General features: G+C 54.5%; 54 protein-coding genes and 1 pseudogene (2 of these 55 running past the window's edge). 22 read left to right on the top strand and 33 right to left on the bottom strand.

What is annotated here, in order from left to right; genetic code table 11:
* Nucleotides 1-78: the 5' portion of a tRNA modification radical SAM protein MnmL/YtqA gene (gene mnmL, locus AC1MKH_RS21815; RefSeq protein WP_276220996.1), read on the bottom strand. The gene continues 849 nt to the left of window position 1, outside the view; only the first 78 of its 927 coding nucleotides appear in the window; its start codon is at nt 76-78; the stop codon falls past the left edge of the window.
* Nucleotides 79-761: 683 nt separating this feature from the next.
* On the opposite strand from mnmL, the gene gltB reads away from it, so the two are divergent.
* The 3 genes and pseudogenes from gltB to AC1MKH_RS21830 all read left to right on the top strand — a co-directional run.
* Nucleotides 762-5,222: a glutamate synthase large subunit gene (gene gltB / locus AC1MKH_RS21820; protein WP_276220999.1), complete on the top strand. Its 4,461-nt coding sequence runs from the start codon at nt 762-764 to the stop codon at nt 5,220-5,222.
* 9 nt (nt 5,223-5,231) lie between these two features.
* Nucleotides 5,232-6,650 carry a glutamate synthase subunit GltD gene (gltD, locus tag AC1MKH_RS21825; RefSeq protein WP_015962813.1) on the top strand — a complete coding sequence of 473 codons (1,419 nt, stop codon included), beginning with the start codon at nt 5,232-5,234 and terminating at the stop codon, nt 6,648-6,650.
* 183 nt (nt 6,651-6,833) lie between these two features.
* Nucleotides 6,834-7,754 (top strand): annotated as a pseudogene (locus tag AC1MKH_RS21830) (PDDEXK nuclease domain-containing protein); the annotation flags it as partial.
* Nucleotides 7,755-7,822: 68 nt separating this feature from the next.
* Here the strand turns inward: AC1MKH_RS21830 and nanQ are convergent.
* The 18 genes from nanQ to zapE all read right to left on the bottom strand — a co-directional run bounded on the left by nanQ (nt 7,823) and on the right by zapE (nt 24,209).
* Complete coding sequence (gene nanQ, locus AC1MKH_RS21835; protein WP_276221001.1) at nt 7,823-8,290, bottom strand: N-acetylneuraminate anomerase; 468 nt, start codon at nt 8,288-8,290, stop codon at nt 7,823-7,825.
* Nucleotides 8,284-9,162 (bottom strand): N-acetylmannosamine kinase, encoded by an 879-nt coding sequence (gene nanK, locus AC1MKH_RS21840; RefSeq protein WP_276221003.1) that lies wholly within the window; start codon nt 9,160-9,162, stop codon nt 8,284-8,286. Before nanK ends, nanQ begins: the two co-directional genes overlap by 7 nt.
* Nucleotides 9,159-9,848 (bottom strand): N-acetylmannosamine-6-phosphate 2-epimerase, encoded by a 690-nt coding sequence (locus AC1MKH_RS21845; protein ID WP_276221117.1) that lies wholly within the window; start codon nt 9,846-9,848, stop codon nt 9,159-9,161. The genes nanK and AC1MKH_RS21845 overlap by 4 nt, the downstream gene beginning before the upstream one ends.
* A gap of 45 nt (nt 9,849-9,893) precedes the next feature.
* On the bottom strand, nt 9,894-11,384 hold the full coding sequence (locus tag AC1MKH_RS21850; protein WP_276221005.1) for an MFS transporter: 1,491 nt from the start codon (nt 11,382-11,384) through the stop codon (nt 9,894-9,896).
* Between the two features lie 176 nt (nt 11,385-11,560).
* The gene (nanA, locus tag AC1MKH_RS21855) at nt 11,561-12,454 is read right to left on the bottom strand and encodes an N-acetylneuraminate lyase (RefSeq protein WP_276221008.1); all 894 of its coding nucleotides are present in this window, start codon (nt 12,452-12,454) and stop codon (nt 11,561-11,563) included.
* Between the two features lie 134 nt (nt 12,455-12,588).
* The gene (gene nanR / locus AC1MKH_RS21860) at nt 12,589-13,371 is read right to left on the bottom strand and encodes a transcriptional regulator NanR (RefSeq protein WP_276221010.1); all 783 of its coding nucleotides are present in this window, start codon (nt 13,369-13,371) and stop codon (nt 12,589-12,591) included.
* A 117-nt stretch (nt 13,372-13,488) separates the two neighbouring features.
* The gene (locus AC1MKH_RS21865; RefSeq protein ID WP_327621858.1) at nt 13,489-14,319 is read right to left on the bottom strand and encodes a StfH/YfcO family fimbrial adhesin; all 831 of its coding nucleotides are present in this window, start codon (nt 14,317-14,319) and stop codon (nt 13,489-13,491) included.
* A 1-nt stretch (nt 14,320) separates the two neighbouring features.
* Nucleotides 14,321-14,848 carry a fimbrial protein gene (locus AC1MKH_RS21870; protein WP_276221014.1) on the bottom strand — a complete coding sequence of 176 codons (528 nt, stop codon included), beginning with the start codon at nt 14,846-14,848 and terminating at the stop codon, nt 14,321-14,323.
* On the bottom strand, nt 14,845-15,324 hold the full coding sequence (locus AC1MKH_RS21875) for a fimbrial protein (protein ID WP_276221016.1): 480 nt from the start codon (nt 15,322-15,324) through the stop codon (nt 14,845-14,847). Before AC1MKH_RS21875 ends, AC1MKH_RS21870 begins: the two co-directional genes overlap by 4 nt.
* Nucleotides 15,321-15,824: a fimbrial protein gene (locus AC1MKH_RS21880; RefSeq protein ID WP_442961909.1), complete on the bottom strand. Its 504-nt coding sequence runs from the start codon at nt 15,822-15,824 to the stop codon at nt 15,321-15,323. Before AC1MKH_RS21880 ends, AC1MKH_RS21875 begins: the two co-directional genes overlap by 4 nt.
* A 16-nt stretch (nt 15,825-15,840) precedes the next feature.
* Nucleotides 15,841-16,593: a fimbria/pilus periplasmic chaperone gene (locus tag AC1MKH_RS21885; RefSeq protein WP_276221018.1), complete on the bottom strand. Its 753-nt coding sequence runs from the start codon at nt 16,591-16,593 to the stop codon at nt 15,841-15,843.
* A 19-nt stretch (nt 16,594-16,612) separates the two neighbouring features.
* Entirely contained in the window at nt 16,613-19,258 is a 2,646-nt protein-coding gene (locus tag AC1MKH_RS21890; RefSeq protein ID WP_276221020.1) for a fimbrial biogenesis outer membrane usher protein, read from the bottom strand.
* 82 nt (nt 19,259-19,340) lie between these two features.
* On the bottom strand, nt 19,341-19,907 hold the full coding sequence (locus AC1MKH_RS21895) for a fimbrial protein (protein ID WP_276221022.1): 567 nt from the start codon (nt 19,905-19,907) through the stop codon (nt 19,341-19,343).
* Nucleotides 19,908-20,462: 555 nt separating this feature from the next.
* The gene (gene sspB / locus AC1MKH_RS21900) at nt 20,463-20,954 is read right to left on the bottom strand and encodes a ClpXP protease specificity-enhancing factor (RefSeq protein ID WP_015962806.1); all 492 of its coding nucleotides are present in this window, start codon (nt 20,952-20,954) and stop codon (nt 20,463-20,465) included.
* A 4-nt stretch (nt 20,955-20,958) separates the two neighbouring features.
* Nucleotides 20,959-21,597 (bottom strand): stringent starvation protein SspA, encoded by a 639-nt coding sequence (sspA, locus tag AC1MKH_RS21905; RefSeq protein WP_015962805.1) that lies wholly within the window; start codon nt 21,595-21,597, stop codon nt 20,959-20,961.
* 360 nt (nt 21,598-21,957) lie between these two features.
* Nucleotides 21,958-22,350 (bottom strand): 30S ribosomal protein S9, encoded by a 393-nt coding sequence (gene rpsI / locus AC1MKH_RS21910; RefSeq protein ID WP_000829815.1) that lies wholly within the window; start codon nt 22,348-22,350, stop codon nt 21,958-21,960.
* Nucleotides 22,351-22,365: 15 nt separating this feature from the next.
* Nucleotides 22,366-22,794, bottom strand: a complete 429-nt coding sequence (gene rplM, locus AC1MKH_RS21915; protein WP_015962804.1) for a 50S ribosomal protein L13 — start codon at nt 22,792-22,794, stop codon at nt 22,366-22,368.
* A 287-nt stretch (nt 22,795-23,081) separates the two neighbouring features.
* On the bottom strand, nt 23,082-24,209 hold the full coding sequence (gene zapE, locus AC1MKH_RS21920; protein ID WP_276221034.1) for a cell division protein ZapE: 1,128 nt from the start codon (nt 24,207-24,209) through the stop codon (nt 23,082-23,084).
* 196 nt (nt 24,210-24,405) lie between these two features.
* Here zapE and zapG point away from each other — a divergent pair, with 196 nt between their 5' ends.
* The 3 genes from zapG (at nt 24,406) to degS (ending at nt 27,494) form a co-directional block, all read left to right on the top strand.
* A complete protein-coding gene (zapG, locus tag AC1MKH_RS21925) occupies nt 24,406-24,804 on the top strand; it encodes a Z-ring associated protein ZapG (protein WP_015962802.1) in 399 nt (132 codons plus the stop codon).
* A 170-nt stretch (nt 24,805-24,974) separates the two neighbouring features.
* Entirely contained in the window at nt 24,975-26,342 is a 1,368-nt protein-coding gene (gene degQ / locus AC1MKH_RS21930) for a serine endoprotease DegQ (RefSeq protein ID WP_015962801.1), read from the top strand.
* Nucleotides 26,343-26,429: 87 nt separating this feature from the next.
* Complete coding sequence (gene degS / locus AC1MKH_RS21935) at nt 26,430-27,494, top strand: outer membrane-stress sensor serine endopeptidase DegS (RefSeq protein ID WP_231826096.1); 1,065 nt, start codon at nt 26,430-26,432, stop codon at nt 27,492-27,494.
* 46 nt (nt 27,495-27,540) lie between these two features.
* Here degS and mdh read toward each other — a convergent pair whose 3' ends face one another.
* Complete coding sequence (gene mdh, locus AC1MKH_RS21940; protein ID WP_276221039.1) at nt 27,541-28,479, bottom strand: malate dehydrogenase; 939 nt, start codon at nt 28,477-28,479, stop codon at nt 27,541-27,543.
* A gap of 457 nt (nt 28,480-28,936) precedes the next feature.
* Here mdh and argR point away from each other — a divergent pair, with 457 nt between their 5' ends.
* The 3 genes from argR (at nt 28,937) to yhcN (AC1MKH_RS21955) (ending at nt 30,417) form a co-directional block, all read left to right on the top strand.
* The gene (gene argR / locus AC1MKH_RS21945) at nt 28,937-29,407 is read left to right on the top strand and encodes a transcriptional regulator ArgR (protein ID WP_015962796.1); all 471 of its coding nucleotides are present in this window, start codon (nt 28,937-28,939) and stop codon (nt 29,405-29,407) included.
* Nucleotides 29,408-29,782: 375 nt separating this feature from the next.
* Nucleotides 29,783-30,046, top strand: a complete 264-nt coding sequence (yhcN, locus tag AC1MKH_RS21950) for a peroxide/acid stress response protein YhcN (RefSeq protein WP_015962795.1) — start codon at nt 29,783-29,785, stop codon at nt 30,044-30,046.
* A 107-nt stretch (nt 30,047-30,153) separates the two neighbouring features.
* Nucleotides 30,154-30,417 carry a peroxide/acid stress response protein YhcN gene (gene yhcN, locus AC1MKH_RS21955; protein ID WP_276221043.1) on the top strand — a complete coding sequence of 88 codons (264 nt, stop codon included), beginning with the start codon at nt 30,154-30,156 and terminating at the stop codon, nt 30,415-30,417.
* A gap of 52 nt (nt 30,418-30,469) precedes the next feature.
* Here the strand turns inward: yhcN (AC1MKH_RS21955) and AC1MKH_RS21960 are convergent, their stop codons facing one another.
* From AC1MKH_RS21960 to aaeX, 4 genes are all read right to left on the bottom strand, one after another.
* Nucleotides 30,470-30,745: a barstar family protein gene (locus AC1MKH_RS21960; protein WP_276221045.1), complete on the bottom strand. Its 276-nt coding sequence runs from the start codon at nt 30,743-30,745 to the stop codon at nt 30,470-30,472.
* 117 nt (nt 30,746-30,862) lie between these two features.
* On the bottom strand, nt 30,863-32,830 hold the full coding sequence (gene aaeB / locus AC1MKH_RS21965) for a p-hydroxybenzoic acid efflux pump subunit AaeB (RefSeq protein WP_276221047.1): 1,968 nt from the start codon (nt 32,828-32,830) through the stop codon (nt 30,863-30,865).
* 5 nt (nt 32,831-32,835) lie between these two features.
* Nucleotides 32,836-33,768, bottom strand: coding sequence for a p-hydroxybenzoic acid efflux pump subunit AaeA (gene aaeA, locus AC1MKH_RS21970; protein ID WP_276221049.1), 933 nt, complete (start codon nt 33,766-33,768; stop codon nt 32,836-32,838).
* A 7-nt stretch (nt 33,769-33,775) separates the two neighbouring features.
* Nucleotides 33,776-33,979, bottom strand: coding sequence for a p-hydroxybenzoic acid efflux pump operon protein AaeX (aaeX, locus tag AC1MKH_RS21975; protein ID WP_015962790.1), 204 nt, complete (start codon nt 33,977-33,979; stop codon nt 33,776-33,778).
* Nucleotides 33,980-34,109: 130 nt separating this feature from the next.
* Here aaeX and aaeR point away from each other — a divergent pair, with 130 nt between their 5' ends.
* Nucleotides 34,110-35,045, top strand: a complete 936-nt coding sequence (gene aaeR / locus AC1MKH_RS21980) for an HTH-type transcriptional activator AaeR (RefSeq protein ID WP_276221052.1) — start codon at nt 34,110-34,112, stop codon at nt 35,043-35,045.
* An 86-nt stretch (nt 35,046-35,131) separates the two neighbouring features.
* Here aaeR and tldD read toward each other — a convergent pair whose 3' ends face one another.
* The 8 genes from tldD to csrD all read right to left on the bottom strand — a co-directional run bounded on the left by tldD (nt 35,132) and on the right by csrD (nt 47,404).
* Nucleotides 35,132-36,577 (bottom strand): metalloprotease TldD, encoded by a 1,446-nt coding sequence (gene tldD / locus AC1MKH_RS21985; RefSeq protein ID WP_231826083.1) that lies wholly within the window; start codon nt 36,575-36,577, stop codon nt 35,132-35,134.
* A gap of 72 nt (nt 36,578-36,649) precedes the next feature.
* Nucleotides 36,650-40,453: an AsmA2 domain-containing protein YhdP gene (gene yhdP, locus AC1MKH_RS21990; RefSeq protein ID WP_327621857.1), complete on the bottom strand. Its 3,804-nt coding sequence runs from the start codon at nt 40,451-40,453 to the stop codon at nt 36,650-36,652.
* A 29-nt stretch (nt 40,454-40,482) separates the two neighbouring features.
* Entirely contained in the window at nt 40,483-41,952 is a 1,470-nt protein-coding gene (gene rng, locus AC1MKH_RS21995) for a ribonuclease G (RefSeq protein ID WP_015962786.1), read from the bottom strand.
* A complete protein-coding gene (locus AC1MKH_RS22000) occupies nt 41,942-42,532 on the bottom strand; it encodes a Maf family protein (protein WP_276221058.1) in 591 nt (196 codons plus the stop codon). Before AC1MKH_RS22000 ends, rng begins: the two co-directional genes overlap by 11 nt.
* A gap of 8 nt (nt 42,533-42,540) precedes the next feature.
* Complete coding sequence (gene mreD, locus AC1MKH_RS22005; RefSeq protein ID WP_015962784.1) at nt 42,541-43,029, bottom strand: rod shape-determining protein MreD; 489 nt, start codon at nt 43,027-43,029, stop codon at nt 42,541-42,543.
* On the bottom strand, nt 43,029-44,045 hold the full coding sequence (gene mreC / locus AC1MKH_RS22010) for a rod shape-determining protein MreC (RefSeq protein WP_276221060.1): 1,017 nt from the start codon (nt 44,043-44,045) through the stop codon (nt 43,029-43,031). Before mreC ends, mreD begins: the two co-directional genes overlap by 1 nt.
* A 67-nt stretch (nt 44,046-44,112) precedes the next feature.
* Entirely contained in the window at nt 44,113-45,156 is a 1,044-nt protein-coding gene (gene mreB / locus AC1MKH_RS22015; RefSeq protein ID WP_000913396.1) for a rod shape-determining protein MreB, read from the bottom strand.
* A 307-nt stretch (nt 45,157-45,463) separates the two neighbouring features.
* Nucleotides 45,464-47,404 (bottom strand): RNase E specificity factor CsrD, encoded by a 1,941-nt coding sequence (gene csrD, locus AC1MKH_RS22020; protein ID WP_276221070.1) that lies wholly within the window; start codon nt 47,402-47,404, stop codon nt 45,464-45,466.
* Between the two features lie 218 nt (nt 47,405-47,622).
* On the opposite strand from csrD, the gene acuI reads away from it, so the two are divergent.
* From acuI to AC1MKH_RS22080, 12 genes are all read left to right on the top strand, one after another.
* Nucleotides 47,623-48,597 (top strand): acrylyl-CoA reductase (NADPH), encoded by a 975-nt coding sequence (gene acuI, locus AC1MKH_RS22025; RefSeq protein WP_276221072.1) that lies wholly within the window; start codon nt 47,623-47,625, stop codon nt 48,595-48,597.
* Between the two features lie 125 nt (nt 48,598-48,722).
* Nucleotides 48,723-49,667: a protein-methionine-sulfoxide reductase catalytic subunit MsrP gene (gene msrP / locus AC1MKH_RS22030; RefSeq protein ID WP_276221122.1), complete on the top strand. Its 945-nt coding sequence runs from the start codon at nt 48,723-48,725 to the stop codon at nt 49,665-49,667.
* Nucleotides 49,667-50,266, top strand: coding sequence for a protein-methionine-sulfoxide reductase heme-binding subunit MsrQ (gene msrQ, locus AC1MKH_RS22035; protein ID WP_276221074.1), 600 nt, complete (start codon nt 49,667-49,669; stop codon nt 50,264-50,266). The genes msrP and msrQ overlap by 1 nt, the downstream gene beginning before the upstream one ends.
* A gap of 234 nt (nt 50,267-50,500) precedes the next feature.
* Complete coding sequence (aroQ, locus tag AC1MKH_RS22040) at nt 50,501-50,953, top strand: type II 3-dehydroquinate dehydratase (RefSeq protein WP_015962778.1); 453 nt, start codon at nt 50,501-50,503, stop codon at nt 50,951-50,953.
* Nucleotides 50,954-50,975: 22 nt separating this feature from the next.
* Entirely contained in the window at nt 50,976-51,440 is a 465-nt protein-coding gene (gene accB, locus AC1MKH_RS22045; protein ID WP_276221076.1) for an acetyl-CoA carboxylase biotin carboxyl carrier protein, read from the top strand.
* Nucleotides 51,441-51,450: 10 nt separating this feature from the next.
* Nucleotides 51,451-52,800, top strand: a complete 1,350-nt coding sequence (gene accC, locus AC1MKH_RS22050) for an acetyl-CoA carboxylase biotin carboxylase subunit (protein WP_276221078.1) — start codon at nt 51,451-51,453, stop codon at nt 52,798-52,800.
* A 105-nt stretch (nt 52,801-52,905) separates the two neighbouring features.
* A complete protein-coding gene (locus AC1MKH_RS22055; protein WP_149464043.1) occupies nt 52,906-53,148 on the top strand; it encodes a YhdT family protein in 243 nt (80 codons plus the stop codon).
* Nucleotides 53,138-54,589: a sodium/pantothenate symporter gene (gene panF / locus AC1MKH_RS22060; protein WP_276221080.1), complete on the top strand. Its 1,452-nt coding sequence runs from the start codon at nt 53,138-53,140 to the stop codon at nt 54,587-54,589. The genes AC1MKH_RS22055 and panF overlap by 11 nt, the downstream gene beginning before the upstream one ends.
* Nucleotides 54,590-54,600: 11 nt before the next feature.
* Nucleotides 54,601-55,482, top strand: coding sequence for a 50S ribosomal protein L11 methyltransferase (prmA, locus tag AC1MKH_RS22065; RefSeq protein WP_276221082.1), 882 nt, complete (start codon nt 54,601-54,603; stop codon nt 55,480-55,482).
* A 359-nt stretch (nt 55,483-55,841) separates the two neighbouring features.
* On the top strand, nt 55,842-56,807 hold the full coding sequence (dusB, locus tag AC1MKH_RS22070) for a tRNA dihydrouridine synthase DusB (protein WP_442961907.1): 966 nt from the start codon (nt 55,842-55,844) through the stop codon (nt 56,805-56,807).
* Nucleotides 56,808-56,831: 24 nt separating this feature from the next.
* Nucleotides 56,832-57,128: a DNA-binding transcriptional regulator Fis gene (gene fis / locus AC1MKH_RS22075; protein WP_000462905.1), complete on the top strand. Its 297-nt coding sequence runs from the start codon at nt 56,832-56,834 to the stop codon at nt 57,126-57,128.
* A gap of 146 nt (nt 57,129-57,274) precedes the next feature.
* Nucleotides 57,275-57,439, top strand: a complete 165-nt coding sequence (locus AC1MKH_RS22080) for a DUF2556 family protein (protein ID WP_149464046.1) — start codon at nt 57,275-57,277, stop codon at nt 57,437-57,439.
* Between the two features lie 43 nt (nt 57,440-57,482).
* Here AC1MKH_RS22080 and envR read toward each other — a convergent pair whose 3' ends face one another.
* On the bottom strand, nt 57,483-57,671 hold the 3' portion of the coding sequence (gene envR / locus AC1MKH_RS22085) for an acrEF/envCD operon transcriptional regulator (RefSeq protein WP_276221099.1). The gene runs 468 nt beyond the window's last position; only the last 189 of its 657 coding nucleotides appear in the window; its start codon lies beyond the right edge, outside the window — the gene reads right to left on this strand; its stop codon occupies nt 57,483-57,485.

A 57,671-nucleotide genomic window follows, 5' to 3' on the forward strand; every position in this document is an offset into this window, starting at 1 on the left:
CGTCAATTTATGGACCTTTTCGCCATAGCGACGCGCAAGATCCCCACCAAACATATTGACTAATTTTTGTAACTGCATAATCTGATAGACCGGCCTGTAGAAAGGGGCCAAGCCTGCCATTTTTAGTCTCGATCGGCGATGACCTGGATCAATCGCCCGGTAGACCTTTACCTCATTGCATAATCACTCAGAATAAATGCAATTTCATTCACCGCCAAACCGATTACTTTTGCTTATATACGCCGCTTATTTTGCAATAATCCGCCTCTCGTAGAAAAACAGAGTGATCCTATACCCGCACAACCATTGCCAGTGTTATGTGCTACTTTAGGCGGAAAATTCAGCACAGGCCGTTTATCACAGCGCTTCCAGACAGTGAGTCAGATCACACTCCATCCGCACCTGTTTCGTGGTTAATACAATGTAAAAAATGGACAAAAACCATAAATATCATTGAATTAAGCCTCCTATAGCACATTTTTAGATAAATAAGTTTGCCATTTGACCTGTCTACGGATTCCCGATAAGTTGGAAATCCGCTGGAAGCTTTCTGGATGAGCACTCAGCTCATCATATTTATGCAGTAATTGAGATTCCCTCTGAAGCAAGTCCTCAAACTTGTTTGACCTGCGCGAAAAGGCAAAAGAGGGCGAATGCGAGATTGGTCATTGAACGACCCAATCCCGTCGCCATGCTCTTTCTGCGCCCGTGCGCAATCGGTGTCGGAGTGAGTCACGTAGAGCCTGGGGAGGTTCACTGATATGTTGTACGATAAATCCCTTGAGAGGGATAACTGTGGTTTCGGCCTGATCGCCCACATAGAAGGCGAACCTAGCCACAAGGTAGTGCGTACCGCAATACACGCACTGGCCCGCATGCAGCACCGTGGGGCAATCCTCGCCGATGGTAAAACCGGTGACGGTTGCGGCCTGCTGCTGCAAAAACCGGATCGTTTCTTCCGCATTGTGGCGGAAGAGCGCGGCTGGCGTTTAGCCAAAAACTACGCCGTCGGCATGCTGTTCCTCAATCAGGATCCAGACAAAGCCGCCGCATCGCGCCGCATCGTTGAAGAAGAACTGCAACGTGAAACGCTCTCTATTGTTGGCTGGCGCGATGTGCCGACCAATGAAGGCGTTCTCGGTGAAATCGCCCTCTCCTCGCTGCCCCGTATCGAGCAAATCTTTGTTAACGCCCCGGCTGGCTGGCGCCCGCGCGATATGGAACGCCGTCTGTTCATCGCCCGTCGCCGCATTGAACAACGCCTGGTGGAAGACAAAGAGTTCTACGTCTGTAGCCTGTCTAACCTGGTGAACATCTATAAAGGTCTGTGTATGCCGGCGGATTTGCCGCGCTTCTACCTGGACCTCGCGGACCTGCGTCTGGAATCGGCCATCTGCCTGTTCCACCAGCGCTTCTCCACCAATACCGTGCCGCGCTGGCCGCTGGCGCAGCCGTTCCGCTATCTGGCGCACAACGGTGAAATCAACACCATTACCGGTAACCGTCAGTGGGCGCGCGCGCGTACCTATAAATTCCAGACGCCGCTGATCCCTGACCTGCACGACGCCGCACCGTTCGTTAACGAAACCGGCTCTGACTCCAGCTCAATGGATAACATGCTCGAACTGCTGCTGGCAGGCGGGATGGATATCGTGCGTGCAATGCGTCTTCTGGTTCCGCCAGCCTGGCAGAACAACCCGGATATGGACCCGGAGCTGCGCGCGTTCTTCGACTTTAACTCCATGCACATGGAGCCGTGGGATGGCCCGGCGGGCATCGTGATGTCCGATGGTCGCTACGCGGCCTGTAACCTTGACCGTAACGGCCTGCGCCCGGCGCGCTACGTCATAACCAAAGACAAGCTCATCACCTGTGCATCGGAAGTCGGGATCTGGGATTATCAGCCCGACGAAGTGATGGAAAAAGGCCGCGTTGGGCCGGGCGAGCTGATGGTGATCGACACCCGCAGCGGCCGCATTCTGCACTCTGCCGAAACCGATAACGATCTGAAAAGCCGCCACCCGTACAAAGAGTGGATGGAGAAAAACGTCCGCCGTCTGGTGCCGTTTGAAGATCTGCCGGACGAAGAAGTTGGTAGCCGCGTGATGGACGATGACACGCTCGCCAGCTACCAGAAACAGTTTAACTACAGCGCGGAAGAGCTGGATTCGGTTATCCGCGTGCTGGGCGAAAACGGCCAGGAAGCGGTCGGTTCAATGGGCGATGACACCCCGTTTGCCGTGCTCTCCAGCCAGCCGCGCATTATTTACGACTACTTCCGTCAGCAGTTTGCGCAGGTGACTAACCCGCCAATCGATCCGCTGCGTGAAGCGCACGTCATGTCGCTGGCGACCAGCATTGGCCGCGAGATGAACGTCTTCTGTGAAGCAGAAGGCCAGGCGCATCGCCTGAGCTTCAAATCGCCAATCCTGCTGTTCTCTGATTTTAAACAGCTCACCACAATTGCAGATGAGCACTATCGCGCAGACACGCTCGATATTACTTATGACGCAACTGAAACCTCGCTTGAGGCAACGGTGAAAGCGCTGTGCGATAAAGCCGAAGAGATGGTGCGTAACGGCACCGTTCTGCTGGTGCTCTCTGATCGCAACATCGCCAAAAATCGTCTGCCGGTTCCGGCACCGATGGCGGTTGGCGCTATTCAGGCGCGCCTGGTCGATAAGAGCCTGCGCTGCGATGCCAACATCATCGTCGAAACCGCCAGCGCCCGCGACCCGCACCACTTTGCCGTGCTGCTGGGCTTTGGCGCGACGGCTATCTACCCGTATCTCGCCTACGAAACGCTGGCGAAACTGGTCGATACCAAAGCGATTGATAAAGCGTATCGCACCGTGATGCTGAACTACCGTAACGGCATCAACAAAGGTCTGTACAAAATCATGTCCAAAATGGGCATCTCAACCATCGCCTCTTACCGCTGCTCCAAACTGTTTGAAGCGGTCGGCCTGCACGATGATGTGGTTGAGCAATGCTTCCAGGGCGTGGTCAGCCGTATTGGCGGCGCGGGCTTCGACGACTTCCAGCAGGATCTGCTGAACCTGTCGAAACGTGCCTGGCTGGCGCGTAAACCGATTAGCCAGGGCGGCCTGCTGAAGTACGTGCACGGCGGTGAATATCACGCCTATAACCCGGACGTGGTGCGCACCCTGCAACAGGCAGTGCAAAGCGGCGAGTACAGCGACTATCAGGAATACGCGAAGCTGGTCAACGAGCGTCCGGCGGCAACGCTGCGTGATTTATTAGCTATCACGCCAGGTAGCGACGCCGTCAGCATTGATGAGGTTGAACCGGCAAGCGATCTGTTTAAACGCTTCGATACCGCAGCGATGTCTATCGGCGCATTGAGCCCGGAAGCACATGAAGCGCTGGCGGAAGCGATGAACAGCATCGGCGGCAACTCTAACTCCGGTGAAGGCGGTGAAGACCCGGCGCGTTACGGCACCAACAAGGTATCGCGCATCAAGCAGGTGGCTTCCGGTCGCTTCGGCGTCACGCCAGCGTACCTGGTCAATGCCGATGTCATTCAGATTAAAGTCGCTCAGGGCGCGAAACCGGGCGAAGGCGGTCAGTTACCGGGTGATAAAGTCACCCCGTACATCGCCAAACTGCGCTATTCGGTGCCGGGCGTGACGTTAATCTCCCCGCCGCCGCACCACGATATTTACTCTATCGAGGACTTAGCGCAGCTGATTTTCGACCTGAAACAGGTCAACCCGAAAGCGATGATCTCCGTGAAGCTGGTTTCCGAACCGGGCGTCGGCACTATCGCCACGGGCGTGGCGAAAGCCTATGCCGATTTAATCACCATCGCCGGTTATGACGGCGGTACGGGGGCAAGCCCGCTGTCGTCAGTGAAATATGCAGGCTGCCCGTGGGAACTCGGTCTGGTGGAAACCCAGCAGGCGCTGGTTGCCAACGGCTTGCGTCATAAAATTCGTTTGCAGGTCGATGGCGGCCTGAAAACCGGCGTCGATATCATCAAAGCAGCGATTCTCGGCGCGGAAAGCTTCGGCTTCGGCACCGGCCCGATGGTGGCGCTGGGTTGTAAATATCTGCGTATTTGCCACCTGAACAACTGCGCGACGGGCGTGGCAACTCAGGATGACAAACTGCGTAAGAACCACTATCACGGCCTGCCGTTCAAAGTGACCAACTACTTTGAATTTATCGCCCGTGAAACCCGCGAGCTGATGGCGCAGCTTGGCGTGACGCGTCTGGTCGATCTGATTGGCCGTACCGACCTGCTCAAAGAGCTGGATGGTTTCACCGCCAAACAGCAGAAGCTGGAGCTGTCTCGCCTGCTGGAGACCGCCGAGCCACATCCTGGCAAAGCGTTGTACTGCACCGAGACCAACCCGCCGTTCGATAACGGCGTGCTGAATGCGCAACTGCTGCAACAGGCAAAACCGTTTGTCGATGAGCGCCAGAGCAAAACCTTCTGGTTCGATATTCGCAACACCGATCGCTCCGTGGGCGCGTCGCTCTCCGGCTATATCGCGCAAACGCACGGCGACCAGGGTCTGGCAGCCGATCCGATTAAAGCACACTTCAGCGGCACCGCAGGCCAGAGCTTCGGCGTCTGGAACGCGGGCGGCGTAGAGCTGTACCTGACCGGCGATGCCAACGACTACGTCGGTAAAGGCATGGCGGGCGGCCTGATTGCCATTCGTCCTCCGGTTGGCTCCGCCTTCCGCAGCCATGAAGCGAGCATTATCGGCAACACCTGCCTGTACGGCGCGACCGGTGGTCGTCTGTATGCCGCAGGCCGCGCGGGTGAACGTTTCGGCGTGCGTAACTCTGGCGCTATCACCGTGGTAGAAGGCATTGGCGACAACGGTTGTGAATATATGACCGGCGGTATCGTCTGTATTCTGGGTAAAACCGGCGTTAACTTCGGCGCAGGCATGACCGGCGGCTTCGCCTACGTTCTGGATGAAAGCGGCGATTTCCGTAAACGCGTCAACCCGGAACTGGTGGAAGTGCTGGACGTTGACTCTCTGGCAATCCATGAAGAGCATCTGCGCGGGCTGATTACCGAGCACGTACAGTTAACCGGTTCCCAGCGCGGCGAAGAGATTCTGGCTAACTGGCCGGCATTCTCTGCCAAATTTGCTCTGGTTAAGCCGAAGTCCAGCGATGTCAAAGCACTGTTGGGTCACCGTAGTCGTAGCGCAGCTGAGCTGCGCGTGCAGGCGCAGTAAGGGGTCATCATGAGTCAGAACGTTTATCAATTTATCGACCTGCAACGCGTTGATCCCGCTAAGAAAGCGTTAAAGATCCGCAAGATCGAGTTTGTTGAAATTTACGAGCCGTTTTCAGAAGGTCAGGCCAAGGCGCAGGCCGATCGCTGCCTCTCGTGCGGCAACCCGTACTGTGAATGGAAATGCCCGGTACACAACTACATCCCGAACTGGCTGAAGCTCGCCAATGAGGGGCGTATTTTTGAAGCGGCAGAACTGTCGCATCAAACTAACACCCTGCCGGAAGTCTGTGGGCGCGTCTGCCCACAGGACCGTCTGTGTGAAGGTTCCTGTACCCTGAACGACGAGTTCGGCGCGGTGACTATCGGCAACATCGAGCGCTATATCAACGATAAAGCGTTCGAGATGGGATGGCGCCCGGATATGTCGGGCGTGAAGCAAACCGGCAAAAAAGTGGCGATTATCGGCGCGGGCCCGGCGGGCCTGGCGTGCGCGGATGTGCTGACGCGCAACGGCGTAAAAGCGGTCGTGTTCGATCGTCACCCGGAAATCGGCGGCCTGCTGACCTTCGGTATTCCGGCCTTTAAGCTGGAAAAAGAGGTGATGACCCGTCGCCGCGAAATCTTCACCGGCATGGGCATTGAGTTCAAACTGAATACCGAAGTGGGCCGTGACGTGCAGCTTGAAACCCTGCTGAGTGATTACGACGCGGTGTTCCTCGGCGTCGGCACCTATCAGTCAATGCGCGGCGGGCTGGAGAACGAAGATGCCTCCGGCGTGTTTGATGCACTGCCGTTCCTGATTGCCAATACCCGTCAAATCATGGGCTTTGGTGAGAACAAAGACGAGCCGTACATCAACATGGAAGGCAAACGCGTGGTGGTGCTTGGCGGTGGCGACACGGCGATGGACTGCGTGCGTACTTCCGTGCGTCAGGGCGCAACGCACGTCACCTGTGCCTATCGTCGTGACGAAGAGAACATGCCAGGCTCACGCCGCGAAGTGAAAAATGCGCGTGAAGAAGGCGTTGAGTTCCAGTTTAACGTGCAGCCGCTGGGCATTGAAGTGAATGCTAACGGCAAGGTGAGCGGCGTGAAAATGGCGCGCACCGAGATGGGCCAACCGGATGCGAAAGGCCGCCGTCGTGCGGAAATCGTTCCTGGCTCCGAGCACGTTGTTCCGGCAGATGCGGTGGTGATGGCGTTTGGTTTCCGCCCGCACAGCATGGAATGGCTGGCGAAACACAGCGTCGAGCTGGATTCTCAGGGCCGCATCATCGCCCCGGAAGGTCACGAAAATGCCTTCCAGACCAGCAACCCGAAAATCTTCGCCGGTGGTGACATTGTGCGTGGTTCGGACCTGGTAGTGACCGCCATCGCCGAAGGCCGTAAAGCGGCTGACGGCATTATGAACTGGCTGGAAGTGTAAACCCTCCCTCAGCGCCACCTGCCTGGAAAGGAAGGTGGCGCTGAAATCCCCCCGCTTTTACTGGAAAGCCTCTCGCAATTCCTTAAGAAAATTAATGCAATACGCTGTTGCGGATTGTTCCACGCGAACGCCCGGCGTATAGCTGTTCCATTTTCAACGCAGGCTCGCATTGAGGGATAAAGGATGGAATCGCTCCCCGCACAATCTACCGCTGGTTATCAGCAGATTCACGACGGTATTATTGATCTGGTCGATAGCGCCCGGACGGAAACGGTACGTAGCGTTAACGCGCTGATGACAGCGACATACTGGGAAATTGGCCGACGAATTGTCGAGTTTGAACAAGGCGGCGAGGCCAGAGCGGCTTATGGTGCACAGCTGATTGATCGGTTATCGCAGGATTTAAGTCGAAGATATAAACGTGGGTTTTCCACCAGCAATTTATGGCAGTTTAAAAAATTTTACCTTTACTTTCAACGTATTGAAATTATGCAGACAGTGTCTGCAGAATTCAACCCTACGATTCTCCAGACAGTGTCTGGAGAATTCAGCTCCACAATTCGCCAGACACTGTCTGGAGAATCTTGCCATTTAGCGCAACTTGCCAAATCCTTCCCCCTACCCTGGTCCACCTATGTCCGATTGCTTTCCGTTAAAAGCCCTGATGCCCGTAACTTTTACGAAAAAGAGACACTTCGCTGCGGCTGGTCTGTTCGCCAACTTGAGCGGCAAATTGCTACCCAGTTTTATGAGCGCTCATTGCTCTCTCGTGATAAATCAGCCGCCTTGCAGCAGGCCATCTCTGCGGAGACCGCCATCATCCCGCAACAAGCGATACGCGATCCCTTCGTACTCGAATTTCTGGAGCTTAAAGATGAGTACTCAGAATCCGATTTTGAAGAGGCGCTGATTAACCATCTAATGGATTTCATGCTGGAGCTTGGGGATGATTTCGCCTTTGTGGGCCGACAGCGGCGGTTACGCATTGATGACAACTGGTTTCGGGTGGATCTGCTGTTTTTCCATCGCCCTTTACGCTGCTTGCTTGTTGTAGACCTTAAGGTCGGGAAATTTAGCTATACCGATGCCGGGCAAATGAATATGTGCCCTCCCCCCGGACGACGATTGCGATTTTTCCAGGCCGGATAAGCGCCAGCGCCATCCGGTTTTTTTTAACGCGCGAGCATGCTGGCGCGGACTTTAACCACCGTTTTTTTGATATCTCGCGATAGCGCCACGGTACACCCCGGTTTATGCGGCTCTCCCGGCATAAACACGGCGAACATTCCCGGTTTTAACGTCACCACTTGCTCATCCTCGATGGCAGAGCAAAGCTGATAATCTTCATCAGCATGCAACTCTTCGCACTGCCGTGCCGCCCCTGCCACACCGAACAAAATCCGCTCTTCACCCATCAGCAAGAGCTGGATATCCACATACTGCACATGCAGCTCAGCTTTCTTGCTCTCGGCAGGCTGAGTGGAAAATTCCATCACATTCATAAAGATATCGTCACCGCGCAGTTCATAGCGCCCCGGCGCTTTTTCCTGTGGTCGCGCGGTTAATGAAAGCGTAAGCGCCTCGACCAGCACGGGATGTAACCCCGTTGCGTTCAGCGCCTGAATATCCCCTGTTACCATGATTTTTCTCCCTGGGCCAGCAGCGCGGCCCCCAGTAATCCGGCGTCATGCCGATAATGCGCCGATTGTAATGTGACCTGATAAACGTCAGGTTCCTGCGCCAGGCAGGCCTCCACTCGCGCTAAATATCCTTCCGCCAGCCCAACGCTGCCGCCAATGACCACACACTGACAATCCGTCGTCGCTTTTACATCGGCGATGAGTCTCGCCAGCGTATGCGCCGAGCGGTGAATGAGTTGCGTTGCCTGTTCATTGCCCTGTCCCGCGCGAGTGAAAATTGTTCTGGCGTCACATCCGGCGAGTTCCCCCTGAGCCGCTGCGGCAATCCCGCGCCCTGAAGCAATGGCTTCTACGCAGCCCCGACGACCACAGCCGCACATCGGCCCGTTAGGATCGGCCAGCGTATGCCCCAGATGCCCGGCCAAACCGCCCGTTCCGGCAAGCAGTTTGCCCTGGCTTATAACACCGCCCCCCACGCCCGTGGAGACGGTGAGGAAAACCATGTCACGATAATCGCCATGCAGGGCATGATATTCCGCCCACGCCGCTGCCTGTGCGTCATTCACTGCCAGTGTCGGCAGCCCGGTTATCGCTTCCAGCGTGTTCGTGAGCGGAAAATTCAGCAAGCCGCCCAGATTAAGCGGGTTAATCGCCAGCAGCACGCCATCGCGAATAATCCCGGTTGAGGCGATGGCCACCCGCGTGGCGCGAGGGAAAAGCGGCTCAACCAGCGTTTGCAAAGCGTCGCGTAGCGCATCCGGCGTCTTGCTCGCCGGTGTGGGTAGCTCGCGACGTTCCAGCAGGTTCAGCGCATCATCCACCAGGGCGGCTGCCAGTTTGGTGCCACCGATATCAATCGCCAGCGTGGTCATAGCACCGCCTTTTTTAACGCCGTGTTGTACCACTGGCAGATGTGTTCAAGACGTGTGATAGCAGAACCGACCGTGACCGCCCACGCGCCGTGGCGCATCGCCTCAGCCGCCTGCGCAGGGGTGTTGTAGCGCCCTTCGGCAATCACCCGGCAGCCTGCGTCACTTAAGGATTTCACCAGTGTGAAGTCTGGCTCTTCCGGTGTCTGCGGCGTGGTGTAGCCCGAAAGCGTGGTGCCGATAATGTCTGCGCCCAGACGCTGACAGGCCATACCGTCTTCAAATGTTGAGCAATCGGTCATCGCCAGCAAACCGTGCTGGTGAATCTGTGCCAGAAGCGCTTCTACGCCCGCCGGGCGCACGCGGTCCGTGCCATCGACGGCGATGATATCGGCCCCGGCCTGTGCCAGTGCATCGACATCTTCCAGGAAAGGCGTGATACGTACCGGTGAGTCATCAAGGTCACGTTTGAGGATGCCAATAATCGGGATGGACACGAGCGCGCGAGTGGCGCGTAAATTCGCTACGCCTTCAATGCGCAGTGCAACTGCCCCTGCCTGTTCCGCCGCCAGCGCCATCGCGGCGACAATGTCAGGTTTATCCAGCGGGCTATCAGGGACGGGCTGGCAGGAGACAATCAGCCCGCCAGATTGCGCAATGTTGTTATTCAGCTGTTCAAGTAAAGACATCATCATATCCTCGGAGAAGCGCCCGGCCTGCGCCGGGCTCCCTGGTTAACTTTTACTTTTCACTAATCCGCTTTTATCGCCGCCAAACGGTACGGCTCCACTGAACGGTTTACCGTCGATCGCATCGTGTGTGCGCAGCGCTTCAGGGCGGATCCAGCGTTGAACGCGCGTGGGCATATCAAGGCCGATCAGCAGGATCACCACAAAGGTCAGGCTGAAGGAGAGCGAGCCCAGCGCGGTTCCCAGATCCAGCCGTTGGGCGATCAACGCACCGAGGATCGGAGCCAGCGCGCCGCCTAACGCACCGACGTTGTAGGTAAAGCCCAGCCCTGCCGCACGTTGATCCGTTTCGAAATACCCCCCGATCAGTTTCGGTAAGATCCCCGAGATCCCCTGCCCCAGCATTTGCTGGAAGAAGAGCAGGAAACCGAGCACCCACACGCTGGAGCCGCCGATCGCAAACACCGGGATGATCAATAACTGCGAGGCCAGCAGGCTACAGACATACGCTTTACGCGTACCCAACCAGTCGCCAAGGAAACCACCCACGCAGCAGCCTACTGCCGCACCAAATCCACTGAAGAACAGGACGTTCGCCACGGTGTGCGGGTCATAGGCCAGCTCGGTTTTCAGATAGGTCGGCAGCAGCGCCTGAATTGGCCACGAGTAGAGGAAAGCAAACAGCACGACCACCATCAGCATCACGCCGGTCGGCCAGCGTTTGCCACTGCTTTGCACCATAAAACTGATGAAGATAATCGCGCACACCAGGCCCAGCAGCGCCACCAGCCCGGCAATGCGCGCTTCACCGGCGAAGCAGTACCACAGCGATGCACCCGCGACGCAGGTCATGATGATGTTCATTACCCGATACTGGCCGCGATAGAGAATATCGACCATCGTGCGTACCGGGGCTTTGCCTTCGTGTTTCGCTTTCCAGTCTTCCGCTTCCGGGATGTTTTTACGTAACCAAAGCGCAAAGACGATTGGCACGATGCCGATGAAAAACAGCGCGCGCCAGCCCCAGACGGGCACCACCAGGCTGTAAACCTGTGCCGCGATGACAGCACCGACGGAGAAGCCGGAAATCAGGAAGCCGCTGGCTTTATTACGTAGCTGTTTTGGCCAGCTTTCAATGACATAGGTTGCGCTGGAGCCGTATTCTCCCGCCATCCCCATGCCGATCACCAGACGGGCGATAAACAGGGAGGTGTAGCCCGGCGCAAAGCCGCAGGCGAGCGTTCCCATTGAGAAGAGAATGATGCTGGTGACCATTGCCAGGCGGCGACCGTAGCGATCCCCCATTGCGCCCAGCATCAGGCCGCCGAACCAACGAGAGATAAAGGCGGCAGAAATCAGGCTTGCCGCCTGTACTGTGGTTAAACCGAATTCACCCTGCACTTCGGTCAACACCAGGGCGATTAAGACAAAATCAAAACCATCAAGCAAATACCCCAACCAGGCGGCGGAAAATGCCCGCCATTGTGCCCGGTTGAGATGGCGATACCACGGGATGTTCTGGGTTGTTGTACTCATGGTGAGTCTCCCGCGGTGGGCCAGGCCCACGCGCTTTGGTATGAATGTGTTTGGATGGGTGCGGGTTATCCCCCTCACCCTAACCCTCTCCCTCAAGAGAGAGGGGACCGACCGCGCCAGTGGTTAAGTACGTGCGCTTTTCTCCCTCTCCCTGTGGGAGAGGGCCGGGGTGAGGGTCAGCCCCGCTCCTGCATCAACTGCTGCGCCAGCGCTTTCAGCTCCGGCAGGTATTTCTCGTCCACCGGGGCAAACGGTTTGCGGCACAGTGGTACGGAGACCACATCCATGTAATGCAGCACCGTTTTCAGCCCACGGAAGACGCCGACTTTGATCAGCAGATCGATAACCTTGTTACACTCGCGCTGCAACCGCTGCGCCTTCGCGATATCGCCCGCTTTCAGCGCCTGCGCGATCCCCATGTAACGCCAGCCCATGATGTTGTAAGTACTGCCGATCCCGCCATCGGCCCCCGCCAGCAGGCCCGAGGCGAAGATTTCGTCATAACCGTTGTAAAGCACCAGATCCGGATGTTCGCGGCGGATCTGCTCCATCTGATACAGATCGCCCGAGGTTTGTTTCAGCGCGCCGACGCCCGGCAACGTGACCAGCGTATTGATTTGATCCAGCGTCAGTTTTACACCACTCAGCGCCGGAATGTTGTAGACCACCATCGGTAATCCATCAGCCGAGTCGATAATTGCGCGATAGTGATCGCAATGTTCTTCAAAGCTGAACGGATAGTAGAACGGCGTCACCGCAGATACCGCATCGAAGCCATAACGTTTTGCCGCTGCCGCCAGCTGCTGGCTTTCCGCCGTGCTCACACAGCCGACGTGGGCGATCAGGGTGATTTTCCCTTTTCCCTCTTCCGCCACAATTTCAAGCACTTCTTCACGCTCGGCGAGGCTTTGAATAAACGCTTCTCCGGTTGAGCCACCCACGTAGACGCCATCAATGCCCTGCGCGATGTTAAAACGTACCAGGCGACGCAGGCTCTCTTTATCAATCTTTTGTTGTGCGTCGAAAGGGGTGAGAAGCGCGGGCATTACGCCCCGTAAGTTGCTAGCCATACATACCTCGTAGTGATGTTTAATTGGATTAACTATGTACCTTTATACCTGTTATACCAGATCACTTTTGCAGCAGCGTAATACAGAAAGCTTATTGTGCGATCAACTTCACTAATTCGATCGCCGGGATGGGATCACTTACGGGATTTTTTGGCTTTGCCGAAGGCGTGCCAGGTGGCAGAGACGCTGTTGAGGTGGGTTTGCAAAGCGCGATCCGCTTCGTCCGGATCGTGCGCGCGGATAGCGTCAACAATGGCGATATGCTGTTGATAACTCACGCTGTTGTGCTCGTGGAGTTCCTGATCCGCAACTTTCGGGCGGGCGGCAATCAGCCAGTCGAGAAGCGCAACATGAATTGCCATGAAGATCGGGTTGCCGGGAATTTCCGCCAATACGCGATGGAAGTCAACGTCTGAGCGAATAAACTGCGCGTTGTTATCCAGCGCCTGGCTGTTGATCTCCAGCGCTTTACTCAGCAGCGCAATTTGTTCGTCCGTGGCGTATTCGGCGGCGTAGCGCACCAGGCTTGATTCAAAGAACAGGCGCAGTTGTTCGAAGTGTGCGATACCGCCAGGGTGCGAGAGAAAATCTTTCGCCATGCCGGAGAGTTCGCCAATGATGGTGTCCGCAGAGGGGCGCGATACGCGCGCGCGCTCGCCGTTATTAATCTGCACCAGCCCTTTACGTTTCAGCGCGGCCAGCGCTTCACGCACCGAGGGGCGGCCAACGTTGAAGAACGCCATCAGTTCACGTTCAGACGGTAGCTGTTCCCCTTCGCCAAACTCACGGCGGCGGATCATTTGTTCCAGCTCTTCCTCTACCATTTCAGACAGTTTTTTGCGCGTCAGCGGGCGGCGACGCAGGCTGTTGCCGATGGTGTCGGGTGTTTCTTCTGAGTGAGGATCAAATGCGCTCATAAGTACCGTTTTAGACAGTAAGAAGGGGGAAAATCAGCGTTTTTGCATCATATCATAAAAAAAGAAATGAGATATCAGGCGAGGTCGAATGACCTCGCCCATGGGCGAGGCTAGCGACTATAACTCATTCAATATGTACTGGAATCGGCAGGTAGAATCGATGGGCTGCCTGCTGCTGGTATCGACACGCACTACCATATCGTGTAGTTGCTTATCCGTTATCGGATGCCGGTTTGGCGTGACGGTAACTTCCGCCTTATCACAACCAGTCGCGGTAAAGGTGATCATCTGCGCGACCCAGCGGCAGTATCCACCAGTCTCATTCATCTGCGAGCTATCACACAATTTGCCATCTTTCATCAAATAGGTTGAGAGCGTTTTCTCAATCACTCCGCCCGTCGATTGCAAGGTGAGGAGTTTCGTTTTACTGACTTTATTTTCATCCCACGAAACATCATAAGGCTCAACAGAGACGGTCTGGCAGAGCGTTGCGTAACCATTCGGCCCCTGATAGCCCACTCCGCCCATACTCGCACGATTCTGGGCTTTATCATTAATGACCACGAGCCACGGACAATAAAAGTACTCTTCAATGTCCGAAGAGATAATGATTTCAAATGTCAACGAGCCACAGTCCCATCCAGAGGGTAATCCTGGACATAATGCTTTATTGAGGTGCTGAGCGAAACTTAGCAATTTAACTGTCGGTGCAGGAGGTGGTCCATTCCAACTGGTATTATGTAAATAGTCACCCGCTCGGAAAATACCACTAGATTGATATTCTCCATCGTAGACTCCCGAAGGCATCATGATTTTCAGGCTATATGTATAGGTAGCTAGCGCATCACCTCCAACGCCGTAGTAAGAGGTAACACTATGCCCCGCAGTCAGACCTTCTGTCGCACACGTCAACATCACCAGATAGAACAACCATCGTAGTATTTTCATTTTAAATGTACTCAAATGTTGCAGTCAGAGAGGCCGTAAATTCTCCCATTGTCACTTCACGACCGCTTTTCGCCTGTAGCCAGGCATTAAAATTAAGATTGTTATTACCGTTACTGAGCACAAAACTCACCCCGGTTGTGCTGTTAATCGGTACTGGCGTTCCATCTGTTTTTTCCATACCAATCCCCACCCCCTGTGCAGCAGAGGAAGTATCCAGCGCCAGAAAACCGGGCTGTTCTGCATCTTCTGTCCCCGTCAGCGTGACTTTTACTTCATATTGTGCCGGTCCTTTACAATCCTTAAGTTGAAATACAACGGGTACACGCGCCGATTGCCCGGCAACCATTAAATCTTTGCGGCTCACCGCAGGAAAATGCACTTCAGCCAATACCTCGCCCTGTACCACCAGAGTGCAAGATTTGCTGAGTAAATTACCGTAGAAATGTAGGTTTTCCACCGCTGACGCGCAGGGCGACAGCAACACTGCGCCCAGCACTGCTACAGCGTGAAATGTGTGTTTCAGGTTCATTGGTAATCCACCTGTAATGTTGCGTAGGCAGAGAATGTCCCTTCATTAAGGTCTGCATCACTGGCCTTTACCGGAACGGCTTGCAGTGTCGGCGGGCTTTCAGGATTGATCTTCAATGGCTCACCCAGCTTAAATGGCTGCTGATTTTGCTGAAGCTCAATCCCCAACCCCGTGACGTCCGTCTCGATAGCGGCATCATCATAGCTGGTTTGACTTCCCGTCCAGGTCAGCGTCATCTCCCAGGCATCGTCACGAATATCAGGGTCGCACGAGATCGTGTAGGGCACATCCTGACGGAAGTTATTTCCGTTAATATTGTCAATAATCACATTACGAAACTCGACTTCGATAGTTTTGCCGTCACTGATGATGCAAGCGGGCGGCGCAACCAACGTACCGTGAAAAGAGATATCGTTATCGGCCCCCTGAGCGCCGCCGACACAACCACACAATAAGCAAAACGCAAATCGTTTCATTGATAGTCAACCACCATCGTCATCGTTGCGCTAAACTCTGATGCAGTGAGTTGCGCACCGTTTTGTTTCACCGGAACGGCTTCCAGCGTCGGCAAATTACCGATGCTAAATGGCAACCAGTGGCCGCTATCTAGTACAAAAAGAGAATGATCGGCCGCATTCTGTACCCGAATACCAAAGCCATTAATGCCGGTACTAAGCACCGTTTCGCCGTTAATGGCGCTGGTTGTTCCCTGTAACTGCATTTGCAGATCGTCAGAAGCACGATTTTGACAGTTCAGGGTGTAAGCCACTGGCTGACGATAGTTGGCACCATCGATGTTTTTAATAACCACATTACCAAACTCAACCGCACTGCCCTTCACCGAACAGGGTGGCGGCGCATCCACTAACACGCGCAGCGTTAAATCTACGGTTTTACTGCCCGCTATCGCCGTTAAACTACCGACGCTGCACATCAGCAAACACAACGCTGTCGAGGCGAAACAAGATCCTTTCATAGGGGCGCTCCTGCCATCAGCCTTTGCGGCTCTGTTCTGCATCCACCTGGCAGCTATTGCCATTGCATTTGAAAAACAGCGGCATCCGCGCACCGTAGTCGTTGACATAGGTCAGTACCGGCACGCTGCTCATATTCACTTTCAGCGCTGCCGACGTTTTAGGCTCCATCACCAGCGGGGAGAAACCCGTGGCAGGTGTACCATTTTTCTGTGCGCTGGCGTTGCTGATGATCACGTAGTACGGCGTCGGGTTATTGACGGTGAAGTCCTGACCGTTGCGGGTGAGCGTCACCTTGTGCTGCCACGGATTTTTCATGCTGACGTTCTCCAGCGCCTTCGGTCGCCAGAACAGTTTGATACGCGTCTGCAGCGCAATTTGCAGCGTGTTAGGTTTATTGGATTTTGGCGGGATCTCACGCACGTTGAAGTAGAACAAACTCTCACGATCGGCAGGCAGCTTGTTGATATCCGGCAGTCCCTGTACCTTCACCTGGCCGTTCATCATCGCATCGATGCGCTGCACGGGCGGCAGCACCGCCAGTGGCGAGCTGATTTTGTTGCCCTTTGCGTCCTCTATCCAGCTCTGCGCCAGATAGGGCAGTTTCTGATCATTATTGCGCAGCGTGACGCTGATGGACTTGTCGCTTTCGTTAAACACCAGCCGTGTCCTGTCGGGCGTCACCGAGGCGTGGCTGGAGAAACTGACCGCGGTCGCCAGCAGCGCCAGCGCCGGGACAACGGTTTTTGCAGTGTTAGTCAGAAAAAACATGGATCATTCCTTAATCACGTTATTGATTTGCTGAAATTGAGGTTGGTGGCTCCGTTGGCGTCACCTGCTGTGTCTGTTCCTGAAGCACAGGTTTGACGTCCAGCGGAGAAACCGGTGCTACCGCGCCTTTTTGCTGGCAGGGCAGTAACAGACCGTTGAACAGATCGGCAGGTAACGGGTCTGGCAGCGAAATTTCGCAATGGGCCATGCCATCCCACGAAACGGTCATGCGCTCGCCGGCGTTCACCCCGGCCAGATAGACGTTACCGTCATCATCAACCAGGCCGACCTGCTGATCGTTGCCATTTTTTACTTCCGCGCCGAATGGCGGATGGCTGCCGTCGCTCAGGCGCAGTACAGCCATCGCTTTTTGTCCGCTAATAACAGCGAACTTACGGTAGCCAATCGCGCCCTCGGTCAGCGTGGCCTGCACCACCGACTGGGTAGCTTCGGCGTTTTCCGGCAGTTTAGTGATGTCGATGTAGGCCTGATTACGGTAATAGTTGTTGACGTCCGCCACGACCGCTTTACCAAACATGTTGGTATAAACCGGTGAGCCATTGCCTTCCACCGGCACGCCGGACACACCGTCAGCGTCAATCAGCAGACGCGTACCGCCCAGATTTTGCATGCGGTGCAATGCCCCGCCGTGCGCGGTCAGCGTCGCGCCGCCCTGCAGTGAAATACCAGCAGACTGGTATTCGCCTTCATGGTAGTTGGCGCTTAAATCCACTTTCGCCAGCGATCCGTCATGACTGTAATAGCCATCCACGCTGCCGTGGTTTTCACTGGTGCCGACGTTAATCTGGTAATGCGAGGCATCGTCGATACGGCTGAAATAGCCAACCTGGCTGGAGTCTGAGCCGCTACCGTAGTTGCCGTTATAGCTGACAGTACTGCTGTCGCCCCACGGCATACTTAGCGAGACATACACCCCCTGATCGGTGCTTTTGTCGTATTCGTAGCGGTAGCCGGTCAGGGACACGCTCATGTTGCGGATACTGCCCATATTGAAATAGTGGGAAAGCATCACGTTGTAGTTGGTTTGCTCTGGCCGGTCCCAGTAGGTGCGACGGGTATAGTTGAGATAGACAGAAACCGCGGCATCCCTGAAGTTCTGGTTATAGGTAACGGTGTACATCTCTTTATCGTTACCGGAGCGCACCATGTCAGCATCTTTAGCATCCAGATACTCGCTCATGGTCATGAAGTTTTTTTCAGAGAAGCGGTATCCGGCGAAGGTGACGCGGCTGTCGAGTTCGTCAAAGTCTTTGGCATAGCTCACGCGAAACGAGTTACCGTCCAGCGTGCGATTGTCGTAGGCGGTGTTGTCATCCAGACGTACATGCGAGTGCGTGACGTCAAACGCCATGGCGCCAAGGATGGACAGGTCACGCCCGACGCCGATGGCCGCCGACTGATAGTTCTCATCCGCCAGCGCGCCGCCGTAGAGCGACCAGCCGTTGGCAATCCCCCAGGAGGCTTCGCCGCCGGAGAAAAATCCACCGGCAATATCGTGCCCCCACTCCTGCGGCCGGCCCATCATCACTTTATAGCGCACCTGGCCCTGACGGGTCAGGAACGGCATAGATGCGGTGCTGATGTCATATTCCTGTACCTGACCGTTCTGCTCTTCAATACGTACATGCAGGGTACCGGAAACGGAATCGCCCAAATCCTGAATACGGAACGGCCCCGCCGGAACCTGGGTTTCATAAATGACGCGGCCCATCTGGCTGACGGTCACTTTCGCCGTGGTGTGCGCCACCCCGGAAATATCGGGGGCGTAGCCGCGCAGATTGGGTGGCAGCATCTGGTCGTCGGTGCTGACGCTGCCGCCGACATAGTTAAAACCGTCGAAAATATCGGAGTTGAGGTAATCTTCGCCGAGCGCAAGTTTGGCTTTCAGTGATGGCAGGGCGCGCCAGGCGTAGTAGCGGCTCCACTCCCAGTTTCTTTGTGTGCTGTCACTGTCGCTGTATTCGTCGTCATCGCCGCTGCGGGTATGCTGATAGTCCGCCTGCCAGTCGGCGCGCAGACGCCACGGGCCAAGGTTTGCCCCGACCGTGCCGTTACCGCTGATATCGTTACTGTCATCGCCGCCTTTTTCGTCGTGGCGGGTCTGCGCGTTAATGCTGTAGTCAGCAATCAGGCCTGGAATACCGTCGTCCCAGCGTGAAGGCGGGTCCCAGTCCATATCGCTGTATTCAAGATACGCTTGAGGTAAGGAGATTAATAAAGCGGACTGGCTTAAATCGGCCTTAATGTCCATCCCTTCCAGTTGGCCCGGGCTAAGACATTCACCATTGCGGACCCATTGCAGATTCTTTGCAACGTCTTCTTTCAGCCCAAACTGGGCGACAAGCGCCGGCGTTAAGCAGGCATAGGTTTTACTGGCATCTTTTTCAGAGGCATACCAGAAAATATCGTATTCATCCGGGAGCGGCTGTTTATTTACCTGAACCTGTAAATTATATTTACCCGGCTCGACATAGCCCTGACTGGAAAAACGTTTCAGATCGATTTTCGTGTCGCCTTTTAATTCCAGAAAACGGGAGTCAAACTGAATATCATCATCAGCCCAGGCACTGGCATAGCTTCCAGATATCGCTAATGCAATATACCAGGGAAGAATCCGTAAACGGAAAAGAGAAGGGTCAGGCATGCACGTATCCATCCGTGATTATAATAGCTTCATCAATATCTATAAAAAAAACCCATAGCGTATCCGCTATGGGGGAAATGCCTTAGAGATAGGTGATCTGGAAGGTCGTGTTGGCTTCAAATGCGCCCAGGGTCGGCATTGCGCTTTCGCCCACCAGCCATGCTTTAAAGTTCAGCGTCTGGTTAGGTTTACCTTTAGACGTCGCAGTATCCATAGTCAGCAGTTGTTCGATCGGCATACCGCTTTTGTATGCCGTACCATGTTCGTCACCAATCGCCAGGCTGACATTCTCAAATGGCATACCGGTTTCGGTGCTGAAAATGGTGTAGTTGCTGCTGTTAGCTGCCGCAGTATAGATGGTGCCAGTAAAGGTGGTCTGAGCCTTAGTCTGGGTATCAAAGACGCAGTCCTGCAGGCGGATTTGGAACTCTTTCGGCGTGGTTGAACCACCGTTTTTCAGTTTTTCAGAACCGATATCGCCCATATCGACTTCCAGTTTGTGATCGTCAGGCACGATAGAGCACGGGGAATCTTCGATGGTACCGTAGAAACGTGCGGTACCGTTGTTACCGGCAGCGATGGAAGAAGTTGACGCGAACGCACCCATTACCATTGCGGCTGCAACAGCAGTTTTTACAAACTTACTCATTATTTGTCCTTAAACCATAAATAATTAAATTATAAACGCCGAAAACCTCATATTAATAATGAGGTGAGCGTCTTATAGATGACCATCGAATATGCGTCATTGCTTCCCGCAAAAGTGTGCATAAGATGATATTCTTTGGTGTGTGCGGATAGTGATACTGAAGGGTCAGACACTCAATTTATTTTTAATTAATTTAGAATGTAGAATTTATAATGATATGAATGGCGTGCATGCAAATAGTGCTGATTTAGCCGAAAAATGCGATGCAAACGATAAAGGAGAACGTATGTTATAACAATATTGTATGTTTTCATGCGTGTTCACATCAGGCCGGACAATTAAAATATTGCATAATGATTACCATGGAATATAATATTAGAAAACTGATATTTAATATTAAATAAGGCCTGAAAAAGACGTTATTACAAAAACATGTTAATTAAATATCAATTCCTCCCTCTTTCGATATCAATCCCTGCTGACATAGCCACTTCAGCCGGCGACCAGGGACAATCTCACCCATAAAAAAAGGCCCTTTCGGGCCTTTCGCGATATTTACTTCACGACGCGAAGTGCCGGGCGGCCACCGCGCGGCGGCGGTGTATCGTCCGGATCGGTGTCGTCGTCGTGATCCGGCTTATCGCCGTCGATGACCGACATTACCGTTTCGTTTTCAACGACTTCGAGGTCGTCGTTGTAGCCTTCCGCATCTTCGTCGTAGGCCGTTTCCGGCTCGAACATGGTACCTGCGCCGTTTTCACGCGCATAGATAGCCAGCACGGCGGCCAGCGGGACGGAAACATTGCGTGGAACACCGCCGAAGCGGGCGTTGAAGCGAACTTCATCGTTCGCCAGCTCCAGGTTGCCCACCGCGCGCGGCGCGATGTTCAGGACTATCTGGCCGTCACGGGCGTACTCCATTGGTACCTGAACGCCTGGCTGCATGACATCAACGACCAAATGCGGCGTAAGCTGGTTGTCCAGCAGCCACTCGTAAAATGCGCGAAGCAGATACGGGCGGCGCGGAGAAAGCTGTGACACATCCATTCAGTTAACCCCGGCCAAGGCGCATTTCGCGCTCGGCTTCCGTTAAGGAGGCAAGGAAAGAATCACGTTCGAAGACACGGGTCATGTAGCCTTTCAGCTCTTTCGCACCCGCACCAGCCATTTCGATACCCATAACCGGCAGACGCCACAGCAGCGGCGCCAGGTAGCAGTCGACCAGGCTGAACTCATCGCTCAGGAAGTACGGCTTCTGGGTGAAGACCGGCGCAATCGCCAGCAGCTCTTCGCGCAGCTGTTTACGTGCAGCGTCAGCCTGAGCCGCAGAGCCCGTCATCACGACGTTCATCAGCGTGTACCAGTCTTTCTCGATACGTTGCATGTACAGGCGGCTTTCACCGCGTGCAACCGGGTAAACCGGCATCAGCGGCGGATGCGGGAAACGCTCATCCAGGTATTCCATAATGATGCGGGATTCCCACAGAGTCAGTTCGCGATCTACCAGTGTCGGAACGCTTTGATTCGGGTTGAGGTCAATCAGATCCTGCGGTGGATTGTCCTTTTCCACGTGCTCTATCTCAAAGCTGACACCTTTTTCAGCCAGCACGATGCGGACCTGATGGCTATAAATGTCAGTAGGACCAGAAAACAGCGTCATTACCGAACGTTTGTTGGCAGCGACAGCCATGAAAACCTCCAGGTATATTCAGAATTTTTACTGCTACCAGCCACACGGTGGCTAGCCAGAAGTGTGTCCCCATCCTGCGTTGAGTGGCATTCCTGCTTGCAAACCAAACAAAAATTGAACAATCACCCGCATTTGGGCAGAAAATTGGAGAATAGTTTACCAGATTTTGCACGGCTTGTGGTGAGTCGATTCTGGAAATCCGGAAAAAGAGCCGTGAGATTAGCATTGGCTAATGCGATTATGGCGGGGCGCTTCGCTTGCCTACCCTACAAATACGTTCATCGCGTAAGTGTTCAGGCATAAAAAAACCCGCCGAAGCGGGTTTTTGCGCAAATTGTTGTCTGCCGAAGCAGAAACCAATTAACGTTTGGAGAACTGAGGACGACGACGTGCTTTACGCAGGCCGACTTTCTTACGTTCAACCTGACGAGCATCACGGGTAACGAAGCCAGCTTTACGCAGTTCGCCACGCAGGGACTCATCATACTCCATCAGAGCGCGGGTGATACCGTGACGGATCGCACCAGCCTGACCAGAGATACCACCACCTTTAACGGTGATGTACAGATCCAGTTTCTCAACCATGTCGACCAGTTCCAGCGGCTGACGAACTACCATGCGGGCAGTTTCACGACCGAAGTACTGTTCCAGAGAACGTTGGTTGATAACGATTTTGCCGTTGCCCGGTTTGATGAAAACGCGAGCTGCGGAACTTTTGCGGCGACCAGTGCCGTAGTATTGATTTTCAGCCATTGCCTATAATCCCGATTAGATGTCAAGAACTTGCGGTTGCTGTGCCGCGTGGTTGTGCTCGGTACCCGCGTAAACTTTCAGTTTACGGAACATAGCACGACCCAGCGGGCCTTTTGGCAGCATGCCTTTAACCGCGATTTCAATCACGCGCTCAGGACGGCGGGCAATCATCTCTTCAAAGGTCGCTTCTTTGATACCACCGATGTGGCCGGTGTGGTGATAGTACATTTTGTCAGTACGCTTGTTGCCGGTTACAGCAACTTTGTCAGCGTTCAGAACGATGATGTAATCACCGGTATCTACGTGCGGAGTGTATTCCGCTTTATGCTTACCGCGCAGGCGACGAGCCAGTTCAGTAGCCAGACGGCCCAGAGTTTTACCGGTCGCGTCAACAACATACCAGTCACGTTGAACGGTTTCTGGTTTAGCTGTAAAAGTTTTCATTAAAAGCTTACCCAAATAAATAAGTTACACGTTGGTGAACACCCAAACGTTTTGTCAGTTGAGGTTCACACGACATTGTCCAGCAAACCTACCCCTTCGAATAGCCTATGCCGGCACATAGAAAGTTTTGGGAAAAAAACCTTCTTGTAACGTGGGGTCGCAAGATTATAGAGAAGTCGGGGTTAAAGATCGACCCTTATTTGTGATTTTGATGGGGGTTTATAATAGGAGGGGTGCGGTCTGATGCCCTCACCCCCAGCCCCTCTCCCACGGGGAGAGGGTGGCATTTACGGCATATGCGGCCGTTTCAAATACTCTTCGCTCTGCATCTCCTGCAAACGTGACAGGCAGCGCTGGAACTCAAATTTCAACCGCTCGCCCTGATAAATGTCGTACAGCGGGACTTCCGCGCTCACCACCAGCTTCACATGACGCTCATAGAATTCATCCACCAGCGCAATAAAGCGGCGCGCTTCGCTTTCCATCATTGGCGTCATGACGGGCACATCGAACAGCATCACCGTATGGAACAGGCGCGAGAGCGCGATGTAGTCGTGCTGGCTGCGCGCATCAACACACAGTGTCGTAAAGGAAACCGCCAGCGTTTGGTTCTCAACGCCTATCGTTGCTAGTTGGCGGTGGTTGATTTCCAGCTCTGGGGCATGTTCGCGCTTTGCACCCGCCAGCGCCAGCCACAGTTTATCCATCTCGATGCGCGTTTCATCGTTTAAAGGCGAGAGCCACAGATGCGCCTGAGTTAACGTGCGCAAACGGTAATCGACACCCGCATCGACGTTCATGATGTCGCAGTGGGCTTTAATCGCGTCGATGGCCGGCAAGAAGCGCGCGCGTTGTAAACCATTGCGATAAAGCTCATCCGGCGGGATATTCGAGGTCGCGACCAGCGTAATCCCACGCGAGAACAACGCTTTCATCAGGCCGCCGAGCAGCATGGCGTCAGTGATATCCGAGACAAAAAACTCGTCAAAACACAGCACGTCCGTTTCCGCTTTAAAGCGTTCAGCGACGATTTCCAGCGGGTCGCTATGGCCCTGAAGCTGCGTCAGCTCTTCATGCACCCGCAGCATAAAGCGGTGAAAGTGCAGGCGCTGTTTACGTTCGCCCGGCAGGCTGTGATAGAACATGTCCATCAGCCAGGTTTTCCCCCGGCCAACCCCGCCCCACATATATAAGCCGCGAACCGGCGTGTTCGTGTCCGCCTCGCGTTTACCAAGAAATTTTCCGAATTTTGCCATCAGGCCACCGCCGCTTTGGGCAGGCTGCGCACGATTGGCGAGCAGTTCCTGGTAGATGGTATCGAGGCGATTTACCGCCTCACGCTGGACATCATCAGGCTGATGGGTGCCCTCTTCGAGGGCCTGAAGATAACGCGATGTGGGGGACAGGCTTTGCATGATCTAATTGTTATTCCTTTGAAAACCGGTATGTCTTACTTCACGATTGGTGAAAAAAGTGCCGTTCTACACTACGCGATGATACGCCAGGATTCCACTTCTGCGGAATAAGCGGTTATAGTGGCAGTATCTGGTACAGGCAAGGAGCGCCTGGTAACCAATACCCTACGGAACCACAAAACAATGGGAGATGTTCATGACCTGGGAATATGCGCTAATTGGGCTCGTTGTCGGCATTATTATCGGTGCTGTGGCCATGCGTTTCGGTAATCGCAAATTGCGTCAACAACAGGCCCTGCAGTACGAGCTGGAAAAAAATAAAGCCGAACTGGAAGAGTACCGCGAAGAGTTAGTCAGCCATTTTGCGCGCAGTGCGGAATTGCTGAACAATATGGCGGACGACTATCGTCAGCTCTATCAGCACATGGCGAAAAGCTCAAGCAGCCTGCTGCCTGAAATGAGCGCAGAGTCTAATCCGTTCCGCAACCGTCTGGCTGAATCGGAAGCCGGTAACGACCAGGCGCCGGTACAGATGCCGCGTGACTACTCAGAAGGCGCATCCGGCCTGCTGCGTAGCGGTGCAAAACGCGACTAATCCTTTCTGCGAACAATTTATTTCACGGGCGCGCCTGTTGCGCCCGTCACTTCTCTCTGCCCCGACTATATTTAGTCAATATCCACATTGTTACCCCGAGAAAAATTCAATAACATCAGACTGTTTCGGGAAGCATGTCCTTACACCTCAGGTCAGGAGAGCCAGCATCAATGAATAAATCTACTTTGCTGTTGAGTGCGTTAGCGTTAAGTGTCGGCCTGTCCTTTGCCGTGCCTCAGGTGGCCAGCGCGTCGATTCCCACTCAGGTTCCAGGCCAGGGCGCACTGCCAAGCCTCGCGCCGATGCTGGAAAAAGTCTTGCCCGCCGTGGTGAGCGTGCAGGTGGAAGGCACCGCCACGCCGAGTCAGCGTGTGCCGGAAGAGCTAAAAAAATTCTTTGGTGAAGAAGGCGGCAACGAACCGGCGCAACCGTTCGAAGGTCTGGGTTCTGGCGTCATTATTGATGCGGCGAAAGGCTACGTCTTAACCAACAACCACGTCATCAGCCAGGCGCAAAAAATCAGCATTCAGTTGAATGATGGCCGCGAGTTCGATGCCAAACTGATTGGCAGCGATGACCAAAGCGATATCGCCCTGCTGCAAATTCAGGGCGGCAGCAAACTCACGCAAATCGCCATTGCCGACTCCGATAAACTGCGCGTCGGTGATTTCGCCGTTGCCGTGGGTAACCCCTTCGGACTGGGGCAAACTGCCACCTCCGGGATTGTATCGGCGTTAGGCCGCAGCGGGCTCAACCTCGAAGGGCTGGAAAACTTTATTCAGACCGATGCCTCAATTAACCGTGGGAACTCCGGTGGCGCATTGCTGAACCTCAATGGCGAGCTGATCGGCATTAACACCGCGATTCTCGCCCCTGGCGGCGGCAGCGTCGGGATTGGCTTCGCCATCCCCAGCAATATGGCGCAAATTCTCGCGAAACAGCTGATTCAGTTCGGCGAAATCAAACGCGGGCTGCTCGGTATTCGCGGTATGGAAATGAGCGCCGATATTGCCAAAGCGTTTAACCTCAACGTACAGCGCGGGGCGTTTGTCAGCGAAGTGCTGCCTAACTCCGGTTCGGCGAAAGCGGGCATAAAATCAGGCGACGTGATTGTTAGCCTGAACGGTAAAGCGCTGAGCAGCTTTGCCGAACTGCGCTCGCGCATCGCCACCACCGAACCCGGCTCAAAAGTGAAGCTGGGGCTGCTGCGCGATGGCAAACCGCTGGAAGTCGAAGTCACGCTGGATAAAAGCACCTCGGCGACCGCCAGCGCAGAAATGATCGCTCCGCAGCTTCAGGGGGCATCATTAAGCGACGGTCAGTTGAAAGACGGTACCAAAGGCATTGTCATCAGCGACGTAGAAAAAGGCAGCGCAGCGGCGCAGGTTGGCCTGCATAAAGATGATGTCATTATCGGTATTAACCGCCAGCGCACGCAGTCCATCGCGGATATGCGCAAAGTGCTGGAGACCAAACCGTCGGTGATTGCCCTGAACGTGATGCGCGGTGAAGAGAGCATTTATCTATTACTGCGTTAACCGTCTTACGCTGGACATCGCGCAGCGTGTGATGTCCAGCGAAGTCGTGGTATGCTGCGAACGTTTATTCATCAACGATACCTGATCATGCTTGCAAAGCTTTTACGTTCTGTCGCAATTGGTTTTATTGTCGGTGGCATTTTGCTGGCCGCGATGCCCTCTTTACGCAAGTGGACAACCGCGACCACCACGCTCACCAGCTCGGATGAATCCCCCGCCAGCTATAACCAGGCTGTGCGTCGTGCCGCGCCAGCGGTCGTCAACGTCTATAACCGTGGTCTTAACAGCACCGGACAGAATCAACTGGAGATCCGCACGCTCGGCTCCGGGGTGATCATGGACGAACGCGGGTATATCGTGACCAACAAGCATGTCATTAACGATGCCGATCAAATCATCGTCGCGTTGCAGGATGGCCGCGTATTTGAAGCGCTGCTGGTCGGCTCCGATACGCTTACCGACCTCGCAGTGCTGAAAATTAACGCCACCGGCGGCCTGCCGGTCATCCCCATCAACCCGAAGCGCGTGCCGCACATTGGCGATGTGGTGTTAGCGATTGGTAACCCTTACAACCTGGGGCAGACCATTACGCAGGGCATCATCAGCGCCACCGGGCGTATCGGCCTGAACCCGACCGGGCGACAGAACTTCCTGCAAACAGATGCCTCCATCAACCACGGCAACTCTGGCGGCGCACTGATTAACTCGCTGGGCGAGCTGATGGGTATCAACACCCTCTCCTTCGATAAGAGTAACGATGGCGAAACGCCGGAAGGCTTAAGCTTCGCCATCCCGTTCCAGCTGGCAACTAAGATCATGGATAAGCTGATCCGCGATGGTCGGGTGATCCGTGGTTACATCGGGATCGGCGGGCGCGAGATCGCCCCACTGCACGCGCAGGGCGGCGGCATGGATCAGATCCAGGGGATCGTGGTTAACGAAGTCACCGCCGGTGGCCCGGCCGCGCAGGCAGGCATTCAGGTCAATGACGTTATCACATCGGTGAACGGTAAACCGGCGCTCTCCGCGCTGGAAACCATGGACCAGGTAGCCGAGATTCGTCCGGGGTCGGACATCCCGGTTGAAGTCATGCGCGACGATAAGAAACTAACGCTGAAGGTGACGATTCAGGAGTATCCGGCGTCAAACTAGCGGACACAAAAAAGGGCCTCGCGGCCCTTTTTTTTCATGCTTTACATCACTTATTCACAAACTCTTCGCCGAGCGTAATATCTTTTCTCAGCGTATCCAGCATACCTTCCAGCGCCTGTTGTTCAAACGCGCTCAGCTTGCCGATAGACTGACGCTCTTCCACACCGTTTTTGCCCAGCAGCAGCGGCTGAGAGAAGAAACGCGCGTACTGACCGTCGCCTTCAACATAGGCGCATTCAACGATGCCTTTCTCGCCCTGCAGGGCGCGAACCAAAGAAAGACCTAAACGCGCAGCCGCCTGCCCCATCGACAGGGTTGCAGAGCCGCCACCGGCTTTGGCTTCGACCACTTCCGTACCTGCATTCTGGATACGTTTGGTGAGATCGGCCACTTCCTGATCGCTAAAGGAAACGCCAGGGATCTGCGACAACAGCGGCAGAATGGTCACGCCAGAGTGGCCGCCAATAACCGGCACTTCCACTTCTGTCGCTTTTTTACCTTTCAGCTCCGCCACAAATGTATTTGAGCGGATGATATCCAGCGTCGTGACGCCGAACAGTTTGTTCTTATCGTAAGCGCCCGCTTTTTTCAGCACTTCTGCCGCGATGGCAACGGTGGTGTTGACCGGGTTAGTAATAATGCCAATACAGGCTTTTGGGGCGGTTTTCGCCACCTGCTGCACCAGGTTCTTCACGATCCCGGCATTGACGTTAAACAGATCGGAGCGATCCATACCCGGTTTGCGCGCGACGCCCGCGGAGATCAGCACCACATCCGCACCTTCCAGCGCCGGAGAAGCATCTTCACCTGAGAAGCCTGTGATCTTCACATCGGTCGGGATATGACTGAGATCGACCGCCACGCCTGGCGTAACAGGGGCGATATCATAGAGAGTGAGTTCTGAGCCTGAAGGTAGTTGGGTCTTAAGTAGTAGGGCAAGCGCCTGACCGATACCGCCGGCGGCACCAAGGACTGCAACTTTCATCCGAAACTCCTTATTATGGTTAATGTCATTCAGGGTGACCTGTCATGTACCGCGAAACCGACGCAGGGCACTGCCTGTTATACTCCGTTGCGGCGACCTTAATTCACGGTGTAAATAATTACAATCTAATTACTTACAGAATGAGGGGTATTTAGCAGCCTTGCTACAAAATTGCTCACTCGTTTACCGGGAAAGGCCTTTTTCACGTAACCAAATCCACATCAACTATCACTTAAACTATAACCAGTGATCTGGTTAAAACAACATCATTTTCATAACATTTAATTTACTTTTAACCTTATTTGCAGGCCGTGATATAGGCATGTTTATTAATAGTAAATTTTGCTAAGATCCGCCCCTTCTCGCGATTATTATCCGCCTTTTCTGCAGATTATTTGCATAAAAATGCATTTATATGCATAATCATGTTAATTTCATCACCATATACGGGTGACTTATGCGAAGTTCGACCAAACAAGAAGAATTAGTGAAAGCGTTCAAAGCGCTATTAAAGGAAGAAAAGTTTAGCTCTCAGGGAGAGATCGTCCAGGCGCTGCAGGAGGAAGGGTTCGAGAATATTAATCAATCCAAAGTCTCCCGCATGCTGACCAAGTTTGGCGCGGTTCGTACCCGCAATGCCAAGATGGAGATGGTCTACTGCCTTCCGGCTGAACTTGGCGTACCGACGACCTCCAGCCCGCTGAAAAATCTGGTGCTGGATATCGACTACAACGATGCGGTTGTGGTTATCCACACAAGCCCTGGCGCCGCGCAGCTGATTGCCCGCCTGCTCGACTCGCTGGGTAAAGCGGAAGGTATCCTCGGCAGCATCGCCGGCGACGACACCATCTTTACCACTCCTGCCCGTGGCTTTACGGTGAAAGATCTCTACGAGGCCATTCTGGTTCTGTTCGAGCAAGAGCTGTAATCCTCCATCCTCTGGTCATCGGCCAGAGGATAATTCCTTTTTACCGCTTCGTTTCCCCGACGTTCCTCCGCCCCCCATTTTGCATTAAGTGCTAAAAACGGATTAAACACATAGTTTCAGTGAATACCTCCGCGCGAAATCGCACGAAAAATCAAATTCATGCATCCATATGATTTTCTTAGAATTCACTTCACGAAATAGCACTAATACACCATTTTTTATTTCATTTGGTCATAAAAAATAGATTCTTTAAAACAGATTTATGAGTGAAACCATTAGTCTGGTATTAATTTTAGATGTGATTAGTGTATACTTAATTTCGTGATGAGGGTCACAAAACAAAGGCCCTCCAAATAATTCGACGAGGTGTAGATCATGAAAATCAAAACAACTGTTGCGGCTCTGAGCATCCTTTCCGTTATCTCTTTTGGCGCTTTCGCCGCTGACTCTATTAACAGCGATCAAGCGCAAAATCGCCAGGCTATCGGCACCGTTTCCGTAGGTGCAGTCGGTTCTTCTCCGATGGATATGCATGAGATGCTGAACAAGAAAGCGGAAGAACAGGGTGCTTCTTCTTACCGCATCATCGAAGCGCGTACCGGTGACCACTGGCACGCAACGGCTGAACTGTACAAATAAGTTTGGCTTATAGAGTAGGTAAGATTCAGGTAAAAAAATTTTCTACAGCGGTCCAGGAAGCCATGTTTTCTCCTCTCACCGCTGTCGCACATGGTGGAGTAAAAATTATGAAAAACGCAATGATCATCGCTTCTTTGGGTCTGGCTTCTGTTCTCTCTTTTGGTGCCAGCGCCGCTGAGCAAATTAGTGCAGAACAAGCACAGAGCCTGCAATCTATGGGCACCGTTTCCGTATCCCAGGTCGGGAGTTCACCGATGGATATGAATAGCGCATTATCAGCAAAAGCAGCAAAAGAAGGCGCAAGCGGCTACCGCATTATTGAAGCGCGTACCGGTAATACCTGGCACGCGACCGCAGAATTGTACAAATAAACCCTCGTCGTCTTGTCCGACGACTTGCCCCCGCCATTACGCGGGGGCTTTTTTATGTCCGCGAAAGGTTAAAGCGCAGCATCCCTTCCAGCTCTTCCTCTGCTTCATCAAATAACAGTATCAGCGCACCGTAACGCCGCTTCTGCTTCTCATCCAGATGCAGGAACTCTATCTCCAGCGGCAGCGGAAGCTGGCTGCCGGTCACCACATCCCACAATGAATCGAGATCGTGAACCAGACCACTCTTGAGTGCGAAGAGGCGCGTGAACTCGCGGTAAAAATCACCCTGGTTTTCTATTTCATCAAAATCAAAAGAATAGACTTCCATCACTCGCCCTCAATTTTCCCGCCGCTGTCATCCGCCTCTAAGTATAGCGATAAAAAAACCGACGCTGAGGGCGTCGGCTTTGACAGGAGGATAAATGTGAGTGGCCCTGGGTGATTGCTAGCTGTTCGTTAGTGCGCTCTGATACTTATGCAGCATCGCCACCAGCCGACCAACCGGTTCGGTAACCTGCGGCGAGGCGTCCCAGATACGTAATTTTTCCTGATAGATATCTAACTCTTCCAATAGACGCAGGAAGTAGCGACGACGTTTATCATCGTTGCCCGCGGAGATCACGCTGTCCGCCGTGCGTCTGAGCTGGCGGTGAAACTCAGAGAGATCCTGATTCACCGGCACTGGCGCATCGCGCAGACGCTGGTGTGCAATAATCAGCGACAGGGCCAGACGGAATTTAGCGATATCGTCAGGGAATTTATTCAGCAACAGGAAAAGTTGCTGATAGAGCGCCGGTAGATGGTTCTCTTTACGTCGCGCGGAGTTGGTGGTCATCGCCGAAACTGCGGCTGACACAAACTGGTTCAGCAGTACGCGGCCCGTCCGCTCACGCGAGTTATCGCGAATCAGCATGATAACCATCAGCGCCAGGAAGCAGCCCACCAGCTGGCCCAACGCGCTATCGAGAAACTGGCTAAATTCAAACTTCATCGGGTTATCGAGCACGATAATGTTGATGGTACTCGCCAGCGCGCCCAGCGATCCCAGCCGCCGTTTCTGCACCTCGATACCAATAAAGAATGCCAGCACCGCAAGGCTGATGCAGAGTAACAGCATGCTTTGCTGGGTAGAAGGAATGATAACCAGGAAGAAAAGCGTTCCCAGCGGCAGCGCCAGCAGCGTGCCGTAAAGGAAGTCGACGGCGACCATTCGAGGGTTTGGCAAACGCATAGCCAGCGAGGTGACCACCGCAATCATCACCATCGCCCCACTGCCGGATGTCCAGCCGGTCCACAGCCAGAAGAGCGTGCCCAGCACGCAGGACACCGTCGTACGCCAAAAGTTAACCATCGCATGGTGGCGTTCGGCAGACTCGGCCTTCACCACCACTTCGTCCTGAAGAATTTCTTCTTCGCGGGCGCTGATTTTGGCGTTGCCAATCACGCCGCGTTTCAGCAGCAGGTAGCGCGTCGCCGTACCCACCCAGCCGTAAATCGTTACCGGCGTGCCGTGTTCCCCCGTCCAGGCCATCACCCGACGCATGCGTTTAAGCTGGCGATGCACGTCCTGTACGGTCTCAACCGGCTCGGCGAAGAGTTCGCGATAGTCATCGGTAACCGTTTCCGGGCGCGTGTTCTGAATGATGTAGGTTTCACAAGCCTGGGTGATCATGGTCAGGGAGACCGTGTTCAGCGCCTTTAAGCGCCGATTAGCGCGCGACCAGCGGGAAGACTCCATGCTCAGGTTGCTGCGCATCCCACCCAGGGCTGCGGTGCGGCGCACCAGCCCACTCCACGCGCGGTCAACTTCTTCACTGTCACCATGCTTGATGCACAGCTGCATCAAACGATATTGATCGATAAGCAGGTTATCCAGTTCAAGGTCGATCTCTTTTTTGATCGATCGCGGGGAGAAAAGAAGATCGGCCATGATCGCGCAGACGATACCAATGACGATCTCGCTACAGCGTTCGACCGCAAATTGCGGCGTGAGAAGCGGCTCGGTCTGAATAGTGATAACGATAATCAGCGCCGTGTAGCCAGCCAGCCCCCACGCGTAGGAGTTTTCTACGCGTACCAGCGAGGAGAGCCAGGTACAAAAACCGGCCCAGATACAGCACACCAGAATCATTAACAGCGGCGCGCGGATCATCACAATAATGATGGTTAACGCTGCGATACAGCCGATAAAGGTCCCGATGATACGCAGCATCCCGCGGTAGCGGATAGCACCGGAATAGGGCTCGCCACCGGCGGCAAATGCCGGGCCTGCCGCGACGATTGCTGCCGTCAGTACCGCCCAGCGCGGCGTTTCCAGCTCAAAGTGGAAACCGACAAACAGCGCCAGCACAATCGCGCACGCCAGTTTAATGGCAAAGCGGATGTGCTGATTGGCAATGCTAAAAATGCCCATAACGATTAACCGAACTCACGCAGACGCAGCGCCAGTTTCTGGAAGAAGGTCATGTTCTGCGCATCCCGGTCTTTTTCACCGGTGATCACCACCGTTGCGGTTGTCCCGGCAGGCCAGATATTGTCCTGCTGTTCATCAAGATGAATACGGACCGGCACACGCTGCGCCAGACGTACCCATTCAAGGTTGGAATCAATGGTTGCCATGCCTTTCGCATCATTGCTGCTGCTGGCGTTGGTCACGCCCGCCGCGATGCTATCTACGGTGCCTTTGATAACACGGTTGCTGCCAAGCGGGGTGACTTCCGCACGATAGCCTTTTCGCACACCTTCCAGCTTGGTTTCTTCCAGGTAGGCCAGCACGTAGAACGAATTCTTTTTCACCAGCGCAACCGCCGTGGAGCCACGGGTAATAAACTCACCGTTAAAGACGTTGAGGTTAGTGACCCAACCGGCGGCAGGCGCGCGAATAACGGTGCGGTCAAGGTCAAGGCGCGCAAGGTCGCGGGTTGCCTGTGCCTTGGCTAACTGATGCTCGACGGTTTGCAGGACGTTATTGGCCTGGTCTATTTCCTCACGCGACATCGCCTGAATGCCTAACTGGTTACGACGCCCGGCTTCGCGACGCTTTTCGCTGGCGAGCGCTTTGTAATACGACACATCAGCTTCAGCTTCTTCCAGCGCTTTCTGGTAACGTGGCTGGTCAATCGTGAACAATACCTGGTCTTTATTAACCAGTTGGTTATCCTTGATATTTACCTGAGTAATCAGCCCGGAGACATCAGGCGCGATGGCGACCACGTCTGCACTAAAACGCGCATCACGCGTCCATGGCGACTCGGTGTAGTACACCCAGGCGCGGAAAATGGCGACAAAGGCCAGAATAACCAGTATCAGTGTGATGGCTGTACGGGAGATTTTTCTTATTAGCGTTTTCACATCTACCTCAAACGAACAAACGTGATATCAGATAAAAAAGACAGCAATACAATGCAGTATTGAACAGCGCAGGGTGCCAGACAAAGTCATAGATACCGGTTGGAATAAGCAGTCGCCTCACCCCCCAGAAGATGGCGAGCGACAATAGCAACTCAAAGAAGATCGGCGGGAATGACAGGCCGAAAATCACAATGACAGGAAACAGACTCATGTTGACCTTGGTTTAGACTAGCGTGCAGGTGAGAGTGCGCTTTAATTATTCAGCTAACAGTATATTAACGTAACTGTTATGCCGTTATCTATATATTGTGATCTAAATCACTTTTAAGCCAGAGTGAATAATGGAACGACTAAAACGAATGTCGGTGTTTGCGAAAGTGGTCGAGCAAGGCTCGTTCACCGCCGCCGCGAAACAGCTTCAGATGAGCGTCTCTTCCATCAGTCAGACTGTATCAAAGCTGGAAGATGAGTTACAAGTTAAGCTGTTAAACCGCAGCACACGTAGTATAGGTCTCACAGAAGCCGGCAAAATATATTACCAGGGCTGCCGCCGTATGCTATTTGAGGCTCAGGACGTCCACGAACAGCTCTACGCGTTTAACAACACACCTATCGGTACGCTGCGGATCGGGTGTTCTTCAACTATGGCACAAAATGTCCTCGCGCGGATCACGGCTGAAATGCTGAAAGAATATACCGGGCTGACGGTCAATCTGGTCACAGGTATTCCGGCCCCGGACCTGATTGCCGATGGCCTTGATGTGGTGATCCGCGTCGGCGCGTTGCAGGATTCCAGCCTCTTCTCGCGCCGGTTAGGCTCAATGCCGATGGTTATCTGCGCGGCTAAAAGTTATCTACAACATGCAGGCATTCCTGAGAAACCCGCTGACCTCGCCAACCATTCATGGCTGGAATACAGCGTACGTCCGGACAACGAATTTGAGCTGATCGCCCCCGAAGGCCTGACAACACGCCTGATCCCTGAAGGGCGATTCGTGACTAACGATCCGATGACGCTTAGCCGCTGGCTCTCTGCGGGCGCGGGGATCGCATACGTGCCGCTAATGTGGGTGATTGAAGAGATTAACCGTGGCGAGGTAGAAATTTTACTGCCGCGCTACCAGTCCGATCCGCGTCCGGTTTACGCACTTTATACCGAGAAAGATAAGCTGCCGCTGAAAGTGCAGGTGTGTATTAATTACCTGACCGATTATTTTGTCGAGGTCGCCAGGCTGTATCAGGGGATGCGGGACAAAGATGAGACGGGAGAGCGGTGAAACATATTGCCTGATGGCGCTACGCTTATCAGGCCTACTCGATCGGTAGGCCGGATAAGGCAAAGCCGCCATCCGGCAAGGCAAAATTACGCGGTGCCACCCACGGTCAGGTTATCAACCTTCAGCGTCGGCTGACCCACGCCAACCGGCAGGCTCTGCCCCTCTTTACCGCAAACGCCCACGCCGTTATCCAGCTTCAGGTCGTTACCGACCATGGAAATCTGCTGCATGGTTTCAATACCGGAACCAATCAGCGTCGCGCCTTTCACCGGTTTCGTGACTTTACCGTTTTCAATCAGATACGCTTCTGACGTCGAGAAGACGAATTTCCCGGAGGTGATATCCACCTGGCCGCCGCCAAAGTTCGGCGCGTAGATGCCGTACTCAACGGATTCGATAATCTCCTGCGGCGTCGATTTCCCGGCCAGCATATAGGTATTGGTCATACGCGGCATCGGCAGATGCGCATAGGATTCACGACGGCCGTTCCCGGTCGGCGCAACGCCCATCAGACGCGCGTTGAGTTTGTCCTGCATGTAGCCTTTCAGAATGCCATTTTCGATCAGCACATTGTACTGGCCTGGCGTCCCTTCATCATCGATAGCCACGGAGCCACGGCGATCCTGCATGGTGCCGTCATCGACAACCGTACACAGTTCAGAGGCCACCAGCTCGCCCATATGCCCGCTGAAAACAGAGGTACCGCGACGGTTGAAGTCGCCTTCCAGGCCATGTCCTACCGCTTCATGCAGCAGTACGCCCGGCCAGCCTGCGCCCAGCACCACCGGCAGCGTTCCCGCAGGCGCCGCGACAGCGGAGAGATTCACCAGCGCCATACGCACGGCTTCTTTTGCCCATGCATCCGCGCGCACTTCACCGTCGAGATCCGCCAGGAAGTAGTCGTAGCCAAAGCGACCGCCGCCACCGCTGGCACCGCGCTCGCGTTTGCCGTTATCGTCAACCTGCACGCTTACCGACAGGCGTACCAGCGGGCGAACGTCCGCCGCCAGCGTACCGTCCGTTGCCGCGACCAGGATCAGCTCATACACGCCGGTCAGGCTGGCAGAGACTTCCTGCACGCGCTTATCTGCCGCGCGCGCGACTTTATCCACGCGACGCAGGATGTCGAGTTTCTCTTCACGGCTCATGCTTTGCAGCGGATCGAGCGATGTATAGAGCGGAGAGTGGTCTACCGCGCCCAGCGTGTGCACCTTGCCGTCACCCGCGTCACGTACGATGGTTCGTGCCGCCTGCGCGCTCTGCTCAAGTGCCAGCAGGCTAATCTGGTCTGCGTAGGCAAACCCGGTTTTTTCACCGCTCACCGCACGCACGCCAACACCCTGGTCGATATTGTAAGAACCATCTTTGATGATGCTGTCTTCTAAAACCCAGGATTCGTGATAGCTCGACTGAAAATAGAGATCGCCATAATCGAGACGGCGCTCGGCGAGTTGACCAAGAATGTCAAACAGGCGCTGATGATTCAGGCCGTTCGCTGCCAGCAATTGTTCACTTACCAGGTTTAGACTCATTATTCGCTACTCGTTAGTTACCGCTAAGATGCCCATGTTAAAAGAGTGAGGCAATTGTGCGACTGCGTCAAATCATTGCTTCGTATCGCTGCGCGCCTGGCGCAGAACTTCATTGATTTGCGGCGAATCGATTGGCCCGGTGATGCGATAACGCAGAATCGATACTTTGCTCCACAGCGGCCCCAGCACTTTACTTGCCGCGAAGACGGCTGCACCGACAATCGGGTTAATGGCAAATGCCGCTGCCACGCCGACGGTTGCAGAAATCTCAGGCGCAACAATCGCTTCCATCGCAAGTTGACGACGGACTAAATCGACCGATCCTTTCATGGCGATGTCCGCTTCCAGGCCATCAACCAGGGTGTCATCCGTGTTCAGCACGCCGTCTTTAATCCAGGCGGTGCTGCGGATGGAGTCGAAATAGAAGCCTTCCGTGAAGGTATCGCTAAAATCAAAGCGCAGTTTACGCAGCAGCGCATCGACGCTCAGCAGGCGTAACAATTGGCCCGCGTGACCGGTGCTCAAATCGGTAAACTGACCTTTGCCGATGCGCGTTTTCAAAATACCGTTCAGCGACGGTACGTCCGGCTGCCACGGGCTGGCGCGCCAGTGTAAGTCGTAATCCAGGTTAATTGAGGAGTCGCGAATCGGCGTGGCGATACCGAAGAACGCCACCGCATCGTCAATTTTCTTGCCGCGCAGCTTACCTTTCAACGACGTCCGCTGGCCGCTCAGGCCATTCACCCACTCGCCATCGCTGGTCAGCCGCGCGAAGCCGGTATCCACCAGACCGTTACTCAGAGTCAGGGTGTCGCCTTTAATAGCGAAATCGCCGTCGATACGACCATATTTCTGCCCCCACAGCCAGCATTCTGCACAACGAAGCTGAAGATCCGGCCAGCCACTGAAATCGATGCGATTACGGGTAAGCGGGCCTGTCGAAGCAGCCGACGCCTGCGTCAGCGGCGTCGAGGACGGGTTGTAATACAGATAGCGAATCGCCGCCTGCCACGGTGCATTGTCGTGCATGGTCAGCGTGGCATTCACTTCGCGGCCCTGCGCATCAACTTTGGTGCCCTGCGCCGACGGCTGCGAAACAATGCTCAGGTTATTCCACTGCTGCCCGCCTAAGGTCAGCGACGGCGTGCGCAGGGTGACCTGTTTCGGGAAGACGGCGGCAGAGCTCGCATCACTGGCCGCGCCCTGCTGGAACAGCGCCAGCCACTGCGCGCCATCCATCGGCGGGAGATTCAGCTCAACGCCCTGCTGCTGGGGCAACGGCGGATTAGTACGGCTGTCGCTTGCCCAAATTGCGCGATCCAGCGTCAGTTTCTGGTTGAGCAACCAACGGCTATTGAGATGATTATTACTTCCCACTTTGCCGGTTAAATCGAAACTTTTCAGGTTGCCATCAACGTCAATTTTCACCGGGAGCGGCTCACCGGCGGCTTTATCTACCGGCGCAGGTAAGTGACTACTCACATTTTTCAAGTCAGCGGTGACGCCCACTTTGTACGTGGGGCTACCGCGATACGGCAGCTCAATAGCGACTTTCCCCTGCCACGGCACGCTGCCGCTGATTTCGTCGTTGATAGCTTTCGGCAGCACGCCCGTGCGCGACGGTTGCCAGTTGGCGTCCATGTTGACGTCAACCTGATACGATTTCTCACCTTCACGGGTGTTGAAATCAACCTTCAGCGGCTGATTAAACCAGGTCGCGGTCATCGGCTGGCTCTGCAAATCGCCGTTGGAGAAGCTAAATTTGCCGCTCAGGTTCTGCAATGTGCTGTCGAGCGGTTTGATAAACAGGCTGTTGTTATTGAGCGCCACATCGCCAGTCGCATGCACCAGCTCGCCATTGAGGGGAATATCAAGTTGTAAGCGAGCGCTCACATTCCCATCAAGCTGGAGTTCATCCAGCGTCGCGCCTAACGATTCTTTCAGCGGTGTTTCATTGAAATACGGCCCAACCGCCTTACCCGGCCCGTTGATGTCGGCATCAATCAGCAGCTTCTCTTTGGCGTAGTCCGGGATCATGGCGTTAAGGTTAGTCGCCGTGACGCCGCCCAGTGCCACTTTGTCGGCCTTCATCCACAAGCCATCGTTGAGGAAGTCGAGATGAATGTCGAGGTCGGTCAGCGCGGGCCAGTCAGGCTGGAAGGCAAAGGTGGCATTGCGCAGCGGCACCGACACTTCAAACTGCCCTTCGTTATGCTTGTACGGGAAGAGATGCGGATTACCGCCATACACCAGCGTCGCGTTATCAGCCTGGCCGCCTTTAATCGCGCCGCTGAGATAATCGACCAGCTCTTTGCCCATCAAATTTTCCGGGAAATAGCGCCAGGCCTGGCCGCCATCGTCGGTGCTGATGCCCGCCAGAATGCCCAGCCAGGGCTGGTCGTCTTTCGGCTGCAGGTAACGGAAACCGCCTGCGGCGCGGACGGCTTTGGCTTCAACATCGATATGACGGCCATCCAGCATGAAGCCTTTGTCGTTATTCAGCCAGTTGAGCGTAGCGGTACCTTTGGCAATCTCCAGCGGCGCGCGGAAGACCGTTTCATACGGCATCGTCGCCTGCTGCATGTTCACTTTCAATGCGCCGTTTTCAACGCTACCGGACAGCTCGCCAGAAACATTCTCCGCGCCGGGTAGCAGCTTCCACTGCTTCCACGCTAAATCATTCCACGTAGCCTGAAAACGGGTTTGCTCCGTGGCCTGAAGCGGAATATCGAGCCCCAACGAGTCAATCGTGCCGTTCGGCTGCGTGGTGCGCCAGATTTCGCCAAGCGTCGGGGAGAGTTTGTCAGCAATCGGTAACAGGCCGTTGAGCCCGGCAAGGGAAAGATGACTGGCACGAATGCGCAGTTCATCGCTGCGCACGCTGTTTTTGCCGCCCACTTCCTGCTCGGGGATCCACGCCAGCGCCAGCGCACCGCGCGGCCATGGCGTGCCATCCATGGTGATGCGCGTATCGGGAATGCGGAATTCCCAACCGGCTTTTTCACGCGAGAGGTGCGCCGTCAGGTTATCCACGGCGAGCTGGTGATCGTCTTTATCGCCTTTCCAGCTCGCGCCGCCTTTTTTCAACCAGACGTCGCCGCTGGCAATTTCGCCTTTATCGACAGTCGCCCAGGCTTCAAGACTGAAGCGCGCGCTGGTGAGCGCGATATTGTCCTGCATCCATTTGCCAAGCCAGGGTTTGACGTCGATGTCATCCGCCTGTAGCCACAGCTTGCCTTTGTTCAGCAGGCCGTTTTCATCACGCAGATCCATACGCACTTTCATCACCCCGTGCTGCCCGGTGAGGCTGGTCAGGCTCAGCTCACCTTCCGCGCGGTGACGATTTTTACCGTTCAGCCAGGTGAGCTGCGGGATCGCCAGCTCGGCCCGCTGGCCGGAAAGGGTCAGGAAACTCAGGTGGCTGTCGCGCAGGGTGAACTGGTCAAACTGGCGCAGGAAGAGATCGCCGATGCGATCGCCTTCCATGCTGTCGCTGCTGTCATTGCTTTGCAGCGGCGAATTGGTGTGAATGTTGAGCTGCCAGAACGTGAGATCGCGGAACTGCCAGCGCATATGCAGCAGGCTCTGCCAGACGTCCAGCGCCAGCGAGACGCGTTTAATCGACATCTCGCCGCCGTCGTTATCCAGCACGGCTTTAATATCGCGTACTTCAAGCGTGGGGCCGAAGTTTTCCCAGCTGGCCTGAATTTTCGAGGCTTCCACCGGTTGCCCCACCGCCGAGGAGATTTTCGCGAAGATTTGCGGGCGCCATTCGTCCAGATGCGGCAGCACGAGGCGCAGGCCACTCACCAGCAGCGCAGCAATGACAATCAATGTTGCCACGGTGAGCAGTAATATCCCCGGCAATCGCCTCACGCTTCTCTCCTTGTGCCTGGCAGGCTGCTTTACATCATAACCACATCAAACTGCTCTGGATTGTAGAGCGGTTCAATTTGTACTTTTACCTGCTTGCCGACGAAGATTTCAACTTCCGCCAGCGCGTGCGACTCATCGCCTTTCAGGGTTTCCGCCACCGACGGTGACGCATACACCAGGAAACGATCGGAATCATACGCATGATGCACGCGCACAATTTCACGCATGATCTCATAACATACCGTCTCAACAGTTTTCACCGTTCCGCGTCCATGACACGTCGGGCACTGATTGCAAAGCACATGCTCCACGCTTTCACGGGTGCGCTTACGGGTCATCTCCACCAGTCCAAGCTGAGAGAAGCCATTAATGCTGGTTTTCACGCGATCTTTGCTCAGCGCCTGCTCCAGCGAGTGCAGCACGCGACGGCGGTGATCTTCATTATTCATATCGATAAAGTCGATGATGATAATGCCGCCCAGATTACGCAGGCGCAGCTGGCGCGCGATAGCCTGGGTCGCTTCAATGTTGGTATTGAAGATAGTGTCGTCGAGATTACGGTGGCCGACAAACGCGCCGGTGTTGATATCCACCGTGGTCATCGCTTCGGTCTGATCGATAATCAGATAGCCGCCCGATTTCAGTTCAACTTTACGTTCCAGCGCGCGCTGAATTTCATTTTCGACGTCAAAGAGATCGAAAATCGGCTGATGGCCGGTGTAGTGCTCCAGCTTACTGGTCATTTCCGGAATGTATTCGGCGGTAAATTCCAGCAGCGCTTCATAAGTCAGACGCGAATCAACGCGAATGCGGTCAAGCTGGGCATCGGCGAAATCACGCAGCACACGCTGCGCCAGCGCCAGTTCACCGTACATCTGATAACGCGTCTGATGGCGTTTTTTACGCTCCATCACTTTGGTCCACACGCGTTTGAGGTACGCGGCGTCAGAGGCTAAATCCTCTTCGCACACGCCTTCTGCCGCCGTACGAATGATAAACCCGCCCTGCTCGTCGCAGTATTCCGCCACCACCTTTTTCAGGCGTTCACGTTCGGCTTCGCTTTCAATACGTTGGGAGACACCGACGTGGGACGCGCCAGGCATAAAGACCAGATAACGGGAAGGGAGCGTGATATCGGTTGTCAGACGCGCGCCTTTGGTACCGAGCGGATCTTTCACCACCTGCACCATGAGGTCCTGCCCCTGACGCACCAGCTCAGAGATGTCGCGCACGGTGAACTGTTTTTGTTCCTCGCCCGCCACGCACTCGGTGTGCGGCATGATATCGGAGGCGTGAAGGAATGCGGCCTTATCCAGACCAATATCTACAAATGCCGCCTGCATCCCTGGCAATACCCGACTGACACGACCCTTGTAGATATTGCCTACTATTCCGCGTCGCGCTTCACGCTCAATATGAATTTCCTGCAAAATGCCGCCATCGATATACGCCACACGCGTTTCGGATGGCGTCACATTTACTAATAATTCAGCCGTCATGTTTATCCCTTTCCTCACGTAGTGAGTTAAAGTTACTGAGCAACTCATACGTTTCCACCAGCGGTAAGCCGACTACGGCGTGATAGCTGCCATTTATCTTCCTGACAAAACAGCCACCCAACCCTTGAATACCGTATGCACCTGCTTTATCTAAAGGTTCACCGCTGGCAACGTAGCCTGCGATATCGTGTTCGGAAAGTACTCTGAACGTCACATCGGTGACCACCAGCGCGTCGAGCGTGTTCTGGCGGTCTGCCAGCGCGACGGCGGTCATCACCTGATGCGTTTCCCCTGAAAGCTTGCCCAGCATCTCTGCCGCATGGGCGGCATCACGCGGTTTCTCCAGCACTTCGCCATTGAGGATAACTATAGTATCCGCGCCCAGAACCGGGAGGTCTTGATTGACCATCACCACCCCGGCCTGTGCTTTTTCTCGCGCCAGCCGCGTCACGTATTGCTGCGCGCTTTCCTGCGGACGGCGCTGCTCTTCAATGCCTGGAACGATTTTTTCAAACGCCACACCCAGTTGGGTGAGCAGTTCCTGGCGACGCGGGGAGCCTGAAGCGAGATAAATTTTCATAACGACCTTTATTGCACGGCGAATTGCTGACGAACTTTGCGCATCAGGAGGAAGATCCACGGCCAGAGTACGCCATTGACTACACTACTCCAGAATACTTCCGGTCGGAAAGAGACGTTGATCACTAAAAACTCTGACCAGAAAACAATAATATCCGTGGCAAGCGATAACAGAATGACGACCAGCGCCTGCTGCCAGAGCGCCAGATTACGAAACAGCTGATACTTGAGCACCACCAGATACGCCACGATACTCAACGACAGCGCGCGCACGCCGAGCGTTGAACCGCTGATGAGATCCAGAATCGCGCCCATCACAAAACCCGTACCGACATTCACCCGATGCGGCAGCGCCAGTGACCAGTAAAGCAGGATGAGCAGAACCCAGTTGGGCCGGAAAACAATAATGTTGTCCGGCCAGGGCATCACTTGTAGCAGCAGTGCGATAAGAAACGAGAGCCAGATTACCCAGCGTCCCTGGCTACGGTAACTTGCCACTATGGCCCTCCCTGAGGGGAGAGCTCAGTAGGCTGGGTTTCCGCAGGCGAGGTTGCAAGCCCCGTGGCAGGCGCAGGAACCGGCGTTGGCGGCCCCATGGAATCCGGGGATGGCAACACCTGTGGCATCATCTGCATCAGACGTTCGTTAGCCACGCGATGCACATCTTCCGGCGTCATCGGGTTCGCGCCGTTACGATCGGCGCCCCACAGCAGCAGCAGATAGCGCAGACGCTGTAAGCCGGCGGTTGGACGCGCCTGAATCACGGTGTACGCGCGCTGGGTATCGAGCTTCACGGAGGAGACTACCGCAACCGGATACCCTTCCGGGAAACGACCGCCGAGGCCTGACGTCACCAGCACGTCGCCGACGCGGATATCCGTGTTGGCAGGCAGGTGTTCAAGCTGGAGATCGTCGGTGCAGCCGTTACCGGCGGCAATCACGCGGATGTCGTTACGCAGCACCTGAATCGGCAGCGCATGTGTAGCATCGCAAATCAACAGGACGCGGCTGGTCAGTTTGGCGACGGCCACCACCTGGCCGACAACGCCTTTGTCGCTGATGACCGGCTGGCCTTCATAGACGCCATTGACGCTGCCTTTGTCGATAACCACCTGATCGCTGTACGGATCGTTAACGGTGGAGATCACCTGCGTCACCATTTTCTGCTCATCCTGACGCAGCGGCGAACCCAGCAATTCACGTAAGCGGGCGTTTTCTTGTTTGTACTGACCCAGCATCAGCAGGTCGCTGTTTTTCAGCAGCAGTTCCTGGCGAAGTGCCCGGTTTTCAAGTTCGAGTTGGTCACGTGAGGCCAGCGTTTGCGACACGCTGTCGAGTAATTCACGGGGACCATTGGAGACAAAATAGAAAGGACTGACGGCGGTATCCATGTACGTTCGGATTTGACTGAACGTACCGAGGCGGCTGTCGGCGATGATAACGCCAAGCGCGATCAGAACCGCCAGGATAAGGCGAATCTGTAGCGACGGGCCACGGCTAAAAATGGGCTTCATAGGCTATGCGTATTCTCGTGTCAGTAAAATCAAGGGTAGCCCGAAAGCTACCCCGGACTCAGGCTGACTACTCTTCGCTAAACAAGTCGCCGCCGTGCATATCGATCATTTCCAGCGCTTTGCCGCCACCGCGCGCCACACAGGTCAGCGGATCTTCAGCAACAACGACAGGAATGCCCGTTTCTTCCATTAACAGGCGGTCAAGGTTACGCAGCAGCGCACCACCACCGGTCAGAACCATACCGCGTTCGGAGATGTCGGACGCCAGTTCCGGCGGACACTGTTCCAGTGCAACCATGACGGCGCTTACGATACCGGTCAGCGGCTCTTGCAGCGCTTCGAGGATTTCGTTGGAGTTCAGGGTGAAACCGCGTGGTACGCCTTCAGCCAGGTTACGGCCACGTACTTCGATTTCACGCACTTCGTCGCCCGGGTAAGCGGAGCCAATTTCGTGCTTGATGCGCTCTGCGGTAGCTTCACCGATCAGAGAGCCGTAGTTACGACGCACGTAGTTAATGATAGCTTCATCGAAACGGTCGCCGCCGATACGTACGGAAGAGGAGTAAACCACGCCGTTCAGGGAGATAACCGCCACTTCAGTGGTACCACCACCGATATCAACCACCATAGAGCCGGTCGCTTCGGAAACCGGCAGGCCTGCGCCGATTGCCGCAGCCATCGGTTCTTCAATCAGGAACACTTCACGCGCGCCTGCGCCCTGTGCGGATTCACGAATCGCACGACGCTCAACCTGCGTGGCGCCAACCGGCACACAAACCAGTACGCGCGGGCTCGGACGCATGAAGCTGTTGCTGTGCACTTGTTTAATAAAGTGCTGCAACATTTTTTCGGTAACGAAGAAGTCAGCGATAACGCCGTCTTTCATCGGGCGGATGGCTGCGATGTTGCCAGGCGTACGACCCAGCATCTGTTTGGCGTCATGACCGACGGCAGCGACGCTTTTCGGAGAACCAGCACGATCCTGACGAATGGCCACCACGGAAGGCTCATTCAATACGATGCCTTGTCCTTTTACGTAAATCAGGGTATTCGCAGTACCCAGGTCAATGGACAGGTCATTGGAAAACATGCCACGAAATTTTTTCAACATACTAAGGGATAATCCTGAAAGCTGGGGCGGAAAACAAAATCCGCTTACTTTACCAACCACACGCAGCAGCGACAAGGCGCAAAAATCATCTGCAACGGTGAAAATTAGTGCAGTTCGTTTCCTCTGTTACAAATCCAACCTGGCTCCATCAGCGTCGGGAGTCATTAACCGTATCCCAATCTGGACTTGCAACCTGTTTCAAAGGTCGTCGACTTGCATGATGCGACATATACCCGGCGAGCAGACACGCACACCCCCGAATAAACCGCGCGCATTATTCTACGTGATAAACACGCTAAACAGCAGGTCAAACAGAGTATCTTTGCGAATATTTTTTCACATTCGTGTCAAGTGGTTGTGAAGCGGCAAAAAAATCACCTTGCCCGCCGGAAACGCCACACTCTGTCAGTACCTGCCATTCACTACGGCTCCGGATGCCCGGCGCAAAAACCTGCATGGTTGTGCCTTTCGTGGCTTCAACCAGGCTTTGCACCAGCAACTGGTTTTGACTCCGCTTCTCAATATTGCGCACCAGGCTTGGGTCAAGCTTGATGAGTTCAACCTCAAGTTGCTTGATCCAACTGGTGCTCACCAGGGTTAAACCTGCCTGTATAACGGCGATCCTGGCCCCTAATGCGTTAATCAAACGCACGACGGGCTGCAAACGGCTGATATATTGACAAACATCCGCCTCTGCAAGTTCAAAAATAATCCGTTTGCGTTGCGATTTTTCGCATTGCATTAAAGCATCACGCAGCCAGCGCTGAAAGCGCGGGCGAATGAGTGACTCAACCGACACCTGCAACGCCAGGTTTTCCTCCGGCCAGAAATTCAGGAACGGCAGCACGCGGTTTATCTGCAAGCGGTCGTACTCTTCCATCAGGCCGAACTCCAGCACCATCGGCAGATACTCTGCGGCAATCACCTCTTCAGTGCCGTCATAGATGCGGCAAATCAGCTCCCGGTGATGCACGCGGCCATTAAGCGTGACCGCCGGTTTCTGATACAGACGCGGGCCGCCGCGTCGTAACATCTGTTCGATGAGCGTACGCCAGCGCACATTCCCGCGCCCTTTCTCCGGCAGCGAGTCATCGTAAATCGCCCAGCTATTGCTGCCCTGCAACACCGCGTTGCGCACGGCGGCTTCCGCGTGCTCCATCACCTGCTGGCTGGTTTGCCCGCTACGCCAGGCGCAGATGCCAATGTGCATCATGTCATCGCGGTCGAGAATTTTGGTTATCGGCAGCGCATCCGCCGCCTTGAGCAGTTGCCCGGCGATACTGTCGGCTTCTTTCAGGGTGCGATGCGGCAACAATACAGTAAAGTCGCTGCGGTGGTATCGCGCCAGTAATGCGCCGGGATAACGCATCATAAAGGTGGAAAGCAGGTTAATAAGCATGAAGAGGTGCTCTTCAGCCGCTTCATTGCCCCAGCGGTCGCGCAATAAATCGAGGTCCGGCAGACGAATCATCATCACAATGCCGTGCGCGCCGACGTTTTCCTGATCGTCCAGCAGCGTCGCCAGTTGATTATCAAAGAAGAGGCGGTTGCTGAGGCCGGTTTTATTATCCTGCGCGGCATAGGCGCGAATCAGCGTATCCATTCGGCTGCGCTGTTCACCGGCAAACTGAATTTCTGACAGCAGTACGTCCATCGCGCTACTGGTGCGGGCGGGCCATTCGTGAACGCTGCCTTTCACTTTCGCGCCGCGCTCGCCGTTCAGGATGCGAATGGCCCGCGATTCCAGCAGTTCTTGTCCCGCCAGTTGACGACGCAGCCAGCGCACAGCGATAAACACCATCAATACCATAAAGGCGATGGTTAGCGTCAGCGGCAGTGTGGTCATCAGCGAACGGAAGTAGTTCGCCATCGGATCCTGATACTCCAGCTTAATTTGCATGCCAGGATGCTTAACAGAATCAATCACTACTTCGCGATAGCGATAATAGCTGCCCACCGGGCGGTAGCTGCTTTTGCGCGCATGATGGTAGATGTTTTTCCCATCCTGGAGGAAATCGACACGCACCACATCCACGGGCGCCAGCATTTCATCAAGCTGCGGACCCAGTTGCTCGAAAGGCGTGGTCAGCAGGCGATTATCCAGCACCGTGGCGACCGCCTCAACGCGGCTCTTCACTTTATATTGAATGCCGTTATAAAAACTCAGCGACGAGCCAATCAACGTCACCAGGATAGTCAACCCGGTCAGCAGCGTAAAAAAAGCGGAAAATTTCGTCGTTAATCGCATCCCTGATTTAACTCCGTTGGTTAATCGTCACCCGACAAATCGCCCGGCCCCGGCTGCCCGCTCCATCAAAAGTGAGCACTAACATATCAAATGAACCCGGCATACTACCAAATCAGGGGTTTCTGGCAATTTATTGCGCCAAATCGACATAGAATTGTGTGTAGCGAGTATAGTTCTGAGAGAAATTTTACCAAACATCGAGCCATTGAGGACGGGTTATGCAGGCATTAATCTTAGAACAGCAGGACGGAAAAACCCTTGCATCGGTACAGCGCATCGACGACAGCCTGTTGCCGCAAGGGGATGTCACCGTAGATATTCAGTGGTCCAGCCTGAACTATAAAGACGCGCTGGCAATCACCGGGAAAGGCAAAATTATCCGCAACTTCCCTATGGTGCCCGGTATTGATTTCGCCGGTACGGTACACGCCAGCGACGACGCACGTTTTCAACCAGGCCAGCCCGTGCTGCTGACCGGCTGGGGCGTGGGCGAAAACCACTGGGGCGGTTTGTCTGAGCGCGCACGCGTGAAGGGTGACTGGCTGGTGCCAATGCCAAATGGGCTCGATGGCCGTAAAGCGATGATTATCGGCACCGCCGGTTTCACTGCCATGCTGTGCGTGATGGCGCTGGAAGACGCGGGCGTTCGTCCGCAAGACGGTGAAATTGTGGTTACCGGCGCCAGCGGCGGCGTAGGCAGCACCGCGGTCGCGCTACTGCATAAACTGGGTTATCAGGTGGCCGCTGTTTCAGGTCGCGAAAGCACCCACGATTACCTGCGCCAGCTGGGCGCAAACCGAATTCTGGCGCGTGATGAATTCGCAGAAACGCGCCCGCTGGAAAAACAGGTCTGGGCCGGGGCCGTCGATACCGTCGGCGATAAAGTGCTGGCGAAAGTACTGGCGCAAATGAACTACGGCGGCTGCGTGGCGGCCTGCGGCCTGGCGGGCGGTTTCGCCCTGCCGACCACCGTGATGCCGTTTATTCTGCGCAACGTCCGTTTGCAGGGCGTCGATTCAGTGATGACCCCGATTGCGCGCCGTACCGCCGCGTGGGAGCGTCTGGTGAAAGATCTGCCAGAATCGTTCTACGCCCAGAGTGCGACGGAAATCACCCTTGATAAAGCACCGCAGTTTGCCGAAGCGATTATCAACAATCAGGCGCAGGGCCGTACGCTGGTAAAAATCGCCTAATCTTCAAATTTTCGTGACATATTCGCGCGAATAACGCCTCTCCGTCATGCTTAGTACAAATGACGGAGAGGTGAAATAACGTGAAAAAATTAACCGAAGCCGACGTGACCGCAGAGTCCGTCTTTATGATGCAGCGCCGCCAGGTGCTGAAGATGTTAGGAATCAGCACCGCGGCCATTGCGCTCCCTGTCCAGGCGGGCCTCAGCGACTGGTTTAAAGGCAACGATCGCCCTCCCGCGCCTTCCGGTAAACCGCTCGATTTCAGCAAACCCGCCGAATGGCAAAACAAACTCACCTTAACGCCGGAAGATAAAGTCACCGGTTACAACAACTTTTATGAGTTCGGCCTCGATAAAGCCGACCCGGCTGCCAACGCAGGCAGTTTGCCGACCGATCCCTGGAAACTGACGATCGATGGCGAAGTGGCAAAACCGCTGACGCTCGATCACGATGACCTCACCCGCCGCTTTCCACTGGAAGAGCGCATTTACCGGATGCGTTGCGTGGAGGCCTGGTCGATGGTCGTGCCGTGGGTAGGCTTTCCTTTACATAAACTGTTATCGCTGGTTGAGCCCACCAGCAATGCAAAATATGTGGCCTTCCAGACTCTGTACGCACCTGACGTGATGCCCGGACAAAAAGACCGCTTCATCGGCGGCGGGCTGAAATATCCCTACGTTGAAGGGCTGCGACTGGATGAAGCGATGCATCCCCTCACCATGCTGACCGTCGGCGTGTATGGCAAAGCGCTGCCGCCGCAAAACGGCGCGCCCATTCGCCTCACTGTGCCGTGGAAGTATGGCTTTAAGGGCATCAAATCGATTGTCTCAATTAAGCTCACCCGTGAACGCCCGCCAACCACATGGAACCTCGCCGCAGCCGATGAATACGGGTTTTATGCCAACGTGAACCCGCACGTCGATCATCCGCGCTGGTCGCAGGCGAGTGAACGCTTTATTGGTTCCGGCGGGATTCTGGATGTGAAACGTCAGCCGACGCTGCTGTTTAATGGCTATGCCGACCAGGTGGCCTCACTCTATCGTGGGCTGGATTTGCGGGAGAATTTTTAATGCGTTTAACCGTTACACACATTCGCTGGCTGAAACTTTGCCTGCATCTTGCGGCATTTTTGCCGTTTGTCTGGCTCTTTTGGGCCGCCTCTTCCGGGCAACTCAGCGCCGACCCGGCAAAAGATATCCAGCACTTCACCGGTAGGATGGCTCTGAAATTACTGCTGGCGACCTTGTTGGTTTCCCCGCTGGCGCGCTACGCTAAACAGCCATTATTGATACGCACCCGCCGCCTGTTGGGGTTATGGTGTTTTGCATGGGCGACGTTGCATTTATGTAGCTACGCGCTGCTGGAGCTCGGTATCAACAACCTGGCGCTACTGGGCCAGGAGCTGGTGATGCGCCCCTATTTGCTGCTCGGCTTCGCCAGTTGGCTGATTTTACTGGCGCTGGCGATAACCTCGACCCAGTACATGCAGCGAAAACTGGGCCGACGCTGGCAGTTATTGCACAACTTCGTCTATCTGGTGGCGATCCTCGCACCGATTCATTATCTGTGGTCGGTAAAAATTTTATCGCCGCAGCCGCTGCTTTATGCCGTGTGCGCAGTCGCGCTTTTAGCATGGCGTTATAAGAAGTTCCGCCAGTGGTGGCGCTAGCTGCGAGATATGTGCGGTTTACCGCAAATTACTGAACTCCGTCCTGACTTTACACGAATGCGGTTGATAATCTTCCCTGATAAGACCAGTATTTAGCTGCCAAATGCTACGAAATAGTTATAATGTGCGACTTCAGTTTTCCTGACAGGGGTTTTAAGCCTCTGAAAAGGTGACAATCGCGCATCGAAGGTATATTTTGTTTTTTACCGGAGAATTGCAGGAGATAGCAGCACAATGGCAGACAAGTTTCGCATTTTGCTTTTAAACGGCCCGAACCTGAATATGCTCGGCACCCGTGAACCCGAGAAGTACGGAACGCTGACGCTTGCGCAAATCGTAAACGGTTTACAGCGTGAAGCGGAAGCACTGAACGTTGAGCTGGATCATCTGCAATCTAACGCGGAGTACGCACTCATCGACCGAATTCATCAGGCTAAAGACACTGTCGACTATATCCTGATTAATCCGGCCGCGTTTACGCACACAAGCGTTGCCCTTCGAGATGCGCTGCTGGCGGTAAGTATCCCGTTTATCGAGATTCACCTCAGCAATGTGCATGCGCGCGAACCGTTTCGCCATCATTCGTATCTGTCTGATGTCTCCGCTGGCGTTATTTGCGGGTTAGGCGCAGATGGTTATTCATACGCGTTACAGACGGCGGTAAAACGCCTGTCACAATCACACTAAACAAAGAGTACGGAACCCACTCATGGATATTCGTAAGATTAAAAAACTGATCGAGCTGGTCGAAGAGTCTGGCATTTCTGAACTGGAAATTTCTGAAGGCGAAGAGTCAGTACGCATTAGCCGTGCTACCGCCCCAGCCAGTTTCCCGATGATGCAGCAGGCTTATGCTGCTCCGGTAATGCAAGCTCAACAGGCTCCAGCCGCCACTCCGGCAGCAACAGAAGCCGCAGCGCCTGCTAAAGCGGAAATCAGTGGTCACATCGTACGTTCCCCGATGGTTGGTACTTTCTACCGTACACCAGGCCCGGAAGCGAAAGCTTTCGTGGAAGTGGGTCAGAAAGTTAACGTGGGCGACACCCTGTGCATCGTAGAAGCGATGAAAATGATGAACCAGATCGAAGCAGATAAAGCGGGCGTAGTGAAAGCCGTTCTGGTCGAAAGCGGGCAACCGGTTGAATTTGACGAGCCGCTGGTCATCATCGAGTAACGAGGCGAAGATGCTGGATAAAATTGTCATCGCTAACCGTGGCGAGATCGCACTGCGTATTCTTCGTGCCTGTAAAGAACTGGGCATCAAGACCGTCGCTGTGCACTCCACCGCGGACCGCGATTTAAAACACGTATTGCTGGCGGATGAGACGGTCTGTATTGGCCCGGCTCCCTCCGTAAAAAGCTACCTGAACATCCCGGCGATCATCAGCGCGGCTGAGATCACTGGCGCAGTAGCGATTCACCCTGGTTATGGTTTTCTCTCCGAGAACGCCAACTTTGCTGAGCAGGTTGAACGTTCTGGCTTTATCTTCATCGGGCCGAAAGCCGATACTATCCGCCTGATGGGCGATAAAGTGTCAGCGATCACCGCGATGAAAAAAGCAGGCGTCCCGACCGTACCAGGCTCCGATGGCCCGCTGGGCGACGACATGGACGCTAACCGCGCGCATGCCAAACGTATCGGTTACCCGGTCATCATCAAAGCCTCTGGCGGCGGCGGCGGTCGTGGTATGCGCGTTGTGCGCAACGATGCCGACCTGGCGCAATCCATCTCCATGACCAAAGCAGAAGCCAAAGCGGCGTTCAGCAATGACATGGTGTACATGGAAAAATATCTGGAAAACCCACGCCACGTGGAAATCCAGGTACTGGCTGATGGTCAGGGTAATGCTATCTATCTGGCGGAACGTGACTGCTCCATGCAGCGTCGCCACCAGAAAGTTGTCGAAGAAGCGCCAGCACCGGGCATCACGCCGGAACTGCGTCGCTACATCGGCGAGCGTTGTGCCAAAGCCTGTGTTGATATCGGCTATCGCGGGGCGGGTACTTTCGAGTTCCTGTTCGAAAACGGCGAGTTCTACTTCATTGAAATGAACACCCGTATTCAGGTTGAACACCCGGTTACCGAAATGATCACCGGCGTTGACCTGATCAAAGAGCAGCTGCGCATCGCCGCAGGTCAACCGCTCTCTATCAAGCAGGACGAAGTGCAGGTTCGCGGCCATGCGGTGGAATGCCGTATCAACGCCGAAGACCCGGATACCTTCCTGCCGAGCCCGGGTAAAATCACGCGCTTCCACGCGCCGGGCGGCTTTGGCGTTCGTTGGGAATCTCATATCTACGCGGGCTACACGGTACCGCCGTACTATGACTCAATGATCGGCAAACTGATTTGTTACGGTGAAACCCGCGACGTTGCGATTTCCCGTATGAAAAACGCATTGCAGGAACTGATCATCGACGGTATCAAAACCAACGTTGATTTGCAGATCCGCATCATGAATGACGAGAACTTCCAGCACGGTGGCACTAACATCCACTATCTGGAGAAAAAACTCGGTCTTCAGGAAAAATAAGCCTGCGTTGATTGAAAAAGGCCGGATATTCCGGCCTTTTGTTTTTTCCCCTCCCGCTCGCCCTCATGTACAATCCCCGCTTTCTTCATCCACAAGGGACAAAAAATGGACACGCGTTTTGTTCAGGCCCACAAAGAGGCGCGCTGGGCGCTGTGGCTGACCCTTCTTTATCTTGCTGCGTGGTTAGTGGCTGCTTACTTACCTGATTCGGCAATCGGTGTTACCGGCCTGCCGCACTGGTTTGAGATGGCCTGTCTGCTGGTCCCGCTGATTTTTATTGTGCTGTGCTGGGCAATGGTGAAACTGATTTACCGCGATATTCCGCTGGAGGATGACGATGCAGCTTGAAGTAATTCTTCCGCTTATCGCCTACCTGGTGGTGGTATTTGGCCTCTCGGTTTACGCAATGCGCAAACGGGCGACAGGTTCGTTCCTTAACGAATACTTCCTCGGCAGCCGCTCGATGGGCGGGATTGTCCTGGCAATGACGCTCACGGCCACCTACATCAGCGCCAGCTCGTTTATTGGCGGGCCGGGCGCGGCGTATAAGTATGGTCTCGGCTGGGTACTGCTGGCGATGATTCAGCTGCCTGCTGTCTGGCTGTCGCTGGGGATTCTGGGCAAGAAATTCGCCATTCTGGCGCGACGCTATAATGCCGTCACGCTAAACGATATGCTGTTTGCCCGTTATCAAAGCCGCCTGCTGGTGTGGCTGGCAAGCCTGAGTCTGCTTATCGCATTCGTCGGCGCAATGACCGTGCAGTTCATCGGCGGTGCGCGTCTGCTGGAAACGGCAGCGGGAATTCCTTACGAAACCGGCCTGCTGATTTTCGGCATCAGTATTGCGCTCTACACCGCTTTTGGCGGCTTTCGCGCCAGCGTACTCAACGACACAATGCAGGGGCTGGTGATGCTGGTTGGCACCATCGTGCTGCTGGTCGGTATCGTTCACGCCGCAGGCGGCTTGACCCATGCGGTTGAGACGCTGCAAACCATTGACCCGAAACTGGTCAGCCCGGAAGGCGCGGAAGATATCCTGTCGCCAACCTTTATGACTTCATTCTGGGTGCTGGTGTGCTTCGGGGTGATTGGCCTGCCGCACACGGCAGTGCGCTGCATCTCCTACAAAGACAGTAAAGCCGTGCACCGCGGGATTATCATCGGCACCATCGTTGTCGCCATCCTGATGTTCGGTATGCACCTGGCCGGCGCGCTGGGGCGCGCGGTGATCCCGGACTTAACCGTGCCGGATTTGGTTATCCCCACGCTGATGGTTAAAGTGCTGCCGCCGTTCGCCGCCGGGATCTTCCTTGCCGCACCGATGGCCGCCATTATGTCGACGATCAACGCCCAGTTACTGCAAAGTTCCGCTACGATCATTAAAGATCTCTATCTGAACCTGCGCCCGGAGCAGTTGCAGAACGAGCGACGCCTGAAGCGGATGTCAGCGGCGATTACCCTGATTCTGGGCGCGCTGCTGCTGCTGGCGGCATGGCGTCCACCTGAGATGATCATCTGGCTGAATCTGCTGGCCTTTGGCGGCCTGGAAGCCGTGTTCCTGTGGCCGCTGGTGCTGGGGCTTTACTGGGAACGCGCTAACGCCTCAGGCGCGCTGAGCGCGATGATCGTGGGCGGCGTGCTGTATGCCGTACTCGCGACGTTTAATATTCAGTACCTGGGCTTCCACCCGATTGTGCCTTCGTTACTGCTGAGTTTGCTGGCGTTTTTGGTCGGGAACCGTTTCGGTTCATCTGAACCACAAACTGTCGTACTGTCTACTGATAAATAAAGAGTTTTGCCATGCCATGGATCCAACTGAAACTGAACACCAGCGGCGCGAACGCTGAGGACTTAAGCGATGCGCTGATGGAAACGGGCGCCGTTTCCATCACCTTCCAGGACACCCACGATACGCCGGTATTTGAGCCGCTGCCGGGCGAAACCCGTCTGTGGGGCGATACGGACGTTATCGGCCTGTTCGACGCAGAAACCGACATGAAAGAGGTGGTTGCCGCCCTGGAACTGCATCCGCTACTGGGCGCCGGTTTTGCCCATAAAATCGAGCAACTGGAAGACAAAGACTGGGAACGCGAGTGGATGGATAACTTCCACCCGATGCGTTTCGGCGAGCGCCTGTGGATTTGCCCAAGCTGGCGCGATGTGCCGGATGCCAACGCGGTTAACGTGATGCTCGACCCAGGCCTGGCGTTTGGTACCGGGACACACCCGACAACCTCCCTGTGCTTGCAGTGGCTCGACGGGCTCGATCTGGCGGGCAAAACCGTTATCGATTTCGGCTGCGGCTCCGGCATTCTGGCCATCGCGGCGTTGAAGCTCGGCGCGGCAAAAGCCATCGGTATTGATATCGACCCGCAGGCAATTCAGGCCAGCCGCGATAACGCCGAACGTAACGGCGTCTCTGAGCGTCTGGAGCTTTATCTGCCGCAGGACCAGCCAGACGCCATGAAAGCGGATGTGGTGGTCGCTAACATCCTCGCCGGCCCGTTACGCGAGCTGGCCCCGTTAATCAGCGTGCTGCCCGTTACAGGCGGCCTGCTGGGCCTTTCCGGTATTCTGGCCAGCCAGGCGGAAAGCGTATGCGAAGCTTACGTTGACCTTTTCGACCTCGACGCGGTGGTCGAGAAAGAAGAATGGTGCCGCATCACCGGCCGTAAGAAGTAAGCCTTCAGGCGGCCTGCCCGGGCCGCCTGCTCCCCCTCATTCCTGCTGACAATGGCAATAAATGCGATCCAGATCGCACTATAGCACCCTCTTTTTGCTCATAAAAACAGCGTTTTGTGTCGTGATTGCCCGATGAGAAGTAAGAAAAAACGAGAAGTTTTACCTTTTTATCGTTGAGCACAAAATATCCATCTCGAATTAATTTCATGATTATTAAAGATATTTATTTTTTGACTATCCTTTGAGCTGCGATTCATTGATCTACAACATCTGATTGCTCAAAGTTTGGCCTTTCATCTCGTCCAAAAAATGCGTAATATACGCCGCCTTGCAGTCACAGTATGGTCATTTCTTAACTCATGCGCATCGGACACTATCAGCTCAGAAATCGCCTGATCGCAGCGCCAATGGCTGGCATCACTGACAGACCATTCCGGACGCTGTGCTATGAGATGGGAGCAGGTTTAACCGTTTCCGAGATGATGTCCTCTAACCCGCAGGTTTGGGAGAGTGATAAGTCTCGCTTACGGATGGTGCACGTTGATGAACCAGGTATCCGAACCGTGCAAATCGCCGGTAGCGTTCCTGAAGAGATGGCATGGGCCGCACGCATTAATGTGGAAAGCGGCGCCCAAATTATTGATATCAATATGGGCTGTCCAGCAAAGAAAGTGAATCGCAAGCTCGCGGGCTCAGCCCTACTGCAGTATCCGGACCAGGTGCAGTCTATCCTGACCGCGGTCGTGAAGGCAGTGGACGTTCCCGTAACACTCAAAATTCGCACTGGCTGGGCTCCTGAGCACCGTAACTGTGAAGAAATTGCCCAACTGGCTGAAGATTGTGGCATTCAGGCCCTGACGATTCACGGACGCACACGCGCCTGTTTGTTTAATGGTGAAGCTGAGTACGACAGTATTCGGGCAGTTAAGCAGAAAGTTTCCATTCCGGTTATCGCGAATGGCGACATTACTGACCCGCTTAAAGCCAGAGCTGTACTGGACTATACGGGGGCTGATGCCCTGATGATAGGCCGCGCAGCTCAGGGAAGACCCTGGATCTTTCGGGAAATCCAGCATTATCTGGACACTGGGGAGCTGCTGCCCCCTCTGCCTCTGGCAGAGATTAAGCGCTTACTTTGTGCGCATGTTCGGGAGTTGCACGACTTTTATGGTCAGGCAAAAGGGTACCGAATTGCACGCAAACACGTCTCCTGGTATCTCCAGGAGCACGCTCCAGATGACCAGTTTCGGCGCACATTCAACGCCATTGAGGATGCCAGCGAACAGCTGGAGGCGTTGGAGGCATACTTCGAAAATTTTGCGTAATAGAAATAAAGAGCTGACAGAACTATGTTCGAACAACGCGTAAATTCTGACGTACTGACCGTTTCAACCGTTAACTCTCAGGATCAGGTAACTCAAAAGCCCCTGCGTGACTCGGTTAAACAGGCACTGAAGAACTATTTTGCTCAACTGAATGGTCAGGATGTTAATGATCTGTATGAGCTGGTACTGGCTGAAGTAGAACAGCCCCTGTTGGACATGGTGATGCAATACACCCGCGGTAACCAAACCCGTGCTGCTCTCATGATGGGGATCAACCGCGGTACGCTGCGTAAAAAACTGAAAAAATACGGCATGAACTAAGTTTCATTCATGACGGATAAAAAGGCGCTACTCGGCATGGGGACGCGCCTTTTTTATTGTCTGTAAAACCGCTCTTCCCCCGCTTTCCTGCCCTTCATTTTCGTGTATATTGCTGCCATTCACGTTACCAATACCAGGGTTGGCTCATGATTCGCAAATACGGTTGGCTTGTCGTTTTCGCGCTGTTTATGTTCTTCTTCGATGCGGTGGTGATGCAGTGGATAGAGCTGCTGGCAACGGAAACGGACAAGTGCAGAAACATGAACTCGGTCAATCCGTTAAAGCTGGTGAACTGTAGCGAACTGGAGTAAGCCTGATTACGCGTAACACGCAGGATAATCGCTTACGACGGCATTATCCTGCAATTCCTTCCGGCACAATGTATTCATCAACATTATAATTACTTACCAGCATACGTAACGTATTATCCACCAGCGCGGGGGCTTGCGAGAATAAATCGTAATGCGACTGATTCATCAACCAGTTTTTAACAATCCCGCTAAAACAACCATGCAGAATGATTAATATTACGTCTAAGTCCAG

The sequence above is a fragment of the Pseudocitrobacter sp. CD920760 genome, from assembly GCF_057782505.1.

What these genes read in the sequence shown, in the direction of transcription:
- gltB (WP_276220999.1), top strand. Translation starts at nt 762, where the DNA reads ATGTTGTACGATAAATCCCTTGAGAGGGATAACTGTGGTTTCGGCCTG.
- gltD (WP_015962813.1), top strand. Translation starts at nt 5,232, where the DNA reads ATGAGTCAGAACGTTTATCAATTTATCGACCTGCAACGCGTTGATCCC.
- nanQ (WP_276221001.1), bottom strand. Translation starts at nt 8,290, where the DNA reads ATGGTAACAGGGGATATTCAGGCGCTGAACGCAACGGGGTTACATCCC.
- nanK (WP_276221003.1), bottom strand. Translation starts at nt 9,162, where the DNA reads ATGACCACGCTGGCGATTGATATCGGTGGCACCAAACTGGCAGCCGCC.
- AC1MKH_RS21845 (WP_276221117.1), bottom strand. Translation starts at nt 9,848, where the DNA reads ATGTCTTTACTTGAACAGCTGAATAACAACATTGCGCAATCTGGCGGG.
- AC1MKH_RS21850 (WP_276221005.1), bottom strand. Translation starts at nt 11,384, where the DNA reads ATGAGTACAACAACCCAGAACATCCCGTGGTATCGCCATCTCAACCGG.
- nanA (WP_276221008.1), bottom strand. Translation starts at nt 12,454, where the DNA reads ATGGCTAGCAACTTACGGGGCGTAATGCCCGCGCTTCTCACCCCTTTC.
- nanR (WP_276221010.1), bottom strand. Translation starts at nt 13,371, where the DNA reads ATGAGCGCATTTGATCCTCACTCAGAAGAAACACCCGACACCATCGGC.
- AC1MKH_RS21865 (WP_327621858.1), bottom strand. Translation starts at nt 14,319, where the DNA reads ATGAAAATACTACGATGGTTGTTCTATCTGGTGATGTTGACGTGTGCG.
- AC1MKH_RS21870 (WP_276221014.1), bottom strand. Translation starts at nt 14,848, where the DNA reads ATGAACCTGAAACACACATTTCACGCTGTAGCAGTGCTGGGCGCAGTG.
- AC1MKH_RS21875 (WP_276221016.1), bottom strand. Translation starts at nt 15,324, where the DNA reads ATGAAACGATTTGCGTTTTGCTTATTGTGTGGTTGTGTCGGCGGCGCT.
- AC1MKH_RS21880 (WP_442961909.1), bottom strand. Translation starts at nt 15,824, where the DNA reads ATGAAAGGATCTTGTTTCGCCTCGACAGCGTTGTGTTTGCTGATGTGC.
- AC1MKH_RS21885 (WP_276221018.1), bottom strand. Translation starts at nt 16,593, where the DNA reads ATGTTTTTTCTGACTAACACTGCAAAAACCGTTGTCCCGGCGCTGGCG.
- AC1MKH_RS21890 (WP_276221020.1), bottom strand. Translation starts at nt 19,258, where the DNA reads ATGCCTGACCCTTCTCTTTTCCGTTTACGGATTCTTCCCTGGTATATT.
- AC1MKH_RS21895 (WP_276221022.1), bottom strand. Translation starts at nt 19,907, where the DNA reads ATGAGTAAGTTTGTAAAAACTGCTGTTGCAGCCGCAATGGTAATGGGT.
- sspB (WP_015962806.1), bottom strand. Translation starts at nt 20,954, where the DNA reads ATGGATGTGTCACAGCTTTCTCCGCGCCGCCCGTATCTGCTTCGCGCA.
- sspA (WP_015962805.1), bottom strand. Translation starts at nt 21,597, where the DNA reads ATGGCTGTCGCTGCCAACAAACGTTCGGTAATGACGCTGTTTTCTGGT.
- rpsI (WP_000829815.1), bottom strand. Translation starts at nt 22,350, where the DNA reads ATGGCTGAAAATCAATACTACGGCACTGGTCGCCGCAAAAGTTCCGCA.
- rplM (WP_015962804.1), bottom strand. Translation starts at nt 22,794, where the DNA reads ATGAAAACTTTTACAGCTAAACCAGAAACCGTTCAACGTGACTGGTAT.
- zapE (WP_276221034.1), bottom strand. Translation starts at nt 24,209, where the DNA reads ATGCAAAGCCTGTCCCCCACATCGCGTTATCTTCAGGCCCTCGAAGAG.
- zapG (WP_015962802.1), top strand. Translation starts at nt 24,406, where the DNA reads ATGACCTGGGAATATGCGCTAATTGGGCTCGTTGTCGGCATTATTATC.
- degQ (WP_015962801.1), top strand. Translation starts at nt 24,975, where the DNA reads ATGAATAAATCTACTTTGCTGTTGAGTGCGTTAGCGTTAAGTGTCGGC.
- degS (WP_231826096.1), top strand. Translation starts at nt 26,430, where the DNA reads ATGCTTGCAAAGCTTTTACGTTCTGTCGCAATTGGTTTTATTGTCGGT.
- mdh (WP_276221039.1), bottom strand. Translation starts at nt 28,479, where the DNA reads ATGAAAGTTGCAGTCCTTGGTGCCGCCGGCGGTATCGGTCAGGCGCTT.
- argR (WP_015962796.1), top strand. Translation starts at nt 28,937, where the DNA reads ATGCGAAGTTCGACCAAACAAGAAGAATTAGTGAAAGCGTTCAAAGCG.
- yhcN (WP_015962795.1), top strand. Translation starts at nt 29,783, where the DNA reads ATGAAAATCAAAACAACTGTTGCGGCTCTGAGCATCCTTTCCGTTATC.
- yhcN (WP_276221043.1), top strand. Translation starts at nt 30,154, where the DNA reads ATGAAAAACGCAATGATCATCGCTTCTTTGGGTCTGGCTTCTGTTCTC.
- AC1MKH_RS21960 (WP_276221045.1), bottom strand. Translation starts at nt 30,745, where the DNA reads ATGGAAGTCTATTCTTTTGATTTTGATGAAATAGAAAACCAGGGTGAT.
- aaeB (WP_276221047.1), bottom strand. Translation starts at nt 32,830, where the DNA reads ATGGGCATTTTTAGCATTGCCAATCAGCACATCCGCTTTGCCATTAAA.
- aaeX (WP_015962790.1), bottom strand. Translation starts at nt 33,979, where the DNA reads ATGAGTCTGTTTCCTGTCATTGTGATTTTCGGCCTGTCATTCCCGCCG.
- aaeR (WP_276221052.1), top strand. Translation starts at nt 34,110, where the DNA reads ATGGAACGACTAAAACGAATGTCGGTGTTTGCGAAAGTGGTCGAGCAA.
- tldD (WP_231826083.1), bottom strand. Translation starts at nt 36,577, where the DNA reads ATGAGTCTAAACCTGGTAAGTGAACAATTGCTGGCAGCGAACGGCCTG.
- rng (WP_015962786.1), bottom strand. Translation starts at nt 41,952, where the DNA reads ATGACGGCTGAATTATTAGTAAATGTGACGCCATCCGAAACGCGTGTG.
- AC1MKH_RS22000 (WP_276221058.1), bottom strand. Translation starts at nt 42,532, where the DNA reads ATGAAAATTTATCTCGCTTCAGGCTCCCCGCGTCGCCAGGAACTGCTC.
- mreC (WP_276221060.1), bottom strand. Translation starts at nt 44,045, where the DNA reads ATGAAGCCCATTTTTAGCCGTGGCCCGTCGCTACAGATTCGCCTTATC.
- mreB (WP_000913396.1), bottom strand. Translation starts at nt 45,156, where the DNA reads ATGTTGAAAAAATTTCGTGGCATGTTTTCCAATGACCTGTCCATTGAC.
- csrD (WP_276221070.1), bottom strand. Translation starts at nt 47,404, where the DNA reads ATGCGATTAACGACGAAATTTTCCGCTTTTTTTACGCTGCTGACCGGG.
- acuI (WP_276221072.1), top strand. Translation starts at nt 47,623, where the DNA reads ATGCAGGCATTAATCTTAGAACAGCAGGACGGAAAAACCCTTGCATCG.
- msrP (WP_276221122.1), top strand. Translation starts at nt 48,723, where the DNA reads ATGATGCAGCGCCGCCAGGTGCTGAAGATGTTAGGAATCAGCACCGCG.
- msrQ (WP_276221074.1), top strand. Translation starts at nt 49,667, where the DNA reads ATGCGTTTAACCGTTACACACATTCGCTGGCTGAAACTTTGCCTGCAT.
- aroQ (WP_015962778.1), top strand. Translation starts at nt 50,501, where the DNA reads ATGGCAGACAAGTTTCGCATTTTGCTTTTAAACGGCCCGAACCTGAAT.
- accB (WP_276221076.1), top strand. Translation starts at nt 50,976, where the DNA reads ATGGATATTCGTAAGATTAAAAAACTGATCGAGCTGGTCGAAGAGTCT.
- accC (WP_276221078.1), top strand. Translation starts at nt 51,451, where the DNA reads ATGCTGGATAAAATTGTCATCGCTAACCGTGGCGAGATCGCACTGCGT.
- AC1MKH_RS22055 (WP_149464043.1), top strand. Translation starts at nt 52,906, where the DNA reads ATGGACACGCGTTTTGTTCAGGCCCACAAAGAGGCGCGCTGGGCGCTG.
- panF (WP_276221080.1), top strand. Translation starts at nt 53,138, where the DNA reads ATGCAGCTTGAAGTAATTCTTCCGCTTATCGCCTACCTGGTGGTGGTA.
- prmA (WP_276221082.1), top strand. Translation starts at nt 54,601, where the DNA reads ATGCCATGGATCCAACTGAAACTGAACACCAGCGGCGCGAACGCTGAG.
- dusB (WP_442961907.1), top strand. Translation starts at nt 55,842, where the DNA reads ATGCGCATCGGACACTATCAGCTCAGAAATCGCCTGATCGCAGCGCCA.
- fis (WP_000462905.1), top strand. Translation starts at nt 56,832, where the DNA reads ATGTTCGAACAACGCGTAAATTCTGACGTACTGACCGTTTCAACCGTT.
- AC1MKH_RS22080 (WP_149464046.1), top strand. Translation starts at nt 57,275, where the DNA reads ATGATTCGCAAATACGGTTGGCTTGTCGTTTTCGCGCTGTTTATGTTC.